Below are 57,671 nucleotides of genomic sequence, written 5' to 3' on the forward strand. Positions count from 1 at the left end.
CTGCCGGGGCGGACCCGTATCCGTGTCCCGGTGACGCGTTCGGCGGCCGGAGCCGGTCCGCGGGGCTAGCCGAACGTCACCGAGCTGATCCTGTTGTCGAACCCGATGGCCGACAGGTCGGCCACGTCGCCGTTGATGACCTTGGACGTGCCCTTGCAGTCGGGGGCCGTCCAGAGCTTCATCGAGCCGCTCACGGAGATCGACGACGTCACCTTCGGGCGGGCGACGTTCTGGCAGCCCTTGCCCGCGACGCCCTGCGAGGGGCCGTTGTCGGAGAAGTCGGCGTCGTCGAAGAGGACGGCGCTGCTCGCGGGGGCGGCCTGGTCCTGGCCCTGGTCCGGGGCGGTCCCAGGCGGCTCGGCGCCGTCCGTCGGTTCGGCGCCGTCCGTCGGTTGGGCACCGCCCTGCGCGCCGGACTTCTGGCCGTCGGGCCGGACGCCGAACCAAGTGCCGCCCACGCCCTGCCCGTTGGTGTCGCCGGGCTTGAGGTCCTTGCTGAAGCGGTAGACCGGCCAGCCGCCGACGGTCACCTGGCGGGTGCCGTCGTCCCGCCTGACCACGCCCACGTCCGACGCCTCCACGCCGTCGACGAAGATCTTGCCGCCGGGGTTCACGAGGACCGGCGGCCAGGTGGTGGCGCAGGCGCCGTTGCAGGTGGACTTCGAGGGCGAGGCGGTGTCCTTGTCGAAGCGGTAGAGGGTGAATCCGGAGCCGTTGACGACGACCGGGTCCAGGTCGCCCGCCCTGGACGCCGATAACTGAACCCACTTGCGCTGGACCGGCTGTGAAGCGGCCTCGCCGGGCTGGTTGGCCCAGTCCCCGGTCTTCTTGGGCGCGTTGTTCTGCTGCGCGGTGCCGGACTTCAGCGCGATGTCCGTGGAGCCGCTCGCCCCGGAGGCGTCGTCGGTGCCGCCGCCGCACGCGGAGAGCAGCAGGACTCCCGCCGCGGCGAAGGAGGCGAAGTAGCCGGTGTTCCTGCGGGCGTGGCTCTTGCGGGCGTGGTTCTTGCTGAGCAGCATCAGAGATCTCCCTATGTCGGCGTTCAAGTCGCTTCGGATTGCTTCGGATCGCTTTGGTGCGTTCGAAGCGTGAATACGGGCGCCGCGCAGCCCGGCACTCATCGATTTCGCGACCGAGACCAAACCGAGACAATGTCTAAGGTGCGATCGGGTCCGGACGGAACATACGTCACTGTCATTCCCTATTTCTGAAACGCGTTCTACTGTGTGCGCCGTCAAGCTCAAGCCGGGAGAGCCAGCGAAAGCAGGAGGGGCCGTGCACCTCGAATACACGCCTGAGCAGCGGCAGTTGCGCACCGAGCTGCGCACGTACTTCGCCGAGCTGGTGCCCGACAACGCCTACGCGCGGTACGCCGACCCCGCCGCGCAGAAGCGGTTCTACCGGGAGACCATCCGCAGGCTCGGCGCCGACGGCTGGCTCGGCGTCGGCTGGCCGAAGGAGTACGGCGGGCGCGGGCTCTCGCCGATGGAGCAGTTCATCTTCTTCGACGAGGCCGCCCAGGCCGGCGTACCGCTGCCGCTGATGGCCCTGAACACGGTCGGGCCGACCCTGATGCAGTTCGGCACCGACGAGCAGAAGGCGTACTTCCTGCCGAAGATCCTCTCCGGTGAACTCGACTTCGCGATCGGTTACAGCGAGCCGGACGCGGGCACCGACCTCGCGGCGCTCAAGACGAAAGCGGTCCGGGAGGGCGACGAGTATGTCGTCGACGGACAGAAGATCTGGACGACCAACGGCGACACCGCCGACTGGGTCTGGCTCGCCGTCCGCACCGACCCGGACGCCCCCGCCCACAAGGGCATCACCATGCTCCTCGTGCCGACTTCCGACCCCGGCTACTCCTGCACCATCATCAACACCCTCGCCTCGCACGACACCACGGCCAGCTACTACGAGAACATCCGCGTCCCGGTCTCACGCCGCGTGGGCGAGGAGAACAAGGGCTGGCGGCTCATCACCAACCAGCTCAACCACGAACGCGTCACCCTCGCCGCGCACGGCACCATGGCCATCCGCGCCTTCCACAACGTGCAGCGCTGGGCCGCCGACACCAAACTCGCCGACGGCCGCCGCGTCATCGACCTCGGCTGGGTCCGCCAGCGCCTGGCCAGGACACACACCAAACTGGACGCGATGAAGCTCCTCAACTGGCAGATGGTGAACGCCGTCCAGGAGGGCACCCTCGCCCCCCAGGACGCCTCCGCCGTGAAGGTCTACGGCTCCGAGGCGCGCAGAGACGCGTACGCCTGGCTCATGGAGGTGGTCGGCTCGGCGGGTGCCCTCAAGGAGGGCTCCGCGGGCGCCGTGCTCCACGGCGAACTGGAACGCGGCTACCGCAGCGCCGTCATCTTCACCTTCGGCGGCGGCAACAACGAGATCCAGCGCGAGATCATCTCCTGGATCGGCCTGGGGATGCCCCGCGTGCGCCGCTGACCTGGTGACCCTTACTGTGCGGGGATGCATCCGGCCGACAGCAGCGCAGCAACCAGCCCCGATACGGCGCTCGGCCGACTCGTCGCGGCGTTCGACGGCGTCGTGGTCCGGGCCGACCCGCGTGCGGCGGAGGTTGGGGGCGCGATCATCGCGGAACCGGGGGACGCCCGGCTTCTCGTACAACCTCGGGGGAGTGCTCGGCGGTGCGGCGGCCCGCTGATCGTGACCGCCCTTGCCGAGACCTACAGCCCGGCGGTCGGGGGCTGGTTCATGAGCGGCATGGCCCTGCTCTCGCTGCTGTGCGTGCTCGCGCTGCCGGAGGCCAAGGAACGCGATCTCGACCACGTGTAGTGACGTGCGGGCATCGACGACCGGTCGGTCCGGCCCCGCGGCCGGGCCGGCCCGACGCCGTGTCACGACGTTCAGGTGCCGCCCCGGTCGTCGCTCAGGGCGATGCTGACGGTGACGCTCTTGCCGACCGCCTCCTGCCGCGCCTCGAAACGCTGGGCCACGGCCAGCACGATCTCCAGGCCGTGCTGCCCGACCCGGCCCGTGTCGGCGGCGCGGGCGCTCGGCAGGACCGGCCCGGAGTCCCGCACCGCCACCTCGACCGCCCCGGCGGTGATGCGCAGGTTCACCACGACGGGGCCGGGCGCGTACTTGAGGGCGTTGGTCACCAACTCGCTTATCACCAGCTGCGTCAGATCCGTGGCGCGCCGCGAGACCGGAAGGCCGTGCTCGGCCTGCATCCGGGCGAGGAATCCGGCGGCCAGATGGCGCGCCCGGGCGATGCACGTGCTGGTCCCGGCCAGCTCGAAGGTGAACTCCGCGGCCTCCGCAGTCTCCGCGGCCGGTTCGTCCGGCGCCCGGCCGTCGTCACGCACGGCCCGGCTCGCAGATCATTCGCCCCATGTACCCGTTCCCGATCGTGCGGCGATTCCACGCCCGCGTTGTCGGCCCGATGCGCCCTTCCGTCCGGCCTCCCCGATCTGCCGGGCATCGTGGGTACGTTACCGCCGACACGCCCCACGAGGCGCCGGATGTGCAAGCATCGTCAGCATGGCCGACGAACGCATGGCAGGCAGCGAACGAGCCCAGCAGACTGATCAGTTCTCAGTCGTGTCCACGCCTCTCGACGACGTCACGGTTCTGACGCTCGCCGGTGAGATGGACCTGGACACCAGCGCCCACGTACGCGAGGCGCTCGAAGCCGTCCAGGCGCCCGGTGCCCGCGTCGTCATCGATCTGCGACGGGTCACCTTCATAGACTCCAGCGGCATCAACGTCTTCATCGCCGCCCACCGGGCGCTCGACGCGGCCGGCGGCCGGCTGAGCCTCGCCGGCCCCGCGGAGTCCGTGATCCGGACCCTGGAGATCGTCGGCATCGACACCCTCATCGACATCAGCCCCACACTCGGTGAGGCCCTCGACGGGTGACCCCTCCCGCGACGGCTCGCGCATCCCCGCACCGCCCTGGCCGTTCATGATCCGTGCAGATCCGCGGCGAGCAGCGCGATGTCGTCGTCCTTGCCCCTCCCGAACCTGTCCAGGAGATGGTCGCTGAGGTCCTGCAGCCCGGCGGGACCGGCCAGGACCGCCTCCATGAAGGCGTCGAGCGTGGTGTTCAGCGACGTGTTGCGCACTTCGACCAGGCCGTCGGTGACGAGCAGCAGCCGGGTGCCCGGTGGTGTGGACAGGGCCGTCGGGGCCGGGTGGGGTGCCCGCAGTCCCAGTATCGGCCCGTGCGGGGTGTGGAAGCGCGCGTGGCCTTCCGGGCTGATGACGAGCGGGGGGATGTGACCGGCGTTGGCGACCTGCACACGTCTTCCGCCGGGCTCGACCAGGACCAGACAGAGGGTGGCCGTCACGGTCGGCTGCGAGTGGGCCAGGAGGGCTTCGAGGTGGCCGAGCACCTGCTGCGGCGGATGCCCTTCGATGGCGTAGGCGCGCAGCGCGTGGCGCAACTCGCCCATCACGGTGGCCGCGCCGAGCGAGTGGCCGAGCACATCGCCTATGGCCAGCAACAGGCCGTCGGCGGTGGGGATCGCCTCGTAGAAGTCGCCGCCGATCTCCGCGTTCTCGGAGGCGGGCAGGTAGCGGAAGGCCAGGTCGATGCCGTCGACGGCGGGAAGGTCGCTCGGCAGGAACGAGCGTTGCAGGGCGAGGGCGAGCGTGTGTTCCTCGTTGTAGGTTCTCAAGGCTTCGAGGGCCAGCGCGCAGGCGTGGGCCAGCTGTTGGAGGAGATGCTCGTCGTCCGTCCCGGTGAGCGCGTCGGAGGGGACGGCGAGGCAGACAGGGGGGCGTCCGCGCTTGGTCCGCGCCACTGCCATGGTGATGTTCCCGCCGAAATGGCCCGCGCTCAGCAAGGTCTGCCACTGCCCCCGGGGGATCCGGGCGACCGTCGCACCGGTTCCGTTGCCCAGACTCTGCTGGAGCAGCCGGTCGAGTACGTCCGGCCGGGCCGCGAACGTCCGGGCCGTGGTGTCCGGGCCGTCGCTCGTGCTGTGCACCGCCTGCCCCTCGGGCGAGAGGAAGACCGCGCTGGCCGGACACGACAGCAGACGGGCGGCGCCCCCGGTGGCCGCGGAGGCGAACGAGTGGAAGCCGATGGCGCTGTAGACGGACATGGTCGCCTGGTTGAGGACGAGGAGCTGCTGCGCGAGTTGCTCCGCCCGGCGCCGGGCCCGGGCGTAGCGCAGCGTGGCCGTGACCGTGGCGAGCAACTCGCCGGGGTCCAGGGGCTGGTTGAGGTAGGCGTCCGCGCCTCGCTGGAGCCCTTCGGCGTGATCCTCCGCGCTGACGGCCGACGCGGAGATGTGGATGACGGGCAGGGCGGCCGTGCGGGCGTTGCCCTTGATCTTCTCGCTCAGCTCGAAGCCGCTCATGTCCGGCAGGCGTACGTCCACGATGGCGATCTCCGGCAGGGGGACGCCCGTTGCGGCCAGCTGCTCGAGGCCCTCGCCCGCGTCCTTCGCGCCGATCACGACGTGCCCCGCACGCTCCAGCCAGCTGGTGAGGAGGTACAGGTTGGTCTCGTTGTCCTCGACGACCAGGATGGTGGCGGGAGCGGCATCCCGGGTGTTGTCGGTCACTGTGCGCCTCCGCCGGCTTCCTCGCCGGGGTTGTCCGGTCTGTGTACCGGGACGAGCACCTCTACGCGTGTGCCGACCCCGGGGGTGCTGGTGAGTCTGAGTGTTCCGCCGAGGAGTTCGGTGAGCATGCGGGCGTAGGGCAGCCCGAGCCCGGTCCCCGCATGCCCGCTCTGATGGGGACCCCGGACCTGGTAGAACTCCTCGAAGACACGGCTGAGATCCTCTGCCGGGATACCGATTCCCGTGTCGGTGATCGTCACGCGCAGGGACGGCGACGACCGGTCTTCGCTCACGGCGACGTCCAGCCGTACTTCACCCTCGTCGGTGAACTTGCAGGCGTTGGACATCAGGTTGCGCAGGACGTGGGTGAGGAGTTTCCCGTCCGTGATCACCGGGGGGAGATCTTTCAGGTCCGGGGTGACGAGGGGGACACCCTTGGTTGCGTAGGTGCCCTCGAAAGTGGCGCTCAGCTGGGTGATGAGCAGCCGCAGGTCGACCGGGGCGCGCTGGACGTCGAGCAGACCCGACTCGGCTTTGACGACGTCCAGGAGATCGCTGACGAGGGACAGGACCGTCTGCCCCGATGCCTCGATCAACGTGATCTGCTGCCGTTGCTCCGGCGACACCGGCTCCGAGCGGGGGTCCAGCAACAGGCGGGCCAGGGCGACGACGGAATTGATCGGTGCGCGCAGTTCGTGGCTGATGTTGGTCCAGAACCGCGTCTTCGCCTCGCTGGCCTCCCGCAGCCGCCGGGACTTCTCGTCCAGTTCCGAATGCAGGGCGAGCACACCGGTGTTGGTGGTCTCCAGTTCCTTGGTGAGCTCCGAGTAGAGGGCGAGCACCCCCTGGTTGGTCTCCTCGAGCTCCTTGTTGAGCCGGCGCAGCTCTTCCCGCTGGGCTCGCGTCTCCTCCAGCGTCGCGATCAGATCCCGTGTCTGGGCCCTGAGGAAGTCGGCCTCCGTGGTCGGCCCGGCCCGGCCCAGGGACCGGGCCAGGCGCTCGTCCATGTCGGTGACCGTGAGGTGGTTCGCCGGCAGCGGCTGGCGGACGGTGACCCGGCCGTGCGTCTCGTGGGGGTCGTACTCGATCACGACGAGCCTGGAGACCAGTTGCAGGGTCTCGGGCATCGGCTGCAGACCATGGCCCCAGTCGAGCGTCACGACGAGCGTGGGCTGCTCGCCGGACTCGGAACGGAAGGAGACGGTGCCCGGGCCGCAGCCGAGGCGGTCCCGGCCCAGCTCGCTCAGCGCGGTGGCAAGGCGGACCTGGTCCTGGTGCTCCAGGCCAAGTGCCGCGGCAGCCCGCTGCGCGCCGCGTCTGAGCCGGAACACGTCCTGCGCCGAGGCAAGGCCGAGGGAAGCCGCCGTGCGCAGCCCGTGGCCCGCACCGGCGCCCCGGGCCCCGTGGGCCTGTCGGGGAGAGTCAGCAGGCACGTCCGTCCCGCCCTTCGATGGTCACCAAATCCCCTTCACCACCACCACGCTGGCATCGTCGCGGCGCACACCGGCTTCGCGCAACAGCTGCCCGGCCACGACAAGCGGCGAATGGTGCAGGAGCCCGGGCAGCGTCGTGTGATCCCACCGTTCGGTGAGTCCGTCGGAATGCATGGCCAAGGCGCCTCCTTCGGGCAGCGGTTCCTCGAAGGTCCGCAGTCGGCGCATGTTCGCGCCGACGATGCCGGGCACCGAAAGGAGGGTCTTGCGGGCGTCGTGCCCGATGAGAAAGCCGCTGATGTTGCCGACGCCGCAGTACTGCACCCGGTGTGCCGCCGGGTCGATCCTGGCAACTGCCGCCGCGCCGCCCCGTGTTCCCCGGAGAGCGCGGTGCACCGCGCTCATGATCCCTTCCGGGTCGGTGGCGGGAGTGTCCTGGAACGCCTCCACGGCCGCCGCGCTGGCGCGGGCCGCCAGCGGGCCGTGCCCCAGGCCGTCGCACATCATGACGAGAACGGCGGGGTGGTGGCCGGGTCCGGTGCCGGGTCCGGTGCCAAGGGCTGTGGCGGTGTCGAGCCGGGCACTCCAGGCGTCGCCACAGGTCAGTTCACCGCTGATGGGCCGTGTCATGCCGGAGACGTACTGCCGCCCGGCCGAAAGGGCCGCCGATACTCCCTGGTCGTCGGCCTGCCGTGACCAGAACTGCGCCGCCATGACCGTCCCCTTGCCGGGCACGGAATGGACGTCGAAGTGGTCGGCCAGCCTGACCACGGCTCCGAGCCCGATGCCGAGTGTGCCCGCGCTGGAGGCTCCGTCGGCCAGCGAGGCGGACACGTCGACCATGCCGGGGCCCGAGTCGACGGTGACGAACTCGACCGCGGCATCGGTCTTGGTGTGCAGCGTCCGGAGCAGCAGCGCACCGTCCGTGGCATGGCGCTGGATGTTGGTGGCGGCCTCGGTGACGGCGAGGGCGACCTCCGCGGCGCGATGCGTGTCGAGACCGATCCTCCGGGCCAAGGCGGCCGCCGCTCCGCGCGCCGCGGTCGACAGGGAGGGGCCGTCCCGGAACCAGCTCATGTCCCTGCTGGCCAGTATGGTCCGCCGGGTGTTCACCGGGCCCACTTGATGATGCTGACCGTGGTGCCCACACCGACCTCCGTCACCAGTTCGAACTCGTCGACGAGGCGGCGGGCGCCACTGAGCCCGAGCCCCAGGCCGGCGCCCGAGGTCCAGCCGTCCGTCATCGCGAGACCCACGTCCTCGATGCCGGGGCCGGTGTCCTCGAAGAGCGCCGCGATCCCCTGGCGGCCGTCTCTTTCCACGATGCCCGCCCTGACGGCTCCGCCACCCCCGTACACGAGGGTGTTGCGTGCGAGCTCGCTCGCCGCCGTGATCATTTTCGTCTGGTCCACGAGGGAGAGGCGGCACTGCTGCGCCAGGACGCGGATGGTCTGCCTGATGCTCACCACGTCCCGGTTGTGCGTGATGGGGTAGACCGCAGGCGCCTCACCGGGCAGCCAGGGCGCTGTCACGCCTCGTCCGCAGATGAGGAGCGCCCGAGCCGCGCCAGTCCCTTCTCGAGGTCGAGAGCCGTGCTCACTCCGCCCAGCGAGAGTCCGAGTTCCACGAGCGTGATGGCGACGGCCGGGCGCATCCCGACCACCACCGTCTCGGCGTCGAGCATCCGGGAGATGTCCGCGATGGTCGCCAGCATGCGCCCGACGAAGGAGTCGACGATCTCCAGTGCCGTGATGTCGATGATGACGCCCCGGGCGGAGCGGTCCACGATCTGCTCGGCCAGGTCCTCCTGCAACTGCAGAACGGTCTGATCCTCCAGGTCGAACTGGATGGACACCAGCAGTACCTCGCCGATCCGCAGGATCGGTACCCGCTCGGTCACAGCTGCCCGGCCTTGCGGGCGACCACTTCGACGCCCGACTTCCGCAGAGCCAGCTTGAGCGCGTCCGCGAGGCTCGCCTTGGTGACGATGCCCTCGAACTCGATGCCAAGCGCCACGATCGTCTGCGCGATCTGCGGGCGGATGCCGGAGACGGTGCATTCGGCGCCCATGAGGCGGGCCGCGACGATGGTCTTCAGCAGATGCTGAGCCACCTGTGTGTCCACCGCCGGTACGCCGGTGATGTCGATGATGGCCTGCTCGGAACCGGTGTCCACCAGCGCCTGCAGCAGCTTCTCCATGACGACCTGGGTCCGCGCGGAGTCCAGCGTGCCCACCAGGGGCACGGCGATGACGCCGTCCCACAGCCGCACCACGGGCGTGGACAGCTCCATCAGCTGTTCGGCCTGCGCGGAGATGAGCTCCTCACGGGTCCGGGTGTACGTCTCGATCGTGAACAGGCCGAGGCCGTCCAGTACGCGGCTGAGGCGTCCGAAGGCGCGGATCTCCTCGACGGACCCGTCCTGGAGCACGGGCTCGAGGACCTGCTTCAGGGCGAACACGCTCACCGCGGTCTCCGTGGGCGAGAAACCCTGCCGTGCCCTGTTTCTCGACAGCTCCGTCAGGAGGGCCCGTACCTCCGACATCTGTTCCCCGTGCACGTCGCCGGCGCCCTGGCTCAGCGCCTGCGCCAGCGCTTCGTGCAATTCGCTCAGTTCACGGCTGAGTTCGGCGACACTCACGCGGCCTTTCAGCGTGCCCGAGACCTGCTGCACCCACTCCCCGGCGACGTCCCGGCCCTTGACCGACAGCAACCCCAACAGCTCGCCCGCACTGTCCTGTTCAGTCACGTGACTACTCCCCATTTTTTGTCATATCCGACCTCGCGCCGCAGCGTACGGCACGGCGATATGACGAGTGAGTCGATCCGGGGAAGCTCACCGTTCCGGGTTCCGTCGCGCCGGCCATCTGTTACGGCGCGATGTATTGACACGGTCCGGGGGGCGGGGTCAGCATCACTCCCAAGTTAATTAACTATCTAGTGCGTTAACTACAGCACGTGCCGGGTGCGCACCGCTCGCCACCCGTAATCGCCACCCGTAATCGCCACCCGCACCGGCGTTCCCTCCACCGCGCCGCCCCCCCCGTCCCCCGCGGCCCGCCGACCCCCGGCGGCCGGGCCGCTCTCCACCGAGGAGTTCACGTGTCCGCTCACCCGCAGGCCGACCAGGCCCCGGCCGTGCCGCCCCCGGGCAGGCCACGCAAAGCCGCCTTCGCCGCCTGGATCGGCAGCGCGCTGGAGTACTACGACTTCTTCATCTACGGCAGCGCCGCCGCCCTCGTTTTCCCCAAGGTCTTCTTCGACCCGGACGACCCGGCCACCGCCACCCTGATCTCCCTGGCGACCTTCGGCGTCGCGTACGCGGCCCGCCCCCTGGGGGCCCTTGTCCTCGGCCACTTCGGCGACCGGCTCGGCCGCCGCAAGATCATGGTCTGGACGCTGGTCCTGATGGGGCTCTCCACCTTCCTCATCGGCTGTCTGCCCACGTACGCGCAGGTCGGCACCGTCGCTCCGGTGCTGCTCGTGCTGATGCGGGTGTTCCAGGGCCTGTCCGCGGCCGGCGAGCAGGCCAGTGCCAACGCGATGACGCTGGAACACGCGCCCGAGCACCGGCGCGGCTACTACACGAGCTTCACCCTCAACGGCACCCAGGCCGGTCAGCTCCTCGCGACCCTGGTGTTCCTGCCGGTCGCCGCGCTGCCGGACGAGCAGCTGTACAGCTGGGGCTGGCGTATCCCGTTCCTGCTGAGCGCCGTGGTCGCCGTCGCCGGATACGTCATCCGCCGCACCCTGGAGGAGACCCCCGTCTTCCAGCAGGCCTCGGCCGACCGGGCCGTCGCCAAGATGCCGCTCGCGGAACTGCTCAGGAACCACTGGGCCGACGTGCTGCGGGTCGTCGCGGCGGCGCTGATCGCGACCGTCAGCACGATCTTCTCCGTGTGGGCCCTGTCGTACGCCACGAGCGACGCGGTGGGCCTCGACAAGACGGGCATGCTCTGGGTCGCGGGCAGCGCCAACGCGGTGGCCCTGCTGGCCATTCCGCTCTGGGCCGGGCTCTCGGACCGGATCGGCCGCAAGCCCGTCTTCCTCATCGGCGCGATCGGCAGCGGGGTGATGATCTTCGTCTACCTGTGGGCGATCTCGACCGGCAGCTACCCGCTGGTCTTCGTCACCGGACTGCTGCTCTTCGGCGTCGTCTACAGCGCCGCCAACGGCATCTGGCCCTCCTTCTACGGCGAGATGTTCCCCGCCAGGGTCCGTCTCTCCGGCATGGCCGTCGGCACCCAGATCGGTTTCGCCGTCGCCGGTTTCGCGGTGACCTTCGCGGCCCAGATCGCGGGCCCGGACGGCGACAACTGGCTCGGCGTCGCGATCTTCACCGCCGCCTTCTGCGTGATCTGTGCCATCGCCGTGGCCACCGGGCGCGAGACACACCGCGTGCCCACGGCCGAACTCGGCCTGAAGCAGGGGGAGTCGAAGGCGCCGACGACGACGGCGCCGGAGGCCGCCGCCCTCTGAGCCCTCCGCGGCTCACCGCACCAGTCGCGCCGACCGCGACATGGTGACCAACAGCGCCAAGCCGACCCACAGGAACACTTGATGACCTCGTACCTCACCGGCCTGATCGGCTCCGGAATCGGCCCTTCCCTGAGCCCCGCCCTGCACGAACGAGAGGCGGACCGGCACGGTGTGCGCCTCGTCTACCGCACCCTCGACATCGACGAGCTGGGCGTGGCGCCCGAGGCCGTCGGCGACTTGATACGCGCCGCCCGCCGCTTCGGCTTCGACGGGTTGAACATCACCCACCCCTGCAAGCAGCTGGTCATCGAGCACCTGGACGAGCTCGACCCCGAGGCCGCCCGGCTCGGAGCCGTGAACACCGTCGTCTTCAGGGGCGGACGCGCCATCGGGCACAACACCGACGCCACCGGCTTCGCCCAGTCCTTCGCCCGCGGCCTCGCCGACGCCCCGACCGGTGAGGTCGTGCAGCTCGGCGCGGGCGGGGCGGGCGCCGCCGTGGCGCACGCGCTGCTCAACCTCGGCGTCGACCGGGTCACCCTGGTCGACACCGATCCGGCCCGTGCCGCCGCCCTCGCCGCCGCGCTGACCGCGCGTTTCGGGGCAGGGCGTGCGGTGTCCGCGCCGAGCGGCGCGACGGCCCAATGCCTCGCCGTCGCGGACGGCCTGGTCCACGCCACACCGACCGGTATGGCCGCCCACCCCGGCCTGCCCCTGCCGGTCGCCCTGCTCAGGCCCGACCTCTGGGTGGCCGAAGTCGTCTACCGGCCGCTGGAGACCGAGCTGTTGCGCGAGGCGCGCGCCATCGGCTGCCGCACCCTCGACGGCGGCGGCATGGCCGTCTTCCAGGCGGCCGACGCCTTCCGGCTCTTCACCGGACTCGAACCGCACACCGGACCGATGCTCGCCGACTTCGGCGACCTGGCCGCTTTCCCGGCCTGACGGCTCCCGGCCCGACAGCCACCGGGCCGGCAGGGCGAACGGCCCCGCAGCTCCCGGCACGACAGAAGGACACCATGCGCAAATCGATCGCCACCGTCTCGCTCAGCGGCCCGCTCTCCGAGAAACTCACCGCCATCGCCACCGCCGGATTCGACGGCGTGGAGATCTTCGAGAACGATCTCCTCGGCGGTCCGCTCAGCCCCGAGGAGGTACGGCTGCGCTGCGCGGACCTCGGCCTGGACATCGACCTCTACCAGCCGTTCCGCGACTTCGAAGCCGTCCCCGCCGACGTCCTGACCCGCAATCTGCGGCGCGCGGAACGCAAGTTCGCCGTGATGGAACGCCTCGGCGCCGACCTGCTCCTCGTCTGCTCCAGCGTCGCCCCCGACGCGGTCGACGACGACGCGCTCGCCGCCGAGCAACTGCGACTGCTCGCCGACCGCGCGGCGGAGCACGGCATCCGTATCGCCTACGAGGCGCTGGCCTGGGGCCGGCACGTCAGCACGTACGACCATGCCTGGCGCATCGTCGAGCAGGCCGACCACCCGGCCCTGGGCACCTGCCTCGACAGCTTCCACATCCTCTCCCGCGGCTCGGACCCCGAGGGCATCGCGGACATCCCCGGCGAGAAGATCTTCTTCCTGCAACTCGCGGACGCGCCGCTGATGGCGATGGACGTCCTGCAGTGGAGCAGGCACTACCGCTGCTTCCCCGGCCAGGGGGGCTTCGACCTCGCCCCGCTGGTCGCCGCCACGGTGAAGGCCGGATACCAAGGCCCCCTGTCGCTCGAAGTGTTCAACGACGTCTTCCGGCAGGCCGGAGCGGCCTCCACCGCCGTCGACGCGCTCCGCTCGCTGCTGCTCCTGGAGGAGTCGGCCGCTCTGTCCGAGCTGCCCGCCGCACCCGTGCCCGCCGGCTTCGCCTTCGCCGAGCTGACCGCCGCCGACACCGAACCGCTGCGCGGAGTGCTCGGCGCCCTGGGCTTCGCCCACACCGCACGGCACACCTGGAAGCCGGTCGAGCTGTGGGCACAGGGGCAGGCCCGGATCCTGCTCAACACCGGTGTCAGCGGCCGTCGCCAGGACCCGGCACTGACCGCGATCGGCGTGGAGACCTCCGACCCGGACCAGGCCGCGCGGCGCGCCGAAGCGGTGCTCGCACCCGTGGTGCCGCGCCGCCGGGCCCCGGGTGACGCCCCGCTGGACGCGGTTGCCGCACCCGACGGCACCGAAGTCTTCTTCTGCCGTACGGGGCACCCCGACCACCCCAGCTGGACCGGTGACTTCACCGACGTACCGCCGCGCGCCCAGCCGGGGGAGCAGGGCGAACCGGCCGGGACCATCCGGCACATCGACCACATCGCGCTCACCCAGCCCTGGCACCAGTTCGACGAGGCGTCGCTGTTCCACCGGGGCGTCCTGGGTCTGGAGGCGGACGACAGCCTCGACCTGGCCGACCCCTACGGACTCGTGCGCAGCCGGGCCGTCGCGTCGCCCGACGGAGGGGTACGCGTCGTCCTCAACGTCGCGCCCGCGCCGGACGCCGACGGCACCCGCCTCCAGCACATCGCCCTGGCGACGGACGACATCATCGGCGCCGCCCGGCGCCTGAAGGAACGCGGCGCGAGCCTGCTGCCGATCTCAGCCAACTACTACGACGACCTCGACGCCCGCCACGACCTCGAACCGGGGCGGCTGGCCGCCCTCGCGGAGCTGGGCATCCTCTACGACCGGGACGCGCACGGCGAGTTCCTCCACTGTTACACCGCCACGGTCGGGCGGGTCTTCTTCGAGCTGGTGCAGCGGACCGGCGGCTACCGGGGATACGGCGCCCGGAACGCGGCCGTGCGGCTCGCCGCCCAGCACCTCCAGCAGCATTAGCCGGAATCCTCCCCGGCATTAGACTGACCGGCGCCCGAGAGTCCGCACTGAGGAGCTGCATGGCCGCCGCCGTACCCCCGCCGTCCCCGCCCGCAAAGCGAACCCGGGACGCGGCCCGTACGCAGGGGGAGATCCTCGACGTGGCCACCGAGGAGTTCGCCCGCATGGGGTACGCGGGGGCCAGGGTGGACGAGATCGCCGCCCGTATGCGGACCACGAAGCGGATGATCTATTACTACTTCGGCAGCAAGGACCAGCTCTTCACCGCGGTCCTGGAGCGTGCGTACAAGGTCATCCGGCACGAGGAGCAGCAGCTCGACGTCGGGCATCTGGACCCCGTGTCCGCGATCCGCCGCCTCGCCGAGCTGACCTTCGACCACCACGAGGCGCACCCGGACTTCATCCGTCTCGTCAGCATCGAGAACATCCACGAGGCGCAGCACATCGCCGCCTCACCGAGTCTCGGTTCGCTCAGCTCCCCGGCGATCGACGTCATCGCCTCCATCCTCGAAGCCGGGCGCGAGCAGGGCGTGTTCACGGCCGACGTGGACGCCGTCGACCTGCACGCGATGATCAGCTCGTTCTGCTTCTTCCGGGTCTCCAACCGGCAGACGTTCCGCGCGCTCTTCGGCCGCGACCTCACCGAGGCGTCCCGCCGCGAGCACTACCGGACGATGCTGGGCGACATGGTCATCTCATACCTGACCGCGGCTGCTCCTGCCTGACCCCGGCCGCTTGATCGCGTACCGGCACCACCATCACCTCGGTACCGGCCGCGCGCACCGCACGCACCTGCTCCGGCGCTAGGCCGTCGTCCACGATCAGCAGATCGAAGTCGGTCAGCGGCGCGAGTGAGTACAGCCCGTCCTTGCAGAACTTGGTGTGGTCCGCGACCAGGACCCGCCGCGCCGCGCACTCCAGCATCGCCCGCTTGACCTGCACCGTTTCCGGTGAAGTGTGGTAGCAGCGGCCGTTGGTGACAGCCGTCGTCGACATGAACAGGACGTCGGCCCGAAAGGCGCGGACCGCGTCCGCGGTGTGCAGGCCCATGAACGCGTCGTACGCCGGGAAGTACGTGCCGCCCAGCGTGATCAGCGAGATGCCGGGTTCCTTCGCGAGGGTGGTGACGGCGGGCAGCGAGTTGGTGATGACGGTCAGCGGGGTGTGCTCCGTGGCCTGGTGCGCGAGGAGCAGACAGGTCGTGCTGTCGTCGAGCAGCACCGTCTGACCCGGCACGAGGAGCGTCGCGGCGGCCCGCGCGAGGAGCTGCTTTGTCTGCGCCATGGTGGCCATCCGCTCGGCGAAGCCGCCGTGGAACTGGGCAGAGGGAAGTCCGGTCGCGCCCCCTCGCACCTTGCGCAGCCACCCCTGTGCCTGGAGGGCGTCCAGGTCGCGGTGCGCGGTCATCAGGCTGATGCCGAACTCCCCGGCGAGGTCCGCGGTGCGCACGAAGCCGCGGCCGATGACGGCCTCGCGCATCTGCCGCCGCCGCTCCTCCTGGGCCTCGACCCGGTCCATCGCCACGCTCCCTCCGGTGTCCGTGCCCCGCACCGCGGGCGGCACGTGTGTGAACTCGCCGCGTTATGTTCGCACGGATTTAACGTGCCTTCGCGGAAGAGGGCGGCGTCCGCGAGCGGCTGCGGTGCGACACAACACGGCAGGTCGTTGCCCCGACGGGAAGTTTCCGGCCGCCATTGACCGGCGTTTCCGGCCACCTGTTCCATCGGCTCGTCCGTCCCTCCTGCCACCGCCGCAGAAAGGGGAGCGTCGATGCCGACACCCCCGTCCTCTCCGCCGCGTTCACTGATCACACGCCTGGGTATTCCGCCGACCCTCGCCCGGGGCTACCTCGGGCTGCTCCTGTTCATGATCGGAGACGGGGTCGAGTCCGGCTATCTCTCGCCGTACCTCATCGACGAGGGCATCTCGCAGCCGCGGGTCGCACTCCTCTTCACCGTCTACGGAGGCGCCGCGGCCATCGCCGCCTGGCTCTCCGGAGTGCTGTCCGACCTCTGGGGCCCCCGCCGCGTCATGTGGACCGGCCTGGGCATCTGGGGCGTCTTCCAGCTGCTCTTCCTCGTCCTGGCCATCCCCATGACCAGCTATCCGCTGATGATGCTCGGGTACGGCCTGCGCGGCCTGGGCTATCCGCTGTTCGCCTACGGGTTCCTGGTGTGGATCGCCTCGGTCGCGCCGCGCGCCCGGCTCGGCACGGCGATGGGCTGGTTCTGGTTCGCCTTCACCGGCGGTCTGCCGACCCTCGGCTCGCTGGTCGCCAGCGGACTCATCCCGCAGATCGGCGCGTACGCCACCCTGTGGTCCGCGCTGGCCCTGGTGACCGCGGGCGGACTCATCGCCCTGCTCCTCGTCCGCGACGAGCGGGGCGGCAGGCAGCCACGCGACGAGGGCGAAGGGCCGCTCGCCACGCTCGTCGGCAGCGTGACGGTCCTGTGGCGCAATCCCCGGGTCGGCGCGGGATCACTTGCCCGTGTCATCAACACGGCATCGCAGTTCGGCTTCTTCGTGATCATGCCGATCCACTTCACGAAGACGGTCGGCTTCAGCCTCACCGAGTGGCTGCACCTGCTCAGCGCGATGTTCGCGACCAACATCTTCGCCAACCTGCTGTTCGGTGTGGTGGGCGACCGCTTCGGCTGGCGCAGGACCATCGCCTGGTGCGGCGGCGCGGGCTGCACGGTCAGCACCTTGCTGCTCTTCTACGTCCCGGACGCGGCGGGCGACAACTTCCCGCTCGCCCTGGCGGCCGCCGCCTTCTACGGCGCTACGCTGGCCGGTTATGTACCGCTTTCGGCCTTGGTGCCCTCGCTGGAGCCGCGGCACAAGGGCCAGGCGCTCGCCGCGCTCAACCTGGGCGCGGGAGCCAGCACCTTCGTCGGCCCGGCGATCGTCGCCGCCTTCGTCGGACCGCTCGGCGTCACAGGGGTGGTCTGGATTTTCGCGGGGATGCATGCGGTGAGCACCGTGCTCGCGCTCTTCCTGAAACTGCCGGACGACGCGGGTACGGCACGGGACGGCACAGGTGCGGAACGGGCGGCAGGCGCCCCGCCTGACGCCGCGCCCGCCACCGCCCCGGCCACGGCCTGACTCCGGCGTGAAAGGACGTAACCGATGTCCGTACTGACCATCGACGTCGGCACCACGATGATCAAGTCGGTCGTCTTCGACGACCAGGGCAAGGAGATCGCGGTCGCCCGGCTAGCCACCGAGGTTCTGCGGCCCCATCCCGGCTGGGCTGAGCAGGACATGGACGCCGTCTGGAACGCCGTCGTCCACACCGTGCGCAGTGTGCTGTCCGGTCTCGACGACCCCGTCCGGCTGGTGTCCTTCACCGCCCAGGGCGACGGCGCCTGGCTCGTCGACGCGGACGGCCGCCCCACGGGACCCGCGATCCTGTGGTCCGACGGCCGCGCCGGGGACCTCCTCACCCACTGGCAGCGCGAGGGCGTCCTCGAAGCGGCCTTCCGCCGCAACGGTTCGCTGACCTGCGCCGGCATGCCCAACGCCCTCTTCAGCTGGCTCGCCGCCCACGACCCGGGCCGCCTCGTGCGCTCCAGCACCTCGCTCACCGCCGCGGGATGGCTCTTCCTGCGCCTCACCGGGGTCCGCGCCTGCGACGAATCCGACGCCTCCGCGCCCTTCCTGGACCACACCACCGGGGACTACGACCCGCGGATCCTCGACCTGTTCGGGCTGAGCGCCTACCACCGGCTCCTGCCGACCGTCCTCGGGGAATCGGAGCGGATCGCCGAGATCACCGGCGATGCCGCGGGCCAACTGGGCCTGCCGGCCGGGCTGCCGGTGGTGATGTCGCCGTACGACATCGCCGCCACCGCCCGTGGCGTCGGCGTGGTCAACCCCGGCCAGGCGTGCAGCATCCTCGGCACCACCCTGTGCACGGAGATCGTGCGCACGGACGTGGACACCAGCGGCGAACCCTCCGGCATCAACATCGCCTACCGCGGCCGCGAACGGGTCCTTCGCGCCTTCCCCACCCTCAACGGCGCCGAAGTGCTCGGCTGGGCCGCACAGATGCTGGGTCTCACCGGGCCACCGGAACTCGCGCGCCTCGCCTTCGAGTCGGAGCCCGGCGCCCGCGGCCTGCTGTTCCTGCCCTACCTCTCCCCGGCCGGCGAACGCGCGCCGTTCCTCGACCCGCACGCCCGCGGCTCCTTCTGGGGGCTGTCCCTGGAGCACTCGCGCGCCGACATGGCCCGCGCCGTGTTCGACGGACTCTCGCTGGTCCTGCGCGACTCGCTCGCGGCGGCCCGTACGGAGGTGAGCGAACTGCGGCTGTGCGGCGGCGGCGCCAACAGCGACGCGTGGTGCGCGCTGATCGCCGATGCGACGGGCGTGCCGACCGCCCGCTCCGGTGACACCGAACTGGGCGCCAAGGGCGCCTTCCTCACCGGCCTCGTCCGCTCCGGAGCCGAAAGCAGCATGCACTCCGCAGCCGACAAGTACGTCCGCATGCAGAGCAGTTGGGAACCCGACCCGGAACGCGCGCGGTTCTACGCCGCCCTGTACGACGACTTCGTCGACCGGCGGACCATCGTGCGCGAAGCCGGTTGGCGGGGCGGCGCGGTATGGCGGGGGAACAGCGCGGCGGGGCCGGGCGGAACCCCGTACGACGGCGACCGTATCCGCACCACGCAGGGAGGCACCCATGTCTGAGACCCGTTCCGCCGGCCATCCGCCCGATCCCCTCGACGGGATCTGGCTGGGCCTCGACCTCGGCACCCAGAGCGCCCGCTGCGTCGCCGTCGACGGCACCGGGCAACTCCTGGCCGCCGCGTCCCGGCCGCTGACCAGCCACCGCGACGGCGTACGGCACGAGCAGGGCCCCGAGCAGTGGTGGACCGCGCTGTCCGCCGCCTGCCGCGAGGCCCTGAGCGGACTCGACACGGGGCGCATCCGGGGCCTCGCGATAGACGGCACGTCCGGGACGATCCTGCTCGCCGACGCCGCGGGGCGCCCGCTCACCCCCGGCCTGATGTACGACGACGGGCGCGCCGCAGACCAGGCGGTGACCGTCAACGCGGCGGGCGCAGAGGTCTGGCGGGAGCTCGGCTACCGCACCATGCAGCCCTCGTGGGCGCTGCCCAAGCTCCGCTGGCTCCTGGACCATGAGCCCGCCGCGTCCGAAGGGGGCGTGCGGCTGCTGCACCAGGTCGACCTGATCACCTGGCGGCTCGCCGGACACCAGGTCGCCGCCGACGCCAGCCATGCCCTCAAGACCGGCTACCACCTGGTCGAGGAGCGCTGGCCGCCCAAGGTCATGGCCGAACTCGGCGTTCCCGGAAGCCTGTTGCCCGATGTCGTGCGCCCCGGCAGCGTGCTCGGCACGGTCTGCGCCGACGCCGCCGCAGCCACCGGCATCCCCGAGGGCACCACCCTCGTCGCCGGAATGACCGACGGCTGCGCCGCCCAGATCGGTGCCGGAGCCCTGGAGCCCGGCGCCTGGAACTCGGTGCTCGGCACCACCCTCGTCCTCAAGGGCACCAGCACACACCTGGTCCGGGACCCGGCGGGCGTCGTGTACTGCCACCGCGGCCCCGGCGACACCTGGCTGCCGGGCGGGGCGTCGAGCAGCGGCGCGGGTGTCGTCTCCCGGCACTTCCGGGGCGAGGACCTGGACCTGCTCACGCAGGAGGCCGCCGCACTCGACGCCGACGCGGTCGCCTACCCCCTGGTCTCCACCGGCGGCGAACGCTTCCCCTTCCGCGCCCCGGAAGCCGAGCCCTTCATCCTCGGGGAAGTGCCCACCCGCGCCGCCGAGTTCCACGCGTACCTGCTCGGCGTCGCCTGCCTCGAACGCCTCTGCCTCGACTACCTCGACCACCTCGGCGCCCCCGTCGACGGCCCGCTCACCCTCACCGGCGGCGGCGCCCGCAACCGCTACTGGTGCCGGCTGCGCGCCGAGGTCCTCGGACGCCCCGTACGCCTGCCGGAACAGGCCGAGGGCGCCATCGGCATGGCCGTGCTCGCCGCCACCTCCGGCGGTGCGAGCCTTCGGGAAGCAGCCGCCGCCATGGTCAAGACCGGCGCGGAGATCCGCCCGTCACCGGACCGCACCGCCCGCTACCTCCCCGTCTACCTCCGTTTCACCGACGAACTCACCCGCCGCGGCTGGCTCGGCAGGGCCGTGGCCGAACACGCCCGCAGGAGGGCAGCCCAGTGACCGACTTCATCCTCGTACGCCACGGCGAGACCGTCTGGCACGCGGAGAACCGCTACGCGGGACGCACCGACGTACCCCTGACCGAGCACGGCCGCGAGCAGGCCGCCGCGCTCGCCGAGTGGGCCGCCACCGCGGAGCTCACCGCCGTCTGGAGCTCCCCGCTCTCCCGGGCCCGGCTCACCGCCGAACCCGCCGCCGACGCCTGCGGTCTGCCCGCCCGCGTCGACGAACGCCTCAGCGAACTCGACTTCGGCCAGGGCGACGGACTGACCAGGGACGAAATGCGCGAGCGGTTCCCCGAGCAGCTCGCGGCCTTCCTCGACGACCCGGTCGGCAACCACCTGCCCGGCGGCGAGGACCCCCGCAAGGCCGCCGCGCGCGCCGCCGACTGCCTGTCCGGCATCGCCCGCCAACAGCCGCACGGCAGAGTCCTCCTCGTCGCCCACTCCACTCTCGTACGCGTCCTGCTCTGCCACCTCATCGGCATCCCGCTCGCCGACTACCGCCGGGTCTTCCCGCAGCTGCTCAACGGCGCCCTCACGGAGATCCGGGTGCAGGACGGGCACACCGCGCTGCTGCGGCTCAACGCCCCCGCGACGACCCACACCTGTGCCCCGCACTGACCGGCCACCCGCACCGCCCTTCAGGAGACACCCACCCATGAGCACCACCGTCCTCGCCGCCGGCAACCACTTCATCCGCCCGGGCCTGTTCGCCGAAGCCGTGCGCGCCGCCGCGGGGGAACTGCCGCTGGACGTCCGCGAGCTGCAATTCCCCTGGCCGCACACCCCCTTCGGCCCGGTCGCCGAGGTCATCGAGGCATCCGGCAGCGAGGAGGAGATGATCGAGGCGCTCCAGGGCGTGCGGATCTGCGTCACCGAGCACGGCCCGCTCACCGAGCGCATCCTCGCCGCCTGCCCCGACCTGGAGCTGTTCTGCACCAGCCGCGGCGGCCCGGTCAACGCCAACCTCGAAGCGGCCACGCGGCATGGTGTGGCGGTCTGCTACGCCCCCGGCCGCAACGCCACCGCCACCGCCGAACACACCCTCACCCTGCTGCTCGCCGCCGCCCGCGGAGTCGGCGACACCCACACCGACCTGCGCCAGGGCACCTGGCGCGGCGACTACTACGACTACGACAACTGCGGCATCGAGATCGACGGCGCGACCGTCGGCCTCATCGGCTACGGCGCCATCGGCAGCCGGGTCGCCAAGGTCCTGCGCGCCCTGGGCGCCGAGGTCCTGGTGCACGACCCGTACGTCCGGCCCGACGCGCTGGCCGGAGTCGCGGAACAGGTCTCCCTGGACGCACTGCTGAGCCGCTCGCGCATCGTCTCCCTGCACGCCCGCGTCACCGACGAGACCAAGGGCATGATCGGCCGCGCGCAGATCGCCGCGATGCCCCGCGGTTCGATCCTCGTCAACTGCGCCCGCGGCGCGCTGCTCGACTACGAAGCCGCCTGCGACGCACTGGAATCGGGCCACCTCGCCGGAGCGGGCTTCGACGTCTTCCCCGAAGAGCCGCTGCCCGCCGGCTCCCGTCTCCTGACCGCCCCCGGCGTCGTCCTCACCCCGCACATCGCGGGCGGCAGCCAGCAGGTCGCGCACAAGGCCGCGGGCATCGTGGCCGCGGAGGCCGGTCGCTTCCTGCGCGGCGAGCCGCTCCTGCACTGCGCCAACCCCGAGGTGCTCAAGGCGGAATGAGGCCGGTCCGCGCGGCGTAGCCTGCGATCAGGAGGTGGTTGTATGCGCGAGGCATCCTCATCGGGGCACCCGGCGCCGGGAGATCCGGGCCTTTTCGGACCCTCGTCCGTGACCTGGCAGATGCACGGCGACCCGATGATGTGGGTCGCCGGGATACGCGCCCTGTATCTGCAGGCCCTGCACCCGCGCGCGGTCCGGGGCGTCATGCAGAACTCGGACTTCCGCAAGGACGCCTGGGGACGCCTCATGCGCACCGCGAGCTTCGTGGGCACCACCACGTACGGCACCACCGAGGTCGCCGAGCACGCGGGCGCGCGGGTGCGGAAGATCCATACGATGCTGTCGGCCACGGACCCCGGCACGGGGGAGCGGTACGGCGTCGACGAGCCCGGGCTGCTGCTCTGGGTGCACTGCGCCGAGATCGACTCCTATCTGCACGTCGCACGCCGGTCCGGCTTCCGCCTGACCGACGGGCTCGCCGACCGGTATGTCGCCGAACACCGGGAAAGCGCCAGGCTCGTCGGCCTCGACCCGGCCGGCGTACCGGCGTCGACCGCCGAACTCGCCGCCTACTTCGAGCGGGTGCGGCCCGAACTGGCCGCGGGGCCCGAGGCACGCGACGTCGACGACTTCCTCCAGCGCCCGCCGACCCACCCGCTGCTGGTTCCCGCGCGCGCCCTGCTGTGGCGGCGCGTGGCGAATCTGGCGTACGCCTCGCTGCCGCCCTACGCCCACGAGCTGTACGGCAGGACGGCCCCGCCGCCCGGCATCGTGACCCGGCGGCTCGTCACCACCGGCACCATCCTGCGCACCGTCCCCGCGCGTATACGCTGGCAACTTCCCCCGAAGCACATTCTGCGCGCCATGGCCAGGCTCGGGCCCGGTGCCCGGCCTGCCCCGTACAAACTCGACAGGCGGGCAGCCATACTGGACGGGCCGGGGAGGGCGAAGCGAGGCAACGGGGGCGACGGCGGGAGATGGCGGACACCAGGCTGATCCAGGGCCGGTACCGGCTGCTGGACCTGATCGGGCGCGGCGGCATGGGCGAGGTCTGGCGTGCCCGCGACGAGTCACTGGGGCGCAGGGTCGCCGTGAAGTGCCTCAAGCCGATGGGGCCGCAGCACGACCAGTCCTTCACGCGCGTGCTGCGCGAGCGGTTCCGGCGCGAGGCACGCGTGGCGGCGGCGCTGCAGCACCGCGGTGTCACCGTCGTCCACGACTTCGGGGAGCACGAAGGCGTCCTGTACCTGGTCATGGAGTTGCTCGAAGGGCGCAACCTCAGTCAGCTCCTGGAGGAGAACCGGCAGCATCCGCTGCCCGTCGCGGACGTCGTGGAGATCGCCGACCAGGTCGCCTCGGCGCTGGCGTACACCCATGAACAGGGCATCGTGCACCGGGACCTGAAGCCCGCGAACATCATGCGGCTCACGGACGGCACCGTGAAGATCTGCGACTTCGGCATCGCCAGGCTCGGCCACGACATCGGCTTCACCTCACGCCTGACCGGCACGGGCATCGCGATGGGCACACCGCACTACATGTCGCCCGAGCAGATCAGCGGCGCCGAGGTCGACCAGCGCAGCGACCTCTACTCCTTCGGCTGCGTCCTGTACGAGATCGCCACCGGGGCGCCGCCGTTCGACCTGGAGGACGCCTGGGCGGTGCTCGTCGGCCACCGCGACACGGCGCCCGAGCCGCCGCGCAGGCACCGCGGCGAGCTGCCCGAGTACTTCGAGGAGATCGTCCTCGACCTGCTCGCCAAGGAGCCGGACGACCGGCCTCGCGACGCCCGCGAACTGGGGCGCCGCATCATCTCGGGCCGCACCGTCGTTCCGGTGGTTCCCTCGTACGTCCCCACCGTCGTCACCCCGCCCGCGCGCCGCCCGGAGCAGCCGCCCTCGCACGAGCCGCGGCTGCCCTCGTGGACCCGCGGCATGACGACAGGACACAAGGCGAACGGCGTGTCCGAACTGCGCACCACACCGCCCGACGCGGCGGCGGGTCTGACCGGCGAGTGGATCCCGCGCACGGACGCCCGCAGGGCCGCCACCCCGCGCCGGCCCGAACGGCCCACCCCGTCCCCGGAGGTGGTGGCCACCCTCGTCAGCCGGCACAACGCGGGCCTGAGCCTGGGGCGTCTTGGCCGCTGGGCCGAGGCGGGCGAGGTGCACCGCGCGGTGGCCGCCGAGCGGGAGCACGCCCTCGGACCCGACCACCCCGACACCCTCGCCAGCCGCTACGAAGTGGGCTTCACCCTCAGCCGCACCGGCCGGGCCGCCGATGCCCTGCGGGAGTACGGCCGCGTCGCGCAGGGCAGGGAGCGCACCCTGGGCCCCGAGCACTCGGACACGCTCGCCGCCCGGCAGGAAATGGCGTACGTCATGGGGCAGTTGGGGCGGCACTTCGAGGCGCACCAGATGTACACCTCGGTGCTCGCCGTGCGGGAGCGGACCGCGGGCGCCGATCACCCCGACACCCTGCGCTGCCGCCACAACCTCGCGTACAACCTCAGCAGGCTCGGCCGCCTGGAGGACTCCTACCAACTGGCCCGCCAGGTCGCGACGGCCAGGGCGCGCGTCCTCGGCGCCACCCACCCCGACACGCTGGTCACCCGTTACGAAGTCGCTTACGCCCTGGGCCAGTTGGGTCGCTGGCCCGAGGCGCTGCAGACGTACCGCGAGGTCGCCGACGCGCGCGTGCGGGCCCTTGGCCCCGACCACCCCGACACCCTCGCCGCGCGCTACGAGGTGGGCATCAGCCTCGGACGGCTCAACCGCAGCGGCGAGGCCCTGGAGCTGTACCGCGACCTGATCGACGACCGCACCCGGGTGAACGGACCCTCCGACCCCGAGACCCTGCGCGCCCGGCACGGCCTCGGCGTCAACCTCGGCCGCCAGGGCCGCTGGGAGGAAGCCCTTGCCGAGGCCCGTGACGTCTGCGCGATCCGCGAACGCGTCCTCGGCGGCGACCACCCCGACACCCTGGTCAGCCGCCGCGAGGTGGCCGTGGGCCTGGGCTGGCTCGGCCGCTGGGCCGACGCCCTGACCGAGTACCGCAGGGTCGCTGCCGCGCGTGAGCAGGTACTTGGCGCCGACCATCCCGACGCCCTCGCCAGCCGCAATGACGAGGCGCACTGCCTGGAGCAGCTGGGGCGCGGGACGGAAGCGGTGGAGCTCTACCGGCGGGTCGCGGCGTTGCGCCAGCGGCGGGCTATGGGCGGGCATTGACTCGCGCGGGACGCGGTTTCTCGCGGGGCGCGTTAGGGGGCGTCTTCGGTTCGTGATCGGCTGCGGGCGCGTCGTGGCTGGTCGCGCAGTTCCCCGCGCCCCTTCGGGGCCCTTTACGTGTTACCAAGGGCTATGCCTCCTCGCGATCGATACGACGCCGTCATCGTCGGCGGTGGTCACAACGGCCTCGTCGCCGCCGCCTATCTCGCCCGTGCCGGACGTTCCGTCCTGCTCCTGGAGCGGCTCTCCGGCACCGGCGGCGCGGCCGTGTCCAGTCGCCCCTTCGCCGGTGTCGACGCCCGCCTCTCGCGCTACTCGTACCTGGTCAGCCTCCTGCCGCGGAAGATCGTCCGGGACCTCGACCTGGACTTCCGGGTGCGCACCCGCACCGTCTCCTCCTACACCCCGACCGAGCGCGACGGGCGTCCGACGGGGCTGCTCGTCGGCGGGGGCGACGCGCGCACCAGGGACGCGTTCGAGCGGCTCACCGGCGGCCCCCGGGAGTACGAGGCGTGGCGGGAGTTCTACGCCATGACGGGGCAGGTCGCCGAGCAGGTGTTCCCCACGCTCACCGAGCCCCTGCCCACGCGCGACGCCCTGCGTGAGCGGATCGGTGACGAGGACGCCTGGCGGGTGCTCTTCGAGGAGCCCATCGGCGCCGTCATCGAGGAGCGGTTCCACGATGATCTGGTGCGCGGGGTGGTGCTCACCGACGCCCTCATCGGGACGTTCGCCGACGCCCATGACCCGTCCCTGCGCCAGAACCGCTGCTTCCTCTACCACGTCATCGGCGGCGGCACCGGCGACTGGAACGTGCCCGTCGGCGGTATGGGCGCACTCACCGGAGCCCTCGCGGCCGCGGCCCGCGCGGCGGGCGCCGAACTCGCCACCGACCACGAGGTCACCCGCATCGAGTCGGACGGACAGAGCGCCGAGGTCACCTACCGCACCCCCGAGCGCGAAGCGACCGTCGCCGCACGGCACGTCCTGGTCAACGCGTCCCCGCAGGAGCTCGCCGCCCTGGTCGGCGACACACCGCCCGCCCCGGCCGAAGGCGCCCAGCTCAAGGTCAACATGCTGCTCGAACGGCTGCCGAGGCTGCGCGACACCTCGGTCGACCCGCACGAGGCCTTCGCCGGGACCTTCCACATCGGCGAGGGCTACGGCGAGTTGGGAGCCGCCTACGCCCGGGCCGCGGCCGGTGAGCTGCCCGCCGCACCGCCGTCCGAGATCTACTGCCACTCGCTCACGGACCCCAGCATCCTCGCCCCCGAACTCGTCGAGCGCGGCTGCCAGACCCTCACCCTCTTCGGGCTGCACACGCCCGCCCGTCTCTTCGCCCGGGACAACGACGCCGTACGGGCCGAACTCCTGAAGTCGACCCTGGCCCAGTTGGACGCACACCTGGCCGAGCCGCTCGCCGACTGCCTGGCCACCGACGAAGACGGGCGCCCCTGCATCGAGGCCAAGACCCCACTCGATCTCGAACGCGATCTGCGCCTTCCCGGCGGCAACATCTTCCACCGTGATCTGGCCTTCCCGTACGCGCAGGAGGACACCGGCCGCTGGGGAGTGGAGACACGGCACGCCAACGTCCTGCTGTGCGGGGCGGGAGCCGTGCGCGGCGGCGGGGTCAGCGGCATTCCCGGCCACAACGCGGCCATGGCCGTGCTGGGGGAGTAGGGAGCGGGCCCCCTGCCGTCAGTCGGCCGAGGGGGCCCAGCCCACCGCCTCGATGCGGGCCGCGTCGGCGGGCCGTGCCTCGTCGAAGGCCGTACGGCCGCCGTCCTCGACGCGCAGCCCGTCGGCGTAGGCGCCGCGCCCCACGTACAGCTGGTCGGTCGCGTACCGCCAGCGCAGCCGCACCTGCCCGCCCCGCAGCTCCGAGAGGTCCGCGGTCAGGCGGTGCCAGACGCGTCCGGACCAGCCGGACGCGGTGCCGTCGGGGTGCCGGCGGGGGTCCGAGCCCCGGTGCTGCGTCGTGAACGGCACCGGCTGCCACGTAGCGCCGTCGTCCCGCGAGGACTCCAGGCGCAGTTGGTCCGAGCCCGGCTCGGTGTCCCACCACAGCTCGCAGCGCAGCCTGGCCCGGTCCGTGGTGAGGGCGAGCGGCGGCAGGGTCAGGGTGGCCGAGGCCGCGTTCGCCATGCCGGAGAACCAGGCGGTGCGCCCCCGCGCGGGACGTACCGGAACGGCGCGTGCCAGCTGGTTCGCCGCCGCCACCCTCGGGGCCGACCCCGAGCGCCAGCTGCGCACCGGGTGGACCGAGTTGCCGAGGACCACGAGGAAGGAGTCGGTCGTCGGGTCCAGGACGAGGGAGGTACCGGTGAAGCCCGTGTGGCCCGCGGTGCGCGGCGTGGCCATCGCGCCCATGTACCAGTGCTGGTAGAGCTCGAAGCCCAAGCCGTGCTCGTCGCCCGGGAACGCGGTGTTGAAGTCGGTGAACATCAGCTTCACGGACGCGTCGGAGAGGATGCGGGAGCGGCCGTAGACCCCGCCGTTGAGCAGCGTACGGCCGAGGATCGCCAGGTCCCAGGCGCAGGAGAAGACCCCCGCGTGTCCGGCGACCCCGCCGAAGCCGAAGGCGTTCTCGTCGTGCACCTCGCCCCACACCATGCCTCTGTCCAGGCCCGACCAGGGCAGCCGGGCGTCCTCGGTGGCGGCGATCTTCGGCTGCCAGGAGGCGGGCGGGTTGTAGCGCGTGCGGTGCATGCCGAGCGGAGCGGTGATCTCGTCGCGGAGCAGTGCGTCCAGCGGGCGGCCCGTGATCTCTTCGAGGACCAGCTGGAGCGAGATCAGGTTCAGGTCCGAGTAGAGGTACTTGGTGCCCGGCGGGTTGAGCGGCTTCTCCTGCCAGATGAGGCGCAGCCGGCCCTCGCGGGTGGGTTCCTTGTACAGGGGGATCCAGGCGCGGAAGCCCGAGGTGTGGGTGAGGAGCTGGCGGACGGTGACGTCCTGCTTGCCCGCGCCCCCGAAATCGGGCAGATACGAGGCGACCTTCGCCTCCAGCTCCAGCTTGCCGCGCTCGATCTGCTGCACCGCGAGCAGCGAGGTGAACAGCTTCGAGACGGAGGCGAGATCGAAGACCGTGTCCTTGGCCATCGGGATCTGCCGGTCGGCGGGCAGTTCGACGCCGGTGTCGGTCTTCTCGTCGTACGACGCGTAGCGCACCGCTTTGCCGATGGGCTGGTGCAGGGCGACCGTGCCGCCGCGGCCCGCGAGCAGGACAGCGCCCGCGTACCAGGGGTGCTTGGGGGAGGGGCCGAGGAACTGTTCGGCGTCGGCGACCAGTTGCCGCAGATGCCCGGCGAGCAGTCCGGCGCGCTCGGGGGTGCCGGGCCGCAGCGTCGGACGCCCGGCGCCGGACGCGGAGCCCGCCGCAGTGGAGCCCGCCGCCGCTGCGGCAGGGCCCGCGGGGAACGGCACGAGCGCGAGTGCCCCGGCCAGGGCCACGGCCCGCGCTCCCAGTTGGCGACGGCTCAGGCCGTCTTCCGCTCTGTCCGCCGCCCCGCTGTCCTCGGCCATGGCCGTGCCCCCTCCTGAAACTCTTCCGAGCTGAAATTATCTTTCGGGATCACAAGAGACTGCTGAAACTTTCATGTCAGGGCCCGGCCCTGTCAACCGCGGGCGCCCGGCAAAGATCTGACACTGCATCAGAAAATCTCTTCCGTCGTCCGGACGGCTGCGGCATCCTGCGCCCATGCAGACAGAGCTGAGCAGGAAACTGGGGATCGAGCACGCCATCTTCGGCTTCACGCCCTTCCCGGCGGTGGCGGCCGCCATCAGCAGGGCGGGCGGATTCGGTGTGCTCGGCGCGGTCCGCTACACGGCCCCCGACGAACTGGCCCGGGATCTCGACTGGATGCAGGAACACGTCGACGACCGGCCCTACGGACTCGATGTCGTGATGCCCGCCAAGAAGGTCGAGGGGGTGAGCGAGGCCGACGTCGAGGCGATGATCCCCGAAGGGCACCGCCGGTTCGTCGAGGACACGCTCGCCAAGCACGGTGTACCCGAACTGGCCGAAGGCGAAGCCTCCGGCTGGCGCATCACCGGATGGATGGAGCAGGTCGCCCGTAACCAGCTCGACGTCGCCTTCGACTATCCGATCAAGCTGCTCGCCAACGCGCTCGGCTCGCCGCCCGCCGACGTCATCCAGCGCGCGCACGACAATGACGTACTGGTCGCCGCCCTCGCGGGCAGCGCCCGGCACGCGCAAAAACACGCGGACGCGGGCATCGACATCGTCGTCGCGCAGGGCTACGAGGCGGGCGGCCACACCGGCGAGATCGCCTCCATGGTGCTGACCCCGGAAGCCGTCGAGGCCGTCGCGCCCCTTCCGGTGCTGGCGGCGGGCGGCATCGGCAGCGGCGAGCAGATCGCGGCGGCGTTCGCGCTCGGCGCGCAGGGCGTGTGGCTCGGCTCCCTCTGGCTCACCACCACCGAGGCCGACATGCACTCGCGGGCCCTCACCGAGAAGCTCCTGGCGGCGGGCTCGGGCGACACGGTCCGTTCGCGCGCCCTCACGGGCAAGCCCGCACGCCAGCTGCGCACCGAATGGACCGACGCCTGGGACGACCCGGACGGTCCCGGCACGCTGCCCATGCCGCTGCAGGGCCTGCTGGTGGCCGAGGCGGTCTCGCGCATCCAGAAGTACGAGGTCCAAGAACTGCTCGGCACACCCGTCGGGCAGATCGTCGGCCGGATGAACAGCGAACGCAGCGTCCAGGCGGTCTTCGACGACCTGACCCGCGGTTTCGAGCGCGCCATCGACCGCGTGAACCGCATAGCCGGACGCCACTGACGCCCGGACGCGACGGACGAGACGACGACGGAGGAGAGGCCCCTATGAGCAGCAAGCCGGGCAGCACGCCCCCCAACGGCTTCTGGGCGCAGGCCCAGGCCGACCCGGACCGTGTGGTACTGATCGCGCCCGACGGCGAGGAGTGGACCGCGCGGCGCCTGCACGCGGCGGTCAACCAGCTCGTCCACGGGCTGCGCGCCGCGGGCCTCGAACGCGGCGACGCCTTCGCCGTCGTGCTGCCCAACGGCGTCGAATTCCTCACCGCCTACCTGGCGGCCTCGCAGGCCGGCTTCTATCTCGTGCCGGTCAACCACCACCTGGTCGGGCCCGAGATCGCCTGGATCGTCGCCGACTCCGGGGCGAAGGTGCTCGTCGCGCACGAACGCTTCGGGCAGGCGGCGACCGACGCCGCCGACGAGGCGAAGCTCCCGGCCACGCACCGGTACGCCGTGGGCGACGTGCCGGGCTTCAGCCCTTACGCCGAACTCCTCGCCGGGCAACCGGAGTCCGTCCCGGACGACCGTACGCTCGGCTGGGTCATGAACTACACGTCGGGCACCACGGGACGCCCGCGCGGCATCCGCCGCCCGCTGTCCGGCAAGCTCCCCGAGGAGTCCTACCTCGGCGGCTTCCTCGGCATCTTCGGCGTCAAGCCCTTCGACGGCAACGTGCACCTCGTCTGCTCACCGCTCTACCACACCGCGGTCCTCCAATTCGCGGGCGCGGCACTGCACATCGGCCACCCCCTGGTCCTGATGGACAAGTGGACGCCAAAGGAGATGCTCCGCCTCATCGACGCGCACAAGTGCACCCACACCCACATGGTGCCCACCCAGTTCCACCGCCTCCTCGCGCTGCCGGACGCGACGAGGGCCGCGTACGACGTGTCGTCGATGCGCCACGCCATCCACGGCGCCGCACCCTGCCCCGACCACGTCAAACGGGCGATGATCGAGTGGTGGGGCGAGTGCGTCGAGGAGTACTACGCGGCCAGCGAGGGCGGCGGCGCCTTCGCCACCGCGCAGGACTGGCTGAAGCGGCCGGGCACCGTCGGCAAGGCGTGGCCCATCAGTGAACTGGCCGTCTTCGACGACGACGGAAACAAGCTGCCGCCCGGCGAACTCGGCACCGTCTACATGAAGATGAGCACCGGCGGATTCTCGTACCACAAGGACGAGTCCAAGACGAAGAAGAACCGCATCGGCGACTTCTTCACGGTCGGCGACCTCGGCTACCTCGACGAGGACGGCTATCTCTACCTCCGCGACCGCAAGATCGACATGATCATCTCGGGCGGCGTCAACATCTACCCCGCCGAGATCGAGTCCGCGCTGCTCACCCACCCCGCCGTCGCGGACGCCGCCGCGTTCGGCATCCCGCACGACGAGTGGGGCGAGCAGGTCAAGGCGGTGGTGGAGGTGGCCGAAGGACACACGGCGGGCGACACGCTCGCCACCGAGATCCTGGAGCACTGCGAACGCCAACTGGCGGGCTACAAAAGGCCGAAGAGCGTGGACTTCATCGAGGTGATGCCACGCGACCCGAACGGCAAGCTCTACAAGCGAAGGCTGCGGGAGCCGTACTGGGAGGGACGGGAGCGCGCGCTCTAGCGGCGACGGCCGTACAGCGAGGGCAGGAGTTGCTCCTCCTCGTAGGCGAAGTGCGTCTCCAGGCCCGACGTGAGCCGGTCGATCTCGCCGATCAGGTCGGGGGCGGAGTCCGGATCGGCGATGAGCGCCTCCAGCTCGGCCAGGGTGCGCGCGACGGTCCTGTGCTCCTCGCGGAGCCTCGCGATGGCCGGGGCCAACTCCGGGAACTGGCGCTCCAGTTCGGTGAAGGCGCCGTCCTCGTTGGTGTGGTGCTCGTGGAGTGCGCCGCAGAGGGTGAGGCAGTGCCGGGAGAGCTGCCGGTCGAGGGGCGGCGCGGGGCGCCCGGGGCCGGGAGCGGCCTGGCGGGCCGCTGTCTCCTTGCGCACGTCGGCGAGTTCGTCGCGCAACTCGGCGTGGACGCGGACCAGGTGGTCGGCGATCGCGCGGTGTCGCGCCGGGTCGGCCGCGGTCAGGCGGTGCAGGGCGATGACGGGGATGGTGCGGTTCGTGCCCTGCCGGTAGGCGGTGAAGGCGGGGTCGCGCTCGCACTGCGCCGCGTACTGGCGGTCGCGTTCCTCGCCCCGTAACGGCTCGGCCGTGGCCGGGAAGCGGTCGACGCCGCCCGCGCCGTCGGCGATCTCCACGGTGAGCCGCGGGTCGGCCAGGAGGTTGTGGTACCAGTCGGGGTTCTTGTCCCCGCCTCCGTTGGACGCGAAGACGAGGAGCCGGTCGCCGTCCCGTGCGTACACGGCGGGGTTGCTCCGGGGGCGGCCGCTGCGGGCGCCGGTCGTGGTCAGCAGGACGAGCGGGGCGCCGGCGAACATGCCGCCGACCTGGCCTCCGTTCGCCCGGAAATCGGCCATGAGCCGCTGGTTGAACTCGGCGGGGGAGAGGGGCTGCTGCGCGGGCTGTTCAGGCTCTTCGGGCATGGCTGTGTACCCCTTCGATAGCATCGGCATCGCAGGTGCGTTTGCTTTGAAAGCGAAATAGCTTTGATGTCAAAGCTATTGAGGAGGGTGGCGAGTGTCAACCGGCGACCAGGCCGGTCCGGAGGTCGACGACGCCGTCCGGACCCTGCTCCTGCTGATGCCGCGCATGGTCGGACGCGTGAAGCGGATCAAGATCCCCGAAGAGCTCCAGTCGCTGGCGCTCGCGCCCCGCCACCTCTCGCTGCTCGCCTATCTGCTCTTCGACGGGCCGATGAGCGTCAACGAACTGGCCGCACGCCTGGAGGTCGCGCCGACGACCGTGAGCCTGATGGCCGGCGAACTGAGCCGTAAGGGAGTCCTGGAGCGGCAGGAGGATCCGGCCGACCGCCGACGCAAGATCGTCGGCATCGCCGACGCGCACCGCGCGTCGATCGACGGCTGGCTCGGCAGGGGTGCCGTCGCCTGGCGCAAGGCGCTCGCGCCGCTGACGGCGGCCGAGCGGAAGCTGTTCATCGACACGCTCACGGCATACGAGGACGGCCTCACCGACGGCTGAGCGCAGCGGACGTGTGAGCGCCCCGGACACGTGAGCGCGGACATGTGAGCGCCCCCGGACGCGACGGAGCCGGGCCGCACCGCGCTACAGACGCGGTGCGACCCGGCTCCGGTCGGCGTGGCCTCGTGGCCTCAGCGGTGCTCGCGCACCTTGACCACCTTCAGCTCCGGATCACGCAGGATGTCCTTCTCGCAGAACCGCGAGGTGACCCAACGCTCACCGGAGTACAGCCGCGTCTGATCGCGGTAGTGCGGCGAGTTCGGGTTCGACGACTGCGAGTAGGTGAGCAGCGTGCGCGCCTGCGGGCAGCTGCTCTTGTCCCAGCCGACCGCCTGGATGTGGCTCGAACCGTGCGCCACCTCCGTGTAGCCGCCGCCCTTCGCGTCCCAGACCGGCTCGACCTTGTTCCACACGCCGATCGACTCCGTGCCGCCGTGCACCGGCAGCCGCTCCGAGCCGCGTACGACGAACTGGTTACTGCCCAGCGGCGCGTCGAGCGCGATGCCCGCCCCGCTCAGCTCGGACACGGTGTCGGCGAGCGCGGTCGCGAAGCCGGGCGCGGCCGTGTCGAGGGTGTTCGGGGTGCGCACCGGGTCGGCGGCGGAGAACGGCACCTTCCACAGCTGGGCGTTGGGCACGGCGGCCACGAGCTTGCGCCAGAACCGGTCGAAGAGCAGCGCGCCCCTGCTGCCGGTGTTCATGCTGTGGTCCCATGCCTTGAGGACGCCACAGGCCTTCCGTACGTCGACGGCCTTGCCGTCCGTGCCCGTTGCCGTGCCGCCGGGCAGTGCCGCACACGCACGCGCCGCGTCGCCGGCGGCCAGATCGCCCGCCGGCGCCCGGTTCGCGAACTGCTGCTTCTGCAGGTCCTTGACCGTCAGGCCGCCCTTCTCGGCCATCGCGGCAACGTCCTCGATGGCGCCGCGCGTCCGCATGGAGCGCTGTGTGCCGATCGTCCCGAAGACCCGCTCGTAGCCCGTGATCGGCTTGTCCGCGTTGGTGAGCCAGGCGCTGTCGTTGGAGTTCTCCGCGTACGGGGCGTCCTTGAGGGTCGGCATCTTCGACGGGCCGAAGACACCGGGCTGTACGGCGTCCTTGTCCGAGCCGATCGCGCAGTCGGCGCGCGAGCCGTCGAGCACGGCCACACCCGACGCCGGATACGTCACCTTGCCCAGATCGGTGGAGCAGCGCTGCGCCAGGTCGTCGGTGATGCGGGGAAGGACCTGGGACTGGCTGAGCAGCGAATGGCCCTTGCGGTCGGCGGCGACGGTGTTGACCCAGGGCAGGCCCTGGGTGTCGCGCAGCGCCTTCAGGATGCCGTCGGTGGAGCGCGCCTTGCCGAAGCCGAGGTCGGTGTCGCTGCCGCGCATGTTCCTGGCGTTGGGGTCGTTCAGGGCGTACGCCGTCTTGGCCGACCAGGGCAGCGGGAGCTGCGCCCCGAGGCCGGTGGTGACCGGACCGTACCGGGTCCACCACTGCGTACGGGTCACCGGAGCGCCGCCCTTGACCGGCACCTCGACCGTCCGCTTGGTCATCTTCTCCGGCTTGCCGTCCACCAGATAGGCGGTCGGGTCGGACGGATCCAGGGTGAGCTGATGCAGATTCAGGGTCACGCCGGTGGCCACCGTGTGGCTCCACGCCACATCGCCGTTGAAGCCGATGTTGACCACGCTCGTGCCGAGCAGCGAACCGCCCGAGACGTTCAGCTCGCCCGGAATGGTCTGCTGCGACTGCCAGAAGCGGCGGCCGCCCTGCCAGGGGTAGTGCGGATTGCCGAGCAGCAGACCCTTGCCGTTCGCGGTGGTCCTCCCGCTGAACGCCACCGCGTTGGAACCCATCACGGCCTCGTCCGCCGAGAAGAGCTTGCGCGCCTCTTCCGCGGTGCGTTCGGGGTCGGGGGAGCGGTCCGGGGCCGTCGCGCCCGGCGGCTGCGCGGCGGTGATGCCGTCGATGCCGCGGCCCTGACCGCCGAGGACCTGGACGGCGAAGCCCTGCCGGGCCACGTCCAGGGAGGAGATCGGGCGCAGCCACTCGGCGCCCTTGCAGGCGGGGTCGGTGACGCGGTTCTGCTTCAGCCAGGCGTTATAGCCCGCCGCGAAGCCGCGCATCAGCTTCTTCGACGTGGCGCTCGGACCGGCCGGCGCGGGCTCCTTCAGGAGCTTCTCCACCGTGCGCGTGTCGCGGACACCGCCGAAGTAGAGGTCACTGGCAAGGTTCGTGGTCGCCGAGGACAGCGAGCCGTCGGGCTTGCCGTCCGCGCCGAAGTAGCGAGAGCGCTCCCCGCGCACGGTCACATATCCCTCGGCGAGGGTGCACACCTGGTCGGCGGCCTGCGCCCAGCCGGTGCCGAAGCCGAGGTTCTCGTAATCCTTGGCAAGAATGTGCGGAATGCCGTACTGGGTGTAGCGGACCGTCGCGGACAGGCCGCCGCCCGACGGATGGCGGCCTTCGCGCGCCTCTGCCGCGCCCGCGGTGGCGGCGGACGACGGCAGAAAAGCCGCGGCGGTCAACACGCTGACGCCGAGGGCCGTCAGGCGTCTGATGCGGGTACGCATCGTGCCTCCCAACTGGTGTGAGAGAAGGGGCGGTTGAGCGTACCAACCGGTATGTCAATTGATCGAGTCCCGGAACCGGACCGGTTAGTGCCCCGTCCGGAGCCTTGACCGCCGTGACGCGTGCGGCACAGGATCACGCCATGACGGGTCTGCGCAGCAATACGGTCGACGATGTCCTTCACCGGAGTGCCCGGCGCGTTCCGGGCCGAGTGGCGCTGCGCTACGGCGAGCGGACCTGGACATACCGCGAACTCGACGACGCCGTCACCCACGCGGCGGCGTATCTCCACCGGGAAGGGCTACGGGACGGCGCCCGGGTCGGCGCCTACGGGCACAACTCCGACGCCTATGTGATCGGCTTCCTGGCCTGCGCCCGCGCGGGACTGGTGCACGTCCCCGTCAACCACAATCTCGAGGGTGAGGACCTGCGCTACATCATCGAGCAGTCGGGCAGCGCGGCCGTCCTGGTCGACCCGCACCTGGAGCACCGGCTGCCCGGCTCGGTGCGCAGGCTGGCGTTGCGGGACGCCACGGGATCACTGCTCGAACACACGCGAGGCCGCGAGGGCGAGGCGGTGGTCTCGCTGGGCCCCGATCACAGCGGTGAACTCGCCCAGCTGCTCTACACCTCCGGCACCACCGCCCTCCCCAAGGGCGCGATGATGACGCACCGCGCCCTCGTGCACGAGTACGTCAGCGCCATCACCGCCCTCGACCTCAAGGAGACGGACAAGCCCGTCCACTCGCTGCCGCTCTACCACTCGGCACAGATGCACGTCTTCCTGCTGCCCTACCTCGCGGTGGGCGCCGAGAACACGATCATCGACGCGCCGGACGCCGAGCGGATCTTCGAGCTCGTGGAGGCGGGCCGCGCCGACAGTCTCTTCGCCCCGCCCACCGTGTGGATCGGTCTCGCGAACCACCCCGGCTTCGCCGCCCGCGACCTCAGCGGCCTGCGCAAGGCCTACTACGGGGCGTCGATCATGCCCGTCCCCGTGCTGGAGCGGCTGCGCGAACGGCTGCCCTCGCTCGGCTTCTACAACTGCTTCGGGCAGAGCGAGATCGGCCCCCTCGCCACGGTCCTGGGGCCCGACGAGCACGAGGGACGGATGGATTCCTGCGGCCGCCCCGTCCTGTTCGTCGAGGCGCGCGTCGTCGACGAGCGCGGCCGCGAGGTACCGGACGGCACACCCGGCGAAGTCGTCTACCACTCGCCGCAGTTGTGCGAGGGCTACTGGGACAAGCCGGAGGAGACCAAGGAGGCGTTCCGCGACGGATGGTTCCACTCCGGGGACCTCGCGGTGCGCGACGAGGACGGCTACTTCACGATCGTCGACCGGGTGAAGGACGTCATCAACTCCGGCGGTGTCCTCGTCGCGTCGCGCCAGGTCGAGGACGCGCTCTATACCCACGAGCGGGTCGCGGAGGCGGCCGTGATCGGCCTGCCCGACGAGCGCTGGATCGAGGCGGTCACCGCGGTCGTCGTACGCAACGGAGAGGTCACCGAGGCCGAACTCATCGACCACGCGCGCGAGAAGCTCGCCCACTTCAAGGCGCCCAAACGGGTCCTCTTCGTGGACGAGCTGCCGCGCAACGCGAGCGGGAAGATCCTCAAGCGCGAGCTGCGGGACCGCTTCAGCGAGGCGTAGGCGCCACCGCTTCGCGGCTACTTGTCGCGCAGATCCACGATCCGCTTGAACTTGCCCACCGACCGCTCGATCGTCTCCGGATCGACGATCTCGACCGCCACCGAGACGCCGATCCCGTCCTTCACCGCCGTCGCGATCTCCCTGGCCGCCGTCTCGCGCCGCTCGGGAGTCGTGTCCGCGCGGGCCTCGGCCCGGACCGTAAGGGCGTCCATGCGGCCCTCGCGGCTCAGGCGCAGCTGGAAGTACGGGGCGACGCCCGGCGTGCGCAGGACGATCTCCTCCACCTGCGTGGGGAAGAGGTTCACGCCGCGCAGGATCACCATGTCGTCCGAGCGGCCGGTGATCTTCTCCATCCGGCGGAAGGTCCGCGCGGTGCCGGGCAGCAGGCGGGTCAGATCGCGGGTGCGATAGCGGACGACGGGCATGGCCTCCTTGGTCAGGGACGTGAAGACCAGCTCGCCCCGCTCGCCGTCCGGGAGCACCTCGCCGGTGATCGGGTCCACCACCTCGGGATAGAAGTGGTCCTCCCAGATGTGCAGGCCGTCCTTGGTCTCCACGCACTCCTGGGCGACGCCGGGGCCGATCACCTCGGAGAGCCCGTATATGTCGACCGCGTCGATCGCGAACCGCTCCTCGATCTCGCGGCGCATCTCCTCCGTCCACGGCTCGGCGCCGAAGATGCCGACCTTCAGGGACGTCGTGCGCGGGTCGACGCCCTGCCGCTCGAACTCCTCCAGGAGCGTCAGCATGTACGAGGGGGTCACCATGATGATCTCGGGGCGGAAGTCCTGGATCAGCTGGACCTGGCGCGCCGTCATGCCGCCGGACGCGGGAATCACCGTACAGCCGAGCCGCTCGGCCCCGTAGTGCGCGCCGAGGCCGCCGGTGAACAGGCCGTACCCGTACGCCACATGGACCTTGTGCCCGGGGCGGCCGCCCGCCGCGCGGATCGAGCGGGCGACGACGTCCGCCCACATCGACAGGTCCTGCTCGGTGTAGCCGACGACCGTGGGACGCCCCGTGGTGCCGCTGGACGCGTGCAGGCGACGCACCTCGGACTGCTCGACCGCGAACATCCCGAAGGGGTAGTTGTCCCGCAGGTCGGTCTTGGCCGTGAACGGGAAGCGGGCCAGATCGGAGAGCGCACGGCAGTCGTCGGGGCGCAGGCCCGCCTTGTCGAACGCCGACCGGTAGAAGGGCACGTTCTCGTACGCGTGCAGCAAGGTGTCCTGGAGGCGCTCCAGCTGCAGAGCCTCGAGCTCCTCGCGCCCCAGGCGCTCCGCCGCGTCCAGCATCGCCGTCATATGCGGTTTCTCCCGTCCCAAACGGGCGACCGATCATTCGGTCGTCGATCTTCCGTCGAGCTCAGTAATCCAGCCCCCGGGGGCCGTCGTCAAGAGATCGCGCAGCGCCGCCTTGAGCTGGGGCGCTACGGCCGAACGACGTTGTCCGGGTGTGGCGCCAGATGTGATGATCACCCCCATGCCGACATTCACCGCATACGACGGGACAGAGCTGGCCTACCACGAGAAGGGCGAGGGCGAGCCGCTGCTCTGCCTGCCGGGCGGCCCCATGCGCGCCTCCGCCTATCTCGGGGATCTCGGCGGCCTGACGGCGCACCGCCGCCTGATCCTGCTCGACCTGCGCGGCACGGGCGATTCCGCGCCGCCGGCCGACCCGGCGACCTACCGCTGCGACCGGCTCGTGAACGACGTCGAGGCGCTGCGCGAGCACCTGGGGCTCGACGAGGTCGACCTGCTCGGCCATTCGGCGGCGGGCAACATCGCCACGCTGTACGCGGCACGCCACCCGAAGCGGATCCGCCGCCTGGTCCTGATCACTCCGGCCACTCACGCGCTCGGCCTCACGCCGGGCGCCCGGGACTTCCGTGACGCCGCGCTGGCGCACCGGGGCGAGCCCTGGTACCCGGCCGCGGAGGCGGCACTGAACGAGATCGAGGCCGGCCGCAGCCCCGCCGAGGTGTGGTCCGCGCTCGCGCCCCTGGGCTACGGGCGCTGGGACGCCGCGGCGCAGGCGCACCAGGCGGCGAGCGCGCGGGAGAAGAACGCCGAAGCCGCCGCCGTGTTCTACGGCGAGGGCGCCTTCGACCCGCCCGCCACGCGCGCCGCTCTGGCCGCCCTCGCGGCGCCGGTGCTGGTCCTCGCGGGGGAGTACGACGGTGTCCCGAACCCCGCCCACGCGCAGGAGTTCGCCGAGTTCTTTCCGGGTGCCGTACGGCAAGTGCAGCCGGGCGGCGGGCACTTCCCGTGGCTGGACGACCCGGAATGGTTCGCGCGGCGCGTGGCAGGATTCCTCGCGCAGGACTAGGGCTACCAGAGGAGTCGTTGTGCGTCTCAGTTCGTCCGCGGGGCGTGTGTTCACCGCCGGGGCCGTGTGTGCGGCGCTGCTGGCCGGGAGCGGGGGCGCCGCTGCCGTTGCCGCCCCGGCGCAGCGCCCTGCTGCTTCCGCCGTCCCTGCCGGGTCGTACGCCCGGCTCCATGTGCTGGCCGATCTCGCCGCCCAGCGCCTGGCCACCGCCGATCTCGTCGCCGCCGCGAAGTACGGCACGGGCAGCCCCATCGACGACCCTGCCCGTGAGCAGCAGGTGCTCGACGACGTCGCGCGGCAGGCGCGGGAGCTGGGCGCCGATCCCGAGGCGACCGTGCGGATCTTCCGGGACCAGATCGAGGCCAACAAGGTGGTGCAGCGGGAGTTGCACCGGCGGTGGGACGCGGATCCTTCGCAGGCGCCGGGGCCGGGGGAGCGGCCTGATCTCGCGGAGGTCCGCGAGGAGATCAACCGGGTGAACGGGGAGTTGGTGCGGGGTATCGCTGACTCTCCCTCGGCGCGCGCTGCGGGGTCCTGCCGGGGGCTTGTGGCCGTGGGTGCACTGGACGTCCGGCATGAGCGGCAGCTTGACCTGCTGCATACGGTGGCTCTGGAGCGGGCGCTCCGGTCCGTCTGCTTGCGCTGACAGGCTTTCGTGCCCGCCGCTTCGCGACGGATTTTTCCCGCCCGCCCACCCGAAACTCCGCATCTGCTCCGGTTGCCCCGGGGAGCGGGCGCGTTTAACCCTTCGCCGCCACCGCCTTCGCCCACCGGTAATCCGCCTTGCCGCTCGGGGAGCGCTGGATCTCGGAGGTGAAGACCGCGGCTCGCGGGATCTTGTAGCCGGCCAGGCGGGTGCGGCAGTGGGTCTGGATGGCTTCGAGGTCCAACGGCCCTGCTCCCGAACGCAGTTGGACGACCGCGGCGACGCGGTTGCCCCAGCGTTCGTCCGGGACCCCGGTGACAAGCGCGTCGTACACGTCCGGATGTGACTTCAGCGCCTGCTCGACCTCCTCCGGATACACCTTCTCGCCGCCGGTGTTGATGCACTGCGAGCCCCGGCCGAGGACGGTGACGATGCCGTCCTCGTCGACGGTGGCCATGTCGCCGAGCAGCACCCACCGCTCTTCGCCCTTCTGGAAGAACGTCTCCGCGGTCTTGGCCGGGTCGTTGTAGTAGCCGAGCGGCACATGGCCGCGCTGGGCCAGGCGGCCGATTTCGCCGACCGCCACCGGCTCGTGCGTGACCTGGTCCACCACCTGCGTACGTTCGTTGACCTCCAGGCGGAAGCCCTTCTCCGGGCCCGAGTCCTCCGTCGCCTTGCCGTTGGAGCCGGACTCCGACGAGCCGAAGTTGTTCAGGAGCAGGACGTTCGGGGCCAGTTCCTGGAACTGGGCGCGCACCGTCTCCGACATGATCGCCCCGGAGGAGGAGACGCTGAACAGCGACGACAGGTCTGTGCCCTTGAGCGGGCCGTGCAGGGCGTCGATGAGCGGCCTGAGCATCGCGTCGCCCACCAGGGACACGCTGGAGACCTTCTCCCGCTCGATGGTGCGGAGCACCTCTTCGGGGACGTACTTGCGGTGAATGGCCACCCGCTGCCCGTAGTTGAAGGCGATGAACGACGTCAGCGTCGAGGTGCCGTGCATCAGCGGGGGAGTGGGGAAGAACGTGATGCCGGGTCCGCCCGCCGCGACGCGCTCCGCCAGTTCCCCGGGCCGCTTCACCGGCTCGCCCGCGGGTTCGCCGCCGAAGAGCCCGGCGAAGAACAGGTCCTCCTGGCGCCACATGACGCCCTTGGGCATGCCGGTGGTGCCGCCGGTGTAGATGATGAACAGGTCGTCGGCCGAGCGGGCCCCGAAGCCGCGCTCCGGCGAACCCGCTGCCTCCGCGTCGGCGAAGGCCACCACATCGAGCGCGGGCGCGTCGGCCGGCGGGGTCCCCACCCGCACCAGATGCCGCAGCTTCTCCGTGCGCGGCAGCGCCGCCGCGACCCGCTCGGTGAACTCCGCGTCGAAGACGAGCGCGGCGAGGTCCGCGTCGCGGTAGAGGTAGACCAACTCCTCCTCCACGTAACGGTAGTTGACGTTGACCGGCACGAGGCGGGCCTTGAGGCAGGCGAGCACGGTCTGGAGGTACTCGACGCCGTTGTAGAGGTGGAGTCCCAGATGTTCGCCGGGCTTCAGGCCGCTGTCGATCAGGTGGTGCGCGAGGCGGTTGGCGGCCCGGTCGAGCTCGGCGTACGTCAGCCTGCGTTCCGCCCCGGTACCGGGGTGATCGATGTACACGAGCGCCTCGCGGTCGGGGACCACGTCGACGACCGACTCGAACAGGTCGGCAAGGTTGTACTCCACCGCTCCTCCTGACCCCGGCGTCATCTCTTCTGGCGGTCATCAGAGCAGAGGCACCCACAAGTGGGAAGGGTCCTCGTTCAAGAAATCTGACTGTCTGTCAGAAAACTCTTGAACTGGCTCCCCGCCTACTGCAACCTGTTCCAGGTCCGGGGTCGGAGGTCCGAAGCCGAAGGGCCGGCCGTTGATGTGCCGTTACGAGAGGGAGCACGGCTATGGACGGGACGGAACATCTCGCTGTGCAGCGCGAAGGCGCCACACTGATACTCACGCTCAACCGGCCGGAGGCGAAGAACGCGCTCTCGCTGCCGATGCTGGTGGGCCTCTACGACGGGTGGCTGGCCGCCGACGAGGACGACGCGATCCGCTCCGTCGTGCTCACCGGCGCGGGCGGCGCGTTCTGCGCCGGCATGGACCTCAAGGCCCTCGCGGGCAAGGGGATGGACGGTGAGCAGTACCGGGACCGGATGAAGGCCGACCCCGATCTGCACTGGAAGGCGATGCTGCGCCACCACCGCCCGCGCAAACCCGTCATCGCCGCCGTCGAGGGGTACTGCGTCGCGGGCGGCACGGAGATCCTCCAGGGCACGGACATCCGCGTCGCGGGCGAGTCCGCGACGTTCGGGCTCTTCGAGGTCAAGCGCGGCCTCTTCCCGATCGGCGGCTCGACCGTGCGCCTGCCCCGCCAGATTCCCCGTACGCACGCCCTGGAGATGCTGCTCACCGGGCGGCCCTACTCGGCGGCCGAGGCCGCGTCGATCGGCCTCGTCGGCCATGTCGTGCCGGACGGCACCGCGCTGGAGAAGGCCCTCGCCATCGCCGAGCAGATCAACGCGTGCGGGCCACTCGCCGTGGAGGCGGTCAAGGCGTCCGTGTACGAGGCCGCGGAGATGTCCGAGACGGAGGGGCTCGCGGCCGAGCTGAAGCGGGGGTGGCCGGTGTTTGATACCGCCGATGCGAAGGAGGGCGCCAGGGCCTTTGCGGAGAAGCGGCCCCCGGTGTTTCGGCGGGCCTAGGTCGCAGTTCGGCTGCGGGTCCGTCTCGGCTGGTCGCGCAGTTCCCCGCGCCCCTTACGGGGCGCCCCCCTCGCCCAGAAACGGAGTTCTGCTCATGGCATCCGCTCCCGCACCCGAAGTGCTGCGTGCGCCTCTTGTTCTTGAGTTTCCCTTTACCCGGTCTCTCGGGCCCGTGCAGAGTGCGTTTCTGACCGGGCTGCGTGAACGGACCGTGCTCGGGGTGAAGGCCGAGGACGGCCACACGCTCGTTCCGCCCGTCGAGTACGACCCCGTGACCGCCGAAGAGATACGTGACCTCGTCGAGGTCGGCGCCACCGGCACCGTCACCACCTGGGCCTGGAACCACGAACCCCGCAGGGGGCAGCCCCTTGACACCCCCTTCGCCTGGGTCCTGGTGAAGCTCGACGGCGCCGACACCGCCCTGCTGCACGCCCTGGACGTGCCGGGACCCGACGCCGTCCGGACCGGCATGCGGGTCCGGATCCGCTGGGCCGCCGAACGCATCGGCGCCATCACCGACATCGCCTGCTTCGAGGCCGACGACGGTACGGAGGAAGGCGAAGTGCGGCCGCACAGCGGCGAGTTCAGTGACGCGGTCACCGGCATCGTCGCCCTCGCGCGCCTCGACTACACCTACGCGCCCGGCCGCGCCCAGACCGCCTATATCAGGGCGCTCTCCGACCAGCGGACCGTCGGCGAGCGCTGCCCGTCCTGCCGCAAGGTCTACGTCCCGCCCCGCGGCGCCTGCCCCACCTGCGGCGTCGCCACGGCCGAGCGGGTCGAGGTCGGGCCGCGCGGCACCGTCACCACGTACTGCATCGTCAACATCAAGGCGAAGAACCTGGACATCGAAGTGCCCTACGTCTACGCGCACATCGCCCTCGACGGCGCCGACCTCGCCCTGCACGCCCGTATCGCGGGCATCCCCTACGACCAGGTGCGGATGGGCCTGCGTGTCGAGCCGGTGTGGACCGAGGGCGCCCGCTTCCCCGATCACTACCGGCCCACCGGCGAGCCGGACGCCGACTACGACACGTACAAGGAGCTGGTGTAGATGCCGTCCGCGAAGCCGTCGGTGATGCGGCCCGTCCGGGACATCGCCATCGTGGCCTTCGGGCAGACCGACCACCTGCGCTCCACCGACGAGCTCTCCGAGGTGGAGATGCTCATGCCGGTCCTGCACCAGGTCCTCGCCGCCACCGGCCTGAAGACCAGCGACATCGGGTTCACCTGCTCCGGCTCATCGGACTATCTCGCCGGACGCGCCTTCTCGTTCACGATGGCGCTCGACGGGGTGGGCGCCTGGCCGCCGATCTCCGAGTCGCACGTCGAGATGGACGGGGCGTGGGCGCTGTACGAGGCGTGGACCAAGCTGCTCACCGGTGACGCCGACACCGCGCTCGTGTACTCCTACGGCAAGTCGTCCCCCGGCTCGGTGCGTGACGTCCTGACCCGGCAGCTCGACCCGTACTACGTGGCGCCCCTCTGGCCGGATTCGGTGGCGCTCGCGGCCCTCCAGGCGCAGGCCCTGATCGACGCGGGGGACGCCGACGAGCCCGCGCTCGCCGGGGTGGCCGCGCGCAGCCGCCGGGACGCCTCCGCCAACTCCCACGCCCAGCTGCGGGGTTCGGTCGCGCAAGGGGATTACGTCGTACGTCCGCTGCGTACCGGCGACTGCCCGCCCGTCGGTGACGGGGCCGCCGCCGTGATCCTCGCGGCGGGGGACCGGGCCCGTGAACTGTGCGAGCGGCCCGCGTGGATCCGCGGGATCGACCACCGCATCGAGGCGCACAGCCTCGGCGTGCGTGACCTCACCGACTCGCCGTCCAGCCGCCTGGCCGCCGAGCGGGCCGGTGCCTTCGAACGGCCCGTGGACACCGCCGAGCTGCACGCGCCGTTCACCTCCCAGGAGGTCGTCCTGCGCAAGGCGCTGAAGCTGGGCGACGACGTCTCGGTGAACCCGTCCGGGGGCGCGCTCGCCGCCAACCCCGTCATGGCGGCCGGACTGATCCGGCTCGGCGAGGCCGCGGCCCGCATCCACCGGGGCGAGTCGGACCGGGCCCTGGCACACGCCACGTCCGGCCCCTGCCTGCAGCAGAACCTGGTCGCCGTCCTTGAAGGAGATGCGTGATGAGCGAGGTGGGCAAGGAGCCAGTGGCCGTCGTCGGAATCGGCCAGACCAAACACGTCGCCGCCCGGCGGGACGTCTCGATCGCGGGACTCGTCCGCGAGGCCGCCCAAGCGGCCCTGTCCGACGCCGAACTGACCTGGGCCGACATCGACGCGGTCGTCATCGGCAAGGCGCCGGACTTCTTCGAGGGCGTCATGATGCCCGAGCTGTACCTCGCCGACGCCCTCGGCGCCGTGGGCAAACCCATGCTGCGCGTCCACACGGCGGGCTCCGTCGGCGGCTCCACCGCCCTGGTCGCCGCCAACCTGGTCGCGGGCCGCGTCCATGGCACCGTGCTGACCCTCGCCTTCGAAAAGCAGTCGGAATCCAACGCGATGTGGGGGCTCTCCCTCCCCATCCCCTTCCAGCAGCCGCTCCTCGCAGGCGCGGGCGGATTCTTCGCGCCGCACGTGCGTGCGTACATGCGGCGCACCGGCGCCCCCGACTCGGTGGGCTCGCTCGTCGCCTACAAGGACCGGCGCAACGCCCTGAAGAACCCCTACGCCCACCTGCACGAACAGGACATCACCCTGGAGAAGGTCCAGGCATCGCCCATGCTCTGGGACCCGATCCGCTACTCCGAGACCTGCCCCTCGTCCGACGGGGCCTGCGCGATGATCCTCACCGACCGTGCGGGCGCGGCCCGTTCGCCCCGGCCGCCGGCCTGGATGCACGGCGGCGCGATGCGCAGCGAACCCACCCTCTTCGCGGGCAAGGACTTCGTGTCGCCGCAGGCCGGCAAGGACTGCGCGGCCGACGTCTACCGGCAGGCCGGAGTGAGTGACCCGCGGCGCGACATCGACGCGGTCGAGATGTACGTGCCATTCTCCTGGTACGAGCCGATGTGGCTGGAGAACCTGGGCTTCGCCGCGGAGGGCGAGGGCTGGAAACTGACCGAGTCGGGCGTGACGGAGCTGGACGGCGATCTGCCCGTCAACATGTCGGGCGGTGTCCTGTCCACCAATCCCATCGGCGCCTCGGGCATGATCCGCTTTGCCGAAGCGGCACTTCAGGTGCGCGGCCAGGCGGGCGAGCATCAGATCGACGGGGCCCGCAGGGCACTCGGACATGCGTACGGAGGCGGCTCGCAGTTCTTCTCCATGTGGCTGGTCGGAGCGGAGCCGCCCACCACGTGACGGGTGCGTCCGGCCGGACAGGCGGGCCTCCTCGTTCCGCGGCCTGTCCGGCACCGGAAGCGAAAGCTAGGCTGGCGGGCGGACGACGCATCGGGAGGAGCACGGACGTGGCCGAAGGCACCATTCAGCAGCATCCGCTCGCAGGTCAGCAGCGCCCGCTCGCGGGCTGGGACAAGCCGGAGCTCGACCTCAGCACAGCAGACTGGCAATCGGGCAGCGAGGGGCGGGGTGACGTGGAGATCGCCTTTGTCGAAGGTTTCATCGCGATGCGCAACGCCGGCCGGCCCGAGAGCCCGTCCCTCATCTTCACTCCGGCGGAGTGGGGGGCGTTCGTGCACGGCGCGCGTTCGGGGGAGTTCGATCTGACGTAGGCCGTGCGGGGCGTTGTGGAGCCTCGTCTCCGGCTGTCGCGACCGTTCGCGGCACCCGCCGTGCTGACCTGGTGACCCGGGACTCCGCCCCGGCCCGTCTCCTGGACGAGGCCGGGAGAGGAAGCGGAGCCGGTCGACCTTGGCACTGCGCCGGAGACGAGGAAGCAATGAGCGACGACGCGCCCGCCGGACCACCTGTGGTGGTGGCCGTCGACGGATCAGCGGGCAGCGACCACGCCCTGGAATGGGCGCTGACCGCGGCGCGGCTGCGGCAGGCGCCGCTGCGGATCGCACACGTGCGGCAGTACGCGATGCCGCTGGCCGACGGCCCGTACATGCCGACCATCGACCACCGCCCCGACACGGACCCGGTCGTCGAACGGGTGCGCCGAGGCCTGGTGGGGCGGGCGGATCTGCCGCCCCTGACGGTCGAGATCGTGGAGGGCGCACCGGGCCACGAGGTGCCGCGGCTCGGCGATGAGGCGCAGCTCCTGGTGCTCGGGTCGCGCGGCCGTGGCGGTTTCACCAGTCTGCTGCTCGGCTCGAACGGCCTCGCCAGTGCGCGGGACGCGTCCTGCCCCGTGGTCGTGGTGAGGCCGGGCGAGGAGGCCGGGGCCGGGGCCGGGCCGTGCGTGGTGCTCGGGCTCGACGCGCTCACCCCGCACGAAGAAACGATCGGCTTCGCCTTCGCGGAGGCGGCGCTGCGGGGCGCGGTGCTCCGGGTCGTCTGCGCCTACCCCGGGCCCGTACTCGTCTACACCGCCACCGGCGACTTCGTGACCTCGGCGGAAGCGGACGTGGCGAGCGCGGAGCAGTACACGCGGCTCGCGGCCGAGCAGCTCGCGCCCTTCCGGGAGCGGTATCCGGCGGTGCGCGTCGAGAAGGAGGTCCTGCCGGGGGACGCGGCGGGTCTGCTGGTGGACGCGTCACGGGAGGCCGGACTCGTGGTGGTGGGACGGCATCGGCGCGGACGATCGCTGGGCAGGCTGATGGGATCGGTGACCAACGCGGTGCTTCTGCATGCGAAGGGCGCGGTGGCCGTGGTGCCGCCGGAGCGGCGGTAGGGCCTTGCGTACCGGCCTGGTCGGGCAGGACGACACGTACCGTCCCGGTGGGGCAGGCCACGCGTACCGTTCCGGTCGGGCAGGCCACGCGTACCAGGTGGGGCAGGGCCACACGTACCGCCCCAATGGGGCAGGATCACACGTACCGGCCCGGTCGGGCGCCTTACCGCAGCACCACGCACCCGCGCCTCTCCAGCCTCCGCAGCAGCTGATCCGGCACCGCGACCTCGTTCCAGCGCAGGTCCAGCTTTTCCAGTGACGGCAGGTCGGCGAGCCAGAGCGGCAGCTTCCGCAGCCGGTTCGACCGCAGGTCGAGTCTTCGCAGCCGGGGCAGGCCGCGCAGGGCTGCCGGGACCGCCGTGAACCGGTTCTCGCGCAGGTCCAGTTCGCGCAGGGCCGTGAGGCGGCCCACCGAGGCGGGCAGCGACGTGAGGCGGTTGCCGCGCAGCCACAGTTCGCGCAGGGCGGTGAGGCCGCCGAGCGAGGCGGGGACCGAGGCCAGGTGGTTGTGCTGGGCGCGCAGTTCCACCAGGGCGGCGAGCGAGCCCAGTGTGTCCGGCAGCGCCGTCAGCCGGTTCTCGCCCACGTTGAGGTACGTGAGCCGCTTCAGCTTGCCCAGCGAGTACGGCAGTGAGGTGAGGCGATTGTCGTGGACGTAGAGGAAGCGGCTCAGGGCGGTCAGGTCGCCGAGCTCGGGCGGCAGCCCGGTCAGCCGGTTGTGGCCCAGGTCCAGTGTGTGCAGCGAGGCCAGGGTGCCTATCCGGGCGGGGAGCCGTGTGAGCGCGTTGTCCGGCAGGAGCAGGGACTCCAGGGACGGGTGGAGCCAGACCTCCTCGGGTATGTCATTCAGGCCGCCGCGCCAGTAGTTGAGTACGTTCTCGGTGCCGATCGCCACGTCAGGGTCCCTTCGTCAGGAGCGGGTGCCTCGGCCCACCGCACCGCTGTGGTCGAATCGGCTCCCGGCGGGCCCCGCGGGCGTAATCTGAAGTGGCTGAGAGCCAAGGCACGCGCCGCGGGAAGTGCCCGGCGCACCACCGTGGCGGGGGGTGTCCCATGGTGCATCATGGCACCAACGGCAAGCGGACCCTCTTCGAGCGCGAAAGTGAACTCGCGGCCGTCGACGAGGCGTTGGGTGAGCTGTGCGGTCTGTCGCGGGACGGCTCCGAGCCTCCGGACAGGCCCCGGGGTGCGCTCATCGCCTTCGCGGGGCGCGCGGGCCTGGGCAAGACCTCCCTCCTCGCGGAGACCCGGCGCCGCGCAGCCGCCAAAGGCTGCACCGTGGCCCTCGCCCGCGGCGGCGACCAGGAGCAGCGGGTCGCCTTCCATGTGGCGCGGCAGCTGGTCCAGCCGCTGCTCGCCGCCGTCCCCGACGCGGAACTGCGCGAAGTCCTCGGCAGTTGGTACGCCATCGTCGGCCCCGCCCTCGGCCTCTGCGCCCCGCCGGACGACGCACCGCCCGACCCGCAGGGACTGCGCGACGGGCTCGACTGGGTGCTCACCCATCTCGCCGTGCAGCGCGCCCCGTTGGTGGTCGTGATCGACGACGCGCACTGGGCCGACGAAGAATCCCTGAGCTGGCTCTCCGCCTTCGCGCCCCGCGCGGAATCCCTGCCGCTGCTGCTCGTCGTCGCCTACCGACCCGAGGAACTGCCTTCCCACGCCGAGGAGTTCAGAGGCCTGCCCGGACGAGCCGGGCAGCGCCCCATCGGGCTCGAACCGCTCAGCGCGGGCGCCGTGGCCCGCCTCGTGCGCGACACCCTCGGCGCCCGCGCCGACGACGCGTTCTGCCGCGAATGCTGGGCGGTCACCGCGGGCAACCCGTTCGAGGCGGTGGAACTGACCGCCAAGGTGCACGACCGCGGGCTCACCCCCGACGAGTCCGGTGCGCATCTGCTGCGCGACCTCGCCGCCGCCGTGAAGGGCAGCGGCCTCGTCGCCCGTATGGAGCGCCTGGGCACCTCCACGGTCCGCTTCGCCTGGGCCTGCGCCGTCCTTGGCACCTCCATCCCACCGGCGCTCGCCGCGTCCGTCGCGGGCATCGGCGAGCGCGAGAGCGCCGACTGCGCCGACCGGCTGCGCCGCGCCCGCGTCCTGACCGGCGTGCACACGCTGGAGTTCGTGCATCCGCTGATCGCCACCGCCGTCTACCGCGCCATCCCCGGCGGCGTCCGCGTCGCCCTGCACGGCCAGGCCGCCTGGTCCGTGATCAACGCGGGGCTCGGCGCGTCCGCCGCCGCCCGCCATCTCCTGGAAGTCCACCCCGACGGCGACGCCTGGGTCGTGCAGCAACTGCGTGCCGCGGCCCGTGAGACCGTCCGCGCGGGCGCCCCGGACGCCGCCCGGCGCTATCTCGCCCGCGCCCTGCGCGAACCCCCGCCCTGGGAGGACCGCGCCGCCGTCCTCTACGAACTCGGCTGCGCGTCCCTCCTGACCGAACCGGCGACGACCGTCAACCACCTGCGCGCCGCGCTCGAAGAGCCCATCACCGACCCCGCCCTGCGGCACGGCATCGTCTACCGCCTCTCCCAGGTCCTGGCCCACTCCGACCGCCTGGGCGAGGCCTCCGACACCCTCGCCCGCGAGATCCGCGTGACCACCGAGCCACGCGTACGCATCCGGATGCAGGCCGAGCAGTTCATGTGGGACGCCTTCCGGGCCGACGAGCCGGACTCGCCCGCCCGCTCCCGGCGCCTGGCCCGCCTCGCCGACAGGCTGCCGGGACGCGACCTCACCGAGCGGTACATCATCGGGCTGCGCGCCTGGGACGCGACGCTGCGCGCCGAACCCGCGGCCACCGCCGTGCGGCACGCCGAGCGCGCCCTGGTCGGCGGGCTCGGCTGGGCCGAGGAGGACCGGGGCTTCGAGGTGCCCGTCCTGGTCGCGCTCACCTTCCTGTACGCCGACCGGCCGGGGCGGGCCGAGGAACTGTTCGCCGCGGGGATCGCCGACTTCGAGAGCCAGGGCTGGCGCGGCGCCCACCTGTCGTTCGCGTACACGCTGCTCGCCTACATCCGCTACCGCCGCGGGCGCCTGGCCGAAGCCGAGGACTTCGTGCGCGCCGGGCTGCGGATCGCCGAACGGGTGGGGCCGGGAACACCCGCGCACTGGTACGCCGTCGGCATCCTCATCGAGATCCTGCTGGCCAGGGGCCGCGTCGTCGAGGCCGCACGAACCGCGGACGACTACGGCTTCGGGGCGCCGTTCCCCTCGGCCGTCGTCTTCCCCGACGCGCAGGCCGTGCACGGCGAACTGCTGCTCGCCCGCGGTCTCACCAAGGACGCGGCGGCCGAACTCGCCGCCGCGGGCCGCCGCCTCGACCCGCGGGGCATGCGCAACCCCGCCTGGTGTCCGTGGCAACTGCACCTCGCGCTCGCCGAGGCCGATGACGCTCCCGAGCGCGCGCTCGCCACCGCCTACGATGCGGTCCGGCGGGCCCGCAGGTACGCCACCGCTTCGGCGGTCGGGCAGGCCCTGCGGATCACCGCAGAGGTCGCGTCGGGCTCCGTGCGGATCAAGCTCCTGGAAGAGTCCGTCAGCCACCTGGAGTGTTCGCCCGCGGCGTACGAACTCAGCCGTGCGCTGGTCTGTCTGGGCGCCGAACTGCGCCGCGCGGGCCGCCCCAAGGACGCCGCCGATCCCCTGTACCGCGGGCTCGAAGCCGCCGTCCAGTGCGGTGCGGACGGCCTGGTCGAGCAGGCCCGCGACGAGCTGGCGGCGGCCGGCCTGCGCCCCCGCCCGCTGCACAGCACCGAGACGGACGCGCTCACCACGCGCGAGCGCACCGCTGCGGCGCTCACCGTCCGCGGCGAGTCGGCCGCCCGCGTCGCCGAAGAGCTGCACACAGACGAGCCGTCCGTCGTCCGGCTGCTCTCCGCCGTGTACCGGAAAGTGGGAACGGACCACTCCGGTCTCGCCGCCGCACTGGAGCCCCGCCACCCCCGCTGACCTCGCGCGGAACACCGGGCACGCGCGCCGGCCGCCGCGCGCGGACCGGCGCCGCCCCCGCGCCGGGAAGCACCGCGGGCCACGTACCATTGGCGCATGTCCTTCCTCCGCCGCCGCAGCGCCGCCACTCCCGCCGGGCCGGACTTCGATGTCCTCGCCATGGACCCGGGTGACTGGCCCGGCAACCTCGGCGCGGGCCTGCTGCCCGCCCCCGACGGCAGCTGCCAGGGCGTCTTCCTGCGCTATGACCTCTTCGGCGGGCGCGGCCCCGCGATGATCATCGGCAATCTGCCCGAGGGCTCCCCGGCGCGTGAGATCGCCGACGACGAGGTGCCCTTCGAGGTGGCCCAGCTGCTGGTCGCGCTGGAGAACGACGAGGAGATCACCGTCGTCACCACCGAGGACATGCCGGTGATGCAGGGCGACAACCTCCTCATCGTGCGCCGCCTCAAGCTCTCGGAAAGCCGCATCTCCTGCGTGCAGTTCGACCGCAGCGACGGCGTCCTGGTCACCATCGCCGCCTGGGACCGGCCGATCACCGACGATCTGTACGCCCTCCTGAAGCCGCTGCCCGCCGAGCTCTTCCAGCAGGGCTGACCCACCCCGGCCGGCACCTGATCAGGACGGACCGCCTGCCCACCCCTTCTCCCGGAGGGGTGGGTTTTGTCATGTGCCTTGCCAGGCCAGTCATCGGACTTTTAACGTGACCGGTCATGACTCCAGGGATCTCGCGAAGAACCACGATGAAGTCCGCCGTCGGCGGGGCAGCCGTACTGGCATCGGGTGGAGGCGTACTTTCCGGTGTTGCGGGCGCTGCCGAGCGGCCCCGCGACACCTCCGATGAATTGCTGCTCTGGTACGCGGCACCCGCCGCCGACTGGGAACGTGAGGCCCTCCCCGTCGGCAACGGCGCACTCGGCGCCATGGTCTTCGGCACCCTCGCCTCCGAGCGCCTCCAGTTCAACGAGAAGACCCTGTGGACCGGCGGCCCCGGCTCCCGCGAGGGCTACGACCACGGCGACTGGCGCGAGCCCCGGCCCGGCGCGCTCGACGCCGTGCGCAAGGAACTGGACGAGAAGGGCAGCCTCGCCCCCGACGCCGTCGCCGCCGAGCTCGGCCAGCCCCGCCGCGGCTACGGCGCCCACCAGACCTTCGGCGATCTGCACCTCGACATGGCAGACGCCCCGGACGCGCCCGACGCCGCCTACCGCCGTGCCCTCGATCTGCGCACGGGCCTCGCGACCGTCACGTACACCCACCGACAGGTGCGCCACGAGCGGGAGTTCTTCGCCTCCTGCCCCGACGGCGTGCTCGTCGGGCGCCTGGCCGCGGACCGCCCCGCGAGCATCACCTGCACCCTGCGCCACACCTCGCCCCGTACCGACTTCACCGCGAAGGCCGCCGGCGACCGGATCACCGTACGAGGCGAACTCGCCGACAACGGGCTGAAGTTCGAGGCCCAGCTGCGCGTCGTGCACCAGGGCGGTACGCGCACGGCGAACGCGGACGGCAGCATCACCGTCAGCGGCGCCGACCACGTCTGGTTCGCGCTCGCAGCCGGCACCGACTACGCCGACACCTACCCCGGCTACCGCGGCGACGACCCGCACCCCGACGTCACCCGCACCCTCGACCAGGCCGTCGCCCGCGGCCACGGCTCCCTCCGCAGCCGCCATCTCCGCGACCACGGCGACCTGTTCGGCCGGGTCGCCCTGGACATCGGCCAGACGGCACCCGCCGACGTCCCGACCGACCAGCTGCTCAAGGGATACGGGGGAGGGGAGAGCACGGCCGCCGACCGCGCCCTCGAAGCGCTGTTCTTCCAGTACGGGCGCTACCTCCTCATCGCCTCCTCCCGCGCGGGCTCGCTGCCCGCGAACCTCCAGGGCGTGTGGAACAACAGCACCACCCCGCCCTGGTCGGCCGACTACCACACCAACATCAACCTCCAGATGAACTACTGGCTCGCCGAGGCCGCCAACCTCGCCGAGACCACCGCCCCCTACGACCGCTTCGTGGAGGCGCTGCGCGCTCCGGGACGGCGGACGGCGAAGGAGATGTTCGGCTCGCGGGGCTGGGTGGTGCACAACGAGACCAACCCCTACGGCTTCACCGGCGTCCACGACTGGTCGACGGCCTTCTGGTTCCCCGAGGCCGCGGCCTGGCTGACCGCGCAGCTCTACGAGCACTACCGCTTCGGCGGCTCCACGGAGTACCTGCGCTCCACCGCCTACCCGGCGATGAAGGAGGCCGCCGAGTTCTGGCTCGACAACCTGCGCACCGACCCGCGCGACGGCACCCTCGTCGTCACCCCCAGCTACTCGCCCGAGCACGGCGACTTCACCGCGGGCGACTCCATGGCCCAGCAGATCGTCCACGACCTGCTCACCAACACCCTGGAGGCCGCCCGCGTGCTCGGCGACTCCGCCGCGTTCCGGGCCGAGCTCGAAAAGACCCTCGGCAAGCTCGACCCCGGCCTGCGCGTCGGCTCCTGGGGACAGCTCCAGGAGTGGAAGGCCGACCTGGACGACAAGGCCGACGACCACCGGCACGTCTCGCACCTCTACGCCCTGCACCCCGGCCGCCGGATCGAACCCGGCAGCAAGTGGGCCGATGCCGCGAAGGTGTCGCTCACCGCGCGGGGTGACGGCGGCACCGGCTGGTCCAAGGCCTGGAAGGTCAACTTCTGGGCGCGCCTTCGTGACGGCGACCACGCGCACAAGATGCTCGGCGAGCAGCTCAAGTCATCGACGCTGCCCAACCTCTGGGACACCCATCCGCCGTTCCAGATCGACGGCAACTTCGGCGCGACGTCGGGCATCGTGGAGATGCTGCTGCAGAGCCAGTTCGATGTCATCGAGGTGCTGCCCGCGCTGCCCGCGCACTGGCCCGACGGATCGGTGCGCGGCCTGCGGGCGCGCGGCGGGGCGACCCTCGACATCGCATGGTCGGGCGGGCGTGCCACGCGCATCGTGCTCACCGCGACGCGCACCCGCGAACTCACCGTGCGCAGCAGCCTGTTGAAGGGCGGCGAGAAGACGTTCAAGGCGCGGGCCGGACAGCGGTACGTCTTCGACTGAGGCGACCGCTCCTCCCTACGCCGGGGCCGGGCCCGCCCCCACGCGGACCCGGCCCCGACGGTGCTCGGCGGCTCTAGGAGCCCGAGCGCACCACCTGCACGTCGGCCGCCCGGACATACGCCACGCGGTGCCCGAACTGGACCTCGTAGTACATGTCCTTGCCGCGCACCACCTTGTGCGGCGCCGTGTCGAACGTCGGCGCGTAGAAGTACTCGCCCGGCACCTTGTCGCCGATCGCATACTTCTGTCCTGCCAGGAGCTTGTACGGCAGCGGCGTGACCGCCTGTACGGGGACGCCCGCCGGGTACGCCTCCTTCTCCGGGTAGGCGCGTCCGTACACCGGGACGTCCGCGGCGCCGCTCTTCGGCGTCAGTACGAGCCCCTTCGCGTCGACGGCGGTCGGCTGCTTCTTCGGGTTCTTGAACCAGGCCTTCTGCCCCAGGTACCAGACGGCGGTCCAGTCGCCCTTGCGGTCGGCGACCGCGTACTGCTGGCCGGTGGACAGGCGCGCTCCGGTGTCGTTCACGCCGGTCGTCGAGTCGCCGCCGCCGGGGCGCAGACCGATGTCCTTGATGAGCGGGGCGTCGTCACGCGGCTCGGTGTGGACACGCACCGCGGCCGAACCGTGCGGCACGCACTTCTCGCCGGGCTTGACGCAGCCCGTGTACTCCGGCTGATTCTCGGAGTACGTGGGCGCCACCGTCACCAGGCCGCCGCTGGGGCCGGCGGTCCGCTTGAAGGGCTTGCCCATCAGCGTGAAGTAGTGCTGCCAGTCCCAGTAGGGGCCGGGGTCGGTGTGCATGCCCGCGATGGTCGAGGGCAGCGTGCCGGGGACGTTGTCGTGGCCGATGATGTGCTGGCGGTCCAGCGGGATGTCGTACTTCTTCGACAGGTACTTCACCAGGCGGGCCGACGAGCGGTACATCGCCTCCGTGTACCAGGTGTCGGGCGCCGTCAGGAAGCCCTCGTGCTCCAGGCCGATCGACTTGGAGTTCACGTACCAGTTGCCCGCGTGCCAGGCGACGTCCTTGGCCTTCACGTGCTGGGCGATGTGGCCGTCGGTGGAGCGCAGGGTGTACTGCCACGACACGTAGGTCGGGTCCTGCACCATGTTCAGGACGCCTTCCCAGCGCCCCTCGGTGTCATGGATGACGATGGTGTCGATGCTCTGGCTCCCCGGCCGGTTCCCCAGGTCGTGGTTGCCGTAGTCGTCGTTGCCGTTCGGGTCCTTGAACTCCTCGTACGGCGCCGGAATCCACTCGCACGACACGGTCGAGGGACACTCGGTCTCGCCCGTCGGGGCTTTCCGCAGCCCCATGCTCCGCACCTGCGCGGCGTCCGGCTCCAGACCGCTGACCGCCGCGAGCGTCACGTGCTGCCCGGCGTCGGTCGTGCGCTCCTGCCCGTCGTGGATGACGGCGAAGACATCGTTGGCGTACGTCGCCGCGGTGGCCTGGTCGTCGGCGCCCGAGAAGCGGGCGATCGCGCCGTACCAGTCGGCGGGATCGTCGCTCAGCGGCTTGCCGAGCTGCTTCTGCGCGGCGGCGAGCAGGGCGGCGCCGCCGCGTACGTTGGCCGCCGGGTCGGTGCGCAGCCGCTCGGCGGACTGCCCGCTGAGCTCGGCGGCACGGGGCAGGGTCTTGAGCCGCGCGGGCAGTTGCGAGCTCTCGGGCACCTCGGCCGTGAACTCCGCCGGCTTGAGGACACCCCGCGAGTCGTCGCCGCGCGGGTCCTCGTCGCCCTCGCTGTGGTGCGGGGCGCCGGCGATCGCGGTGCGCGCGTCGGTGAGGTGCATCGGGCCGTAGCCGCCGGTCACACTCGGCGCGCCGCCGTGCGCGTCCCAGCGGGACTGCAGATAGGACACCCCGAGCAGCACGCTCTGCGGTACGCGGTATTCGGCGGCGGCGTCCGCGAAGGCACCCTGCAGCCCGCCCGACGACGGCGGGGAGGAGGATGCGGAAGGGGCGGCACCGAGCAACGGGAGCAGCAGACCGGCAGAGACAAGAGCACCCGCGGTCCTGACGGCGCGTCTGCGCACGGCAGGGGTGCGGGCGGTGACGGATCCTCGCAATGCAGCCTCCTGGGACGGTGAAGCGTGATGGGGCGTGCGGGGCCGGGCGTGCGTCAGTGGTACCGGCTCTCCGACGATCCGTCAATCATGCCCGGGACAAGGAATTCCCCACGTCAGCGCCGGTCCCGGCGGGTTTCGCCCCGGGAGGCCGCACGGCCTGCGACGCGTCAGTGGAGTGGACCAATGAGCAGCGGGAACCCCGGTGAACACCCCACGCGCAGCGGACGCACCCGGCCGGGGCACCAGAGGTCCGGTCCACCTGTTCGGGGGATGGGGCGGCAGCCTCTCAGGGCCGCAGCGTCGAGAACGCCCGGTCGACGAGAATGCCCCGGTCCGCTGTGCCGCCGGAGTGAAGCCATGCCCGGTCCGCCGCGTCCAGGGCCGCCGCGGCGGCCGAGGTGAGGACGTCCGCGGTGAACGGGTCCAGCTGCGCACCGGGCCGCCGGGTGAGCGCCTCGGCGACCTGCGCACGCATCGCGTCCCGCTTCTGGGAGAGCCGAGCCCGCAGCGACGGCGTCGCCTCGATCAGGGTGAGTTCGGCCAGCTGCCGCTCAGAAGCCTGGATCCGCTGCTGCCAGGCGCGCAGCACCTGATGGAGGCAGTCCCACGGCGCCTCGTCGGCGGGCCGGCCGAGTACCTCGTCGGCGA

47 protein-coding genes (1 of these 47 running past the window's edge) are annotated in these 57,671 nt (G+C 71.5%); 30 read left to right on the forward strand and 17 right to left on the reverse strand.

Going from position 1 to position 57,671, the window contains the following annotated elements:
- Positions 1–65: 65 nt before the first annotated feature.
- The gene (locus ACWFR3_RS18385; RefSeq protein WP_453735626.1) at positions 66–1,019 is read right to left on the reverse strand and encodes a hypothetical protein; all 954 of its coding nucleotides are present in this window, start codon (positions 1,017–1,019) and stop codon (positions 66–68) included.
- A 256-nt stretch (positions 1,020–1,275) separates the two neighbouring features.
- On the opposite strand from ACWFR3_RS18385, the gene ACWFR3_RS18390 reads away from it, so the two are divergent.
- Positions 1,276–2,454 (forward strand): acyl-CoA dehydrogenase family protein, encoded by a 1,179-nt coding sequence (locus tag ACWFR3_RS18390; RefSeq protein WP_453735627.1) that lies wholly within the window; start codon positions 1,276–1,278, stop codon positions 2,452–2,454.
- A 24-nt stretch (positions 2,455–2,478) separates the two neighbouring features.
- Positions 2,479–2,805 (forward strand): hypothetical protein, encoded by a 327-nt coding sequence (locus tag ACWFR3_RS18395; protein ID WP_453735628.1) that lies wholly within the window; start codon positions 2,479–2,481, stop codon positions 2,803–2,805.
- A 71-nt stretch (positions 2,806–2,876) separates the two neighbouring features.
- Here ACWFR3_RS18395 and ACWFR3_RS18400 read toward each other — a convergent pair whose 3' ends face one another.
- Positions 2,877–3,338, reverse strand: a complete 462-nt coding sequence (locus ACWFR3_RS18400; RefSeq protein WP_453735629.1) for an ATP-binding protein — start codon at positions 3,336–3,338, stop codon at positions 2,877–2,879.
- Positions 3,339–3,513: 175 nt separating this feature from the next.
- Between ACWFR3_RS18400 and ACWFR3_RS18405 the strand changes: the two genes are divergently transcribed.
- On the forward strand, positions 3,514–3,891 hold the full coding sequence (locus ACWFR3_RS18405; protein WP_453735630.1) for an STAS domain-containing protein: 378 nt from the start codon (positions 3,514–3,516) through the stop codon (positions 3,889–3,891).
- Between the two features lie 44 nt (positions 3,892–3,935).
- On the opposite strand, the gene ACWFR3_RS18410 is transcribed toward ACWFR3_RS18405, so the two are convergent.
- From ACWFR3_RS18410 to ACWFR3_RS18435, 6 genes are all read right to left on the reverse strand, one after another.
- On the reverse strand, positions 3,936–5,546 hold the full coding sequence (locus ACWFR3_RS18410) for a SpoIIE family protein phosphatase (RefSeq protein WP_453735631.1): 1,611 nt from the start codon (positions 5,544–5,546) through the stop codon (positions 3,936–3,938).
- Positions 5,543–6,919 (reverse strand): sensor histidine kinase, encoded by a 1,377-nt coding sequence (locus tag ACWFR3_RS18415; protein WP_453735704.1) that lies wholly within the window; start codon positions 6,917–6,919, stop codon positions 5,543–5,545. Before ACWFR3_RS18415 ends, ACWFR3_RS18410 begins: the two co-directional genes overlap by 4 nt.
- Before the next feature lie 81 nt (positions 6,920–7,000).
- Positions 7,001–8,056, reverse strand: a complete 1,056-nt coding sequence (locus ACWFR3_RS18420; RefSeq protein ID WP_453735632.1) for an ATP-binding protein — start codon at positions 8,054–8,056, stop codon at positions 7,001–7,003.
- A 32-nt stretch (positions 8,057–8,088) separates the two neighbouring features.
- A complete protein-coding gene (locus tag ACWFR3_RS18425) occupies positions 8,089–8,496 on the reverse strand; it encodes an ATP-binding protein (RefSeq protein WP_453735705.1) in 408 nt (135 codons plus the stop codon).
- 11 nt (positions 8,497–8,507) lie between these two features.
- Complete coding sequence (locus tag ACWFR3_RS18430; protein WP_453735633.1) at positions 8,508–8,879, reverse strand: STAS domain-containing protein; 372 nt, start codon at positions 8,877–8,879, stop codon at positions 8,508–8,510.
- Positions 8,876–9,727 (reverse strand): STAS domain-containing protein, encoded by an 852-nt coding sequence (locus tag ACWFR3_RS18435; protein ID WP_453735634.1) that lies wholly within the window; start codon positions 9,725–9,727, stop codon positions 8,876–8,878. The genes ACWFR3_RS18430 and ACWFR3_RS18435 overlap by 4 nt, the downstream gene beginning before the upstream one ends.
- A gap of 353 nt (positions 9,728–10,080) precedes the next feature.
- On the opposite strand from ACWFR3_RS18435, the gene ACWFR3_RS18440 reads away from it, so the two are divergent.
- The 4 genes from ACWFR3_RS18440 to ACWFR3_RS18455 all read left to right on the forward strand — a co-directional run bounded on the left by ACWFR3_RS18440 (position 10,081) and on the right by ACWFR3_RS18455 (position 15,004).
- Complete coding sequence (locus tag ACWFR3_RS18440) at positions 10,081–11,457, forward strand: MFS transporter (protein WP_453735635.1); 1,377 nt, start codon at positions 10,081–10,083, stop codon at positions 11,455–11,457.
- Between the two features lie 81 nt (positions 11,458–11,538).
- Positions 11,539–12,399, forward strand: coding sequence for a shikimate dehydrogenase (locus ACWFR3_RS18445; protein WP_453735636.1), 861 nt, complete (start codon positions 11,539–11,541; stop codon positions 12,397–12,399).
- Between the two features lie 74 nt (positions 12,400–12,473).
- A complete protein-coding gene (locus ACWFR3_RS18450; protein ID WP_453735637.1) occupies positions 12,474–14,279 on the forward strand; it encodes a bifunctional sugar phosphate isomerase/epimerase/4-hydroxyphenylpyruvate dioxygenase family protein in 1,806 nt (601 codons plus the stop codon).
- Between the two features lie 59 nt (positions 14,280–14,338).
- Positions 14,339–15,004 carry a TetR/AcrR family transcriptional regulator gene (locus ACWFR3_RS18455; RefSeq protein WP_453735638.1) on the forward strand — a complete coding sequence of 222 codons (666 nt, stop codon included), beginning with the start codon at positions 14,339–14,341 and terminating at the stop codon, positions 15,002–15,004.
- Here ACWFR3_RS18455 and ACWFR3_RS18460 read toward each other — a convergent pair.
- Positions 14,970–15,797, reverse strand: coding sequence for a DeoR/GlpR family DNA-binding transcription regulator (locus ACWFR3_RS18460; protein ID WP_453735639.1), 828 nt, complete (start codon positions 15,795–15,797; stop codon positions 14,970–14,972). The two genes, ACWFR3_RS18455 and ACWFR3_RS18460, sit on opposite strands and share 35 nt — an antisense overlap.
- Positions 15,798–16,049: 252 nt before the next feature.
- Between ACWFR3_RS18460 and ACWFR3_RS18465 the strand changes: the two genes are divergently transcribed.
- From ACWFR3_RS18465 to ACWFR3_RS18500, 8 genes are all read left to right on the forward strand, one after another.
- Positions 16,050–17,384, forward strand: coding sequence for an MFS transporter (locus ACWFR3_RS18465; RefSeq protein WP_453735640.1), 1,335 nt, complete (start codon positions 16,050–16,052; stop codon positions 17,382–17,384).
- Between the two features lie 24 nt (positions 17,385–17,408).
- Positions 17,409–18,971, forward strand: coding sequence for an FGGY family carbohydrate kinase (locus ACWFR3_RS18470; RefSeq protein WP_453735641.1), 1,563 nt, complete (start codon positions 17,409–17,411; stop codon positions 18,969–18,971).
- On the forward strand, positions 18,964–20,478 hold the full coding sequence (locus ACWFR3_RS18475) for an FGGY-family carbohydrate kinase (RefSeq protein ID WP_453735642.1): 1,515 nt from the start codon (positions 18,964–18,966) through the stop codon (positions 20,476–20,478). The genes ACWFR3_RS18470 and ACWFR3_RS18475 overlap by 8 nt, the downstream gene beginning before the upstream one ends.
- Positions 20,475–21,101: a histidine phosphatase family protein gene (locus ACWFR3_RS18480; RefSeq protein ID WP_453735643.1), complete on the forward strand. Its 627-nt coding sequence runs from the start codon at positions 20,475–20,477 to the stop codon at positions 21,099–21,101. Before ACWFR3_RS18475 ends, ACWFR3_RS18480 begins: the two co-directional genes overlap by 4 nt.
- A gap of 37 nt (positions 21,102–21,138) precedes the next feature.
- Complete coding sequence (locus ACWFR3_RS18485) at positions 21,139–22,182, forward strand: 2-hydroxyacid dehydrogenase (RefSeq protein WP_453735644.1); 1,044 nt, start codon at positions 21,139–21,141, stop codon at positions 22,180–22,182.
- Positions 22,183–22,224: 42 nt separating this feature from the next.
- Positions 22,225–23,178 (forward strand): oxygenase MpaB family protein, encoded by a 954-nt coding sequence (locus ACWFR3_RS18490; RefSeq protein ID WP_453735645.1) that lies wholly within the window; start codon positions 22,225–22,227, stop codon positions 23,176–23,178.
- Complete coding sequence (locus ACWFR3_RS18495) at positions 23,160–25,409, forward strand: tetratricopeptide repeat protein (RefSeq protein ID WP_453735646.1); 2,250 nt, start codon at positions 23,160–23,162, stop codon at positions 25,407–25,409. The genes ACWFR3_RS18490 and ACWFR3_RS18495 overlap by 19 nt, the downstream gene beginning before the upstream one ends.
- A 132-nt stretch (positions 25,410–25,541) precedes the next feature.
- Positions 25,542–27,092 (forward strand): phytoene desaturase family protein, encoded by a 1,551-nt coding sequence (locus ACWFR3_RS18500; RefSeq protein WP_453735647.1) that lies wholly within the window; start codon positions 25,542–25,544, stop codon positions 27,090–27,092.
- An 18-nt stretch (positions 27,093–27,110) separates the two neighbouring features.
- Here ACWFR3_RS18500 and ACWFR3_RS18505 read toward each other — a convergent pair whose 3' ends face one another.
- A complete protein-coding gene (locus tag ACWFR3_RS18505) occupies positions 27,111–28,934 on the reverse strand; it encodes a serine hydrolase (protein WP_453735648.1) in 1,824 nt (607 codons plus the stop codon).
- A gap of 175 nt (positions 28,935–29,109) precedes the next feature.
- Between ACWFR3_RS18505 and ACWFR3_RS18510 the strand changes: the two genes are divergently transcribed.
- Both ACWFR3_RS18510 and ACWFR3_RS18515 read left to right on the forward strand, forming a co-directional pair.
- Positions 29,110–30,213 (forward strand): NAD(P)H-dependent flavin oxidoreductase, encoded by a 1,104-nt coding sequence (locus tag ACWFR3_RS18510; protein ID WP_453735649.1) that lies wholly within the window; start codon positions 29,110–29,112, stop codon positions 30,211–30,213.
- A gap of 44 nt (positions 30,214–30,257) precedes the next feature.
- Positions 30,258–31,823, forward strand: a complete 1,566-nt coding sequence (locus ACWFR3_RS18515; protein ID WP_453735650.1) for an acyl-CoA synthetase — start codon at positions 30,258–30,260, stop codon at positions 31,821–31,823.
- On the opposite strand, the gene ACWFR3_RS18520 is transcribed toward ACWFR3_RS18515, so the two are convergent.
- Positions 31,820–32,731: a nitroreductase/quinone reductase family protein gene (locus tag ACWFR3_RS18520; protein ID WP_453735651.1), complete on the reverse strand. Its 912-nt coding sequence runs from the start codon at positions 32,729–32,731 to the stop codon at positions 31,820–31,822. The genes ACWFR3_RS18515 and ACWFR3_RS18520 overlap by 4 nt on opposite strands.
- Before the next feature lie 157 nt (positions 32,732–32,888).
- Here ACWFR3_RS18520 and ACWFR3_RS18525 point away from each other — a divergent pair, with 157 nt between their 5' ends.
- Positions 32,889–33,287: a MarR family winged helix-turn-helix transcriptional regulator gene (locus ACWFR3_RS18525; protein WP_453735706.1), complete on the forward strand. Its 399-nt coding sequence runs from the start codon at positions 32,889–32,891 to the stop codon at positions 33,285–33,287.
- Positions 33,288–33,418: 131 nt separating this feature from the next.
- Here ACWFR3_RS18525 and ACWFR3_RS18530 read toward each other — a convergent pair whose 3' ends face one another.
- Positions 33,419–35,842: a penicillin acylase family protein gene (locus tag ACWFR3_RS18530; protein WP_453735652.1), complete on the reverse strand. Its 2,424-nt coding sequence runs from the start codon at positions 35,840–35,842 to the stop codon at positions 33,419–33,421.
- A gap of 140 nt (positions 35,843–35,982) precedes the next feature.
- On the opposite strand from ACWFR3_RS18530, the gene ACWFR3_RS18535 reads away from it, so the two are divergent.
- A complete protein-coding gene (locus ACWFR3_RS18535) occupies positions 35,983–37,491 on the forward strand; it encodes an acyl-CoA synthetase (RefSeq protein ID WP_453735653.1) in 1,509 nt (502 codons plus the stop codon).
- 17 nt (positions 37,492–37,508) lie between these two features.
- Here ACWFR3_RS18535 and paaK read toward each other — a convergent pair whose 3' ends face one another.
- Positions 37,509–38,795, reverse strand: coding sequence for a phenylacetate--CoA ligase PaaK (gene paaK / locus ACWFR3_RS18540; RefSeq protein ID WP_453735654.1), 1,287 nt, complete (start codon positions 38,793–38,795; stop codon positions 37,509–37,511).
- A gap of 178 nt (positions 38,796–38,973) precedes the next feature.
- Here paaK and ACWFR3_RS18545 point away from each other — a divergent pair, with 178 nt between their 5' ends.
- Both ACWFR3_RS18545 and aroQ read left to right on the forward strand, forming a co-directional pair.
- A complete protein-coding gene (locus ACWFR3_RS18545) occupies positions 38,974–39,819 on the forward strand; it encodes an alpha/beta fold hydrolase (protein WP_453735655.1) in 846 nt (281 codons plus the stop codon).
- 19 nt (positions 39,820–39,838) lie between these two features.
- Complete coding sequence (gene aroQ / locus ACWFR3_RS18550) at positions 39,839–40,465, forward strand: gamma subclass chorismate mutase AroQ (protein WP_453735656.1); 627 nt, start codon at positions 39,839–39,841, stop codon at positions 40,463–40,465.
- 94 nt (positions 40,466–40,559) lie between these two features.
- Here aroQ and ACWFR3_RS18555 read toward each other — a convergent pair whose 3' ends face one another.
- On the reverse strand, positions 40,560–42,173 hold the full coding sequence (locus ACWFR3_RS18555; protein WP_453735657.1) for an acyl-CoA synthetase: 1,614 nt from the start codon (positions 42,171–42,173) through the stop codon (positions 40,560–40,562).
- Positions 42,174–42,385: 212 nt separating this feature from the next.
- On the opposite strand from ACWFR3_RS18555, the gene ACWFR3_RS18560 reads away from it, so the two are divergent.
- From ACWFR3_RS18560 to ACWFR3_RS18585, 6 genes are all read left to right on the forward strand, one after another.
- A complete protein-coding gene (locus ACWFR3_RS18560; RefSeq protein WP_453735658.1) occupies positions 42,386–43,186 on the forward strand; it encodes a crotonase/enoyl-CoA hydratase family protein in 801 nt (266 codons plus the stop codon).
- 94 nt (positions 43,187–43,280) lie between these two features.
- Positions 43,281–44,240, forward strand: a complete 960-nt coding sequence (locus tag ACWFR3_RS18565) for a Zn-ribbon domain-containing OB-fold protein (RefSeq protein ID WP_453735659.1) — start codon at positions 43,281–43,283, stop codon at positions 44,238–44,240.
- Positions 44,241–45,317 carry a thiolase domain-containing protein gene (locus ACWFR3_RS18570; RefSeq protein WP_453735660.1) on the forward strand — a complete coding sequence of 359 codons (1,077 nt, stop codon included), beginning with the start codon at positions 44,241–44,243 and terminating at the stop codon, positions 45,315–45,317.
- Positions 45,318–45,325: 8 nt separating this feature from the next.
- Complete coding sequence (locus ACWFR3_RS18575) at positions 45,326–46,492, forward strand: thiolase domain-containing protein (RefSeq protein WP_453735707.1); 1,167 nt, start codon at positions 45,326–45,328, stop codon at positions 46,490–46,492.
- A gap of 107 nt (positions 46,493–46,599) precedes the next feature.
- Positions 46,600–46,863 (forward strand): DUF397 domain-containing protein, encoded by a 264-nt coding sequence (locus tag ACWFR3_RS18580; protein WP_361183166.1) that lies wholly within the window; start codon positions 46,600–46,602, stop codon positions 46,861–46,863.
- 167 nt (positions 46,864–47,030) lie between these two features.
- Entirely contained in the window at positions 47,031–47,927 is an 897-nt protein-coding gene (locus ACWFR3_RS18585; RefSeq protein WP_453735661.1) for a universal stress protein, read from the forward strand.
- A gap of 163 nt (positions 47,928–48,090) precedes the next feature.
- Here the strand turns inward: ACWFR3_RS18585 and ACWFR3_RS18590 are convergent, their stop codons facing one another.
- Positions 48,091–48,822 (reverse strand): leucine-rich repeat domain-containing protein, encoded by a 732-nt coding sequence (locus ACWFR3_RS18590; protein WP_453735662.1) that lies wholly within the window; start codon positions 48,820–48,822, stop codon positions 48,091–48,093.
- A 158-nt stretch (positions 48,823–48,980) separates the two neighbouring features.
- Between ACWFR3_RS18590 and ACWFR3_RS18595 the strand changes: the two genes are divergently transcribed.
- From ACWFR3_RS18595 to ACWFR3_RS18605, 3 genes are all read left to right on the forward strand, one after another.
- Positions 48,981–51,872, forward strand: coding sequence for an ATP-binding protein (locus ACWFR3_RS18595; RefSeq protein ID WP_453735663.1), 2,892 nt, complete (start codon positions 48,981–48,983; stop codon positions 51,870–51,872).
- A 96-nt stretch (positions 51,873–51,968) separates the two neighbouring features.
- Entirely contained in the window at positions 51,969–52,469 is a 501-nt protein-coding gene (locus ACWFR3_RS18600; protein ID WP_453735664.1) for a hypothetical protein, read from the forward strand.
- Between the two features lie 146 nt (positions 52,470–52,615).
- The gene (locus ACWFR3_RS18605) at positions 52,616–54,952 is read left to right on the forward strand and encodes a glycoside hydrolase family 95 protein (RefSeq protein WP_453735708.1); all 2,337 of its coding nucleotides are present in this window, start codon (positions 52,616–52,618) and stop codon (positions 54,950–54,952) included.
- 73 nt (positions 54,953–55,025) lie between these two features.
- On the opposite strand, the gene ACWFR3_RS18610 is transcribed toward ACWFR3_RS18605, so the two are convergent.
- Both ACWFR3_RS18610 and ACWFR3_RS18615 read right to left on the reverse strand, forming a co-directional pair.
- Positions 55,026–57,023 (reverse strand): N-acetylmuramoyl-L-alanine amidase, encoded by a 1,998-nt coding sequence (locus ACWFR3_RS18610; RefSeq protein WP_453735665.1) that lies wholly within the window; start codon positions 57,021–57,023, stop codon positions 55,026–55,028.
- A 286-nt stretch (positions 57,024–57,309) separates the two neighbouring features.
- On the reverse strand, positions 57,310–57,671 hold the 3' portion of the coding sequence (locus tag ACWFR3_RS18615; protein WP_453735666.1) for a TetR family transcriptional regulator. The gene runs 241 nt beyond the window's last position; only the last 362 of its 603 coding nucleotides appear in the window; its start codon lies beyond the right edge, outside the window; it ends in the stop codon at positions 57,310–57,312.

This window comes from Streptomyces sp. NPDC055189 (genome assembly GCF_053606765.1).

What these genes read in the sequence shown, in the direction of transcription:
- ACWFR3_RS18515 (WP_453735650.1), top strand. Translation starts at nt 30,258, where the DNA reads ATGAGCAGCAAGCCGGGCAGCACGCCCCCCAACGGCTTCTGGGCGCAG.
- ACWFR3_RS18420 (WP_453735632.1), bottom strand. Translation starts at nt 8,056, where the DNA reads ATGAGCTGGTTCCGGGACGGCCCCTCCCTGTCGACCGCGGCGCGCGGA.
- ACWFR3_RS18385 (WP_453735626.1), bottom strand. Translation starts at nt 1,019, where the DNA reads ATGCTGCTCAGCAAGAACCACGCCCGCAAGAGCCACGCCCGCAGGAAC.
- ACWFR3_RS18445 (WP_453735636.1), top strand. Translation starts at nt 11,539, where the DNA reads ATGACCTCGTACCTCACCGGCCTGATCGGCTCCGGAATCGGCCCTTCC.
- ACWFR3_RS18520 (WP_453735651.1), bottom strand. Translation starts at nt 32,731, where the DNA reads ATGCCCGAAGAGCCTGAACAGCCCGCGCAGCAGCCCCTCTCCCCCGCC.
- ACWFR3_RS18605 (WP_453735708.1), top strand. Translation starts at nt 52,616, where the DNA reads ATGAAGTCCGCCGTCGGCGGGGCAGCCGTACTGGCATCGGGTGGAGGC.
- ACWFR3_RS18560 (WP_453735658.1), top strand. Translation starts at nt 42,386, where the DNA reads ATGGACGGGACGGAACATCTCGCTGTGCAGCGCGAAGGCGCCACACTG.
- ACWFR3_RS18505 (WP_453735648.1), bottom strand. Translation starts at nt 28,934, where the DNA reads ATGGCCGAGGACAGCGGGGCGGCGGACAGAGCGGAAGACGGCCTGAGC.
- ACWFR3_RS18455 (WP_453735638.1), top strand. Translation starts at nt 14,339, where the DNA reads ATGGCCGCCGCCGTACCCCCGCCGTCCCCGCCCGCAAAGCGAACCCGG.
- ACWFR3_RS18495 (WP_453735646.1), top strand. Translation starts at nt 23,160, where the DNA reads ATGGCGGACACCAGGCTGATCCAGGGCCGGTACCGGCTGCTGGACCTG.
- ACWFR3_RS18565 (WP_453735659.1), top strand. Translation starts at nt 43,281, where the DNA reads ATGGCATCCGCTCCCGCACCCGAAGTGCTGCGTGCGCCTCTTGTTCTT.
- ACWFR3_RS18460 (WP_453735639.1), bottom strand. Translation starts at nt 15,797, where the DNA reads ATGGACCGGGTCGAGGCCCAGGAGGAGCGGCGGCGGCAGATGCGCGAG.
- ACWFR3_RS18500 (WP_453735647.1), top strand. Translation starts at nt 25,542, where the DNA reads ATGCCTCCTCGCGATCGATACGACGCCGTCATCGTCGGCGGTGGTCAC.
- ACWFR3_RS18595 (WP_453735663.1), top strand. Translation starts at nt 48,981, where the DNA reads ATGGTGCATCATGGCACCAACGGCAAGCGGACCCTCTTCGAGCGCGAA.
- ACWFR3_RS18530 (WP_453735652.1), bottom strand. Translation starts at nt 35,842, where the DNA reads ATGCGTACCCGCATCAGACGCCTGACGGCCCTCGGCGTCAGCGTGTTG.
- ACWFR3_RS18600 (WP_453735664.1), top strand. Translation starts at nt 51,969, where the DNA reads ATGTCCTTCCTCCGCCGCCGCAGCGCCGCCACTCCCGCCGGGCCGGAC.
- ACWFR3_RS18525 (WP_453735706.1), top strand. Translation starts at nt 32,889, where the DNA reads ATGCCGCGCATGGTCGGACGCGTGAAGCGGATCAAGATCCCCGAAGAG.
- ACWFR3_RS18570 (WP_453735660.1), top strand. Translation starts at nt 44,241, where the DNA reads ATGCCGTCCGCGAAGCCGTCGGTGATGCGGCCCGTCCGGGACATCGCC.
- ACWFR3_RS18475 (WP_453735642.1), top strand. Translation starts at nt 18,964, where the DNA reads ATGTCTGAGACCCGTTCCGCCGGCCATCCGCCCGATCCCCTCGACGGG.
- ACWFR3_RS18585 (WP_453735661.1), top strand. Translation starts at nt 47,031, where the DNA reads ATGAGCGACGACGCGCCCGCCGGACCACCTGTGGTGGTGGCCGTCGAC.
- ACWFR3_RS18395 (WP_453735628.1), top strand. Translation starts at nt 2,479, where the DNA reads ATGCATCCGGCCGACAGCAGCGCAGCAACCAGCCCCGATACGGCGCTC.
- ACWFR3_RS18485 (WP_453735644.1), top strand. Translation starts at nt 21,139, where the DNA reads ATGAGCACCACCGTCCTCGCCGCCGGCAACCACTTCATCCGCCCGGGC.
- ACWFR3_RS18490 (WP_453735645.1), top strand. Translation starts at nt 22,225, where the DNA reads ATGCGCGAGGCATCCTCATCGGGGCACCCGGCGCCGGGAGATCCGGGC.
- ACWFR3_RS18405 (WP_453735630.1), top strand. Translation starts at nt 3,514, where the DNA reads ATGGCCGACGAACGCATGGCAGGCAGCGAACGAGCCCAGCAGACTGAT.
- ACWFR3_RS18465 (WP_453735640.1), top strand. Translation starts at nt 16,050, where the DNA reads ATGCCGACACCCCCGTCCTCTCCGCCGCGTTCACTGATCACACGCCTG.
- ACWFR3_RS18470 (WP_453735641.1), top strand. Translation starts at nt 17,409, where the DNA reads ATGTCCGTACTGACCATCGACGTCGGCACCACGATGATCAAGTCGGTC.
- ACWFR3_RS18535 (WP_453735653.1), top strand. Translation starts at nt 35,983, where the DNA reads ATGACGGGTCTGCGCAGCAATACGGTCGACGATGTCCTTCACCGGAGT.
- ACWFR3_RS18510 (WP_453735649.1), top strand. Translation starts at nt 29,110, where the DNA reads ATGCAGACAGAGCTGAGCAGGAAACTGGGGATCGAGCACGCCATCTTC.
- ACWFR3_RS18545 (WP_453735655.1), top strand. Translation starts at nt 38,974, where the DNA reads ATGCCGACATTCACCGCATACGACGGGACAGAGCTGGCCTACCACGAG.
- paaK (WP_453735654.1), bottom strand. Translation starts at nt 38,795, where the DNA reads ATGACGGCGATGCTGGACGCGGCGGAGCGCCTGGGGCGCGAGGAGCTC.
- ACWFR3_RS18450 (WP_453735637.1), top strand. Translation starts at nt 12,474, where the DNA reads ATGCGCAAATCGATCGCCACCGTCTCGCTCAGCGGCCCGCTCTCCGAG.